Below are 57,671 nucleotides of genomic sequence, written 5' to 3' on the forward strand. Positions count from 1 at the left end.
CAGTCCGCGGCGAGCGCCTCCACCGGGGAGGCCTTGAGCGCCGTGCGGGCCGGGGCCACCGAGGCGACCAGTCCGGCTACCAGGGCGATCACGAGCACCAGCGTCACGTCGAGCCACGGGACCGAGAGGGTGACGTCACCCATGATCCCGAGCCCGGCTGCCGAGCCCGCCCAGCCGTACACGAGCCCGAGCAGGATGCCGAGCACCGCACCGACGCCGGCGATGAGCAGACCCTCGATCGCGAGCATCCCGCGCAGCTGGGCCTTCGACAGCCCGATCGCGCGCAGCGTCGCGGACTCCTTGCGCCGTTCGAGCACCGACAGCGACAGCGTGTTCGCCACGCCGATCAGGGCGATGATCACGGCCACGCCCAGCAGGCCGACGACGATCCCGAGCATCGTGTCGATCACCTGGTCGAACTCGGCGCGCTGCACCGCGATCCCCGTCACCTGGGCCGCCTCGCCGGAGTCCGAGACGACGTCCTGGACCACACCGACGGTCGAGGCGGCGTCCGCCGACCCGGCCAGGGCGACGTACAGCTGGGTGACCACCGGGTCGGCCTGCACCTGGAGCAGGTCGTCGACGACGAGGTAGTTGACGTACGGGGCCGACTCGCTCACCACGACGTCGAAGGTGGCCGTGCCGTCCGCACCGGCGAGCTCCAGCCGGTCGCCGTCGGTGAGGTCGAGCTGCGTCGCTTCGTTGTAGCCCAGCAGCACGGTGCCGGGTGCCAGCCCGTCGAGGTGGTCGGGCGCGTTCAGCACCTCCCGGGCGTCGGCGGGGTCGAGGGCGGTGACCTCGATCTCCCACGGCTCGGCGTCGCTCTGCCCGTCAGCGGGGACCAGCTCGCCGCCCGAGGCGACGATCCCCGGGGTGCCCAGCGGCACGTCGGTCAGCTCGGCGACCGCCGCCACGTCGGCCACGCCCGCGATGTCGGCGCGCAGGCCCTGCGACAGCTCGACCGGGGAGCCGTTCTCGTCGAACGTCGTGCTGGACACCATGGCGTCCACGGGGAACTGCTCGTCGAGCGCCGCCGTCAGCGAGGCCCGGGCGCTGGCCGCGCCCGTCGACATCATCGCGACGAGGGTCACGCCGATCAGCAGCGCCGTGCTCGTCGTGGCTGTGCGGCGCGGGTTGCGCAGCGTGTTCGCCGCGGCCAGCCGGGCCGTCGGGCCCGAGGCCCCGACCGACCGTCCGGCCAGCGACGCCACCTTCGGCAGCCAGAAGACCGCACCGACCGCCACGCCGACGAACGACAGCGCGCCTCCGGCGATCCCGGACAGGAGACCGAACGTGGGGTCCTGCGCCGTCGTCCCGAGCACGGCACCGAGGCCGAGCAGCGCGAAGCCGAGTACGGTGGCCAGCAGCGAGAGCACGAGGCGCACCCGACCCGCTCGGCGCGAGGCGGACGGGGCGTCCGTGGGGCGCAGAGCCGCCAGCGGGGCGACCCGCGTCGCGACCCGGGCGGGGACGAGCGCCGCGCCGACCGTCACGAGGATGCCGACGAGCAGGGGGACGACCATGACGGGCCAGGTGAGCGTGATGCTGTCGGGCAGCGGGACGGGGACGTCCATCGCATGGGCGACCCAGAGGGCGCCCTGCCCGAGCAGCACGCCGAGCAGCACGCCGGCGACCGACGCGATCGCGCCCAGGATCGCGGCCTCGGTGAGGACCCCGCGACCGACCTGCCCCTTGTCCGCTCCCACGCAGCGCAGCAGCGCGAGGGTGCGGGCACGCTGGGCGACGAGCACCTGGAACGTGTTGGCGATCACCAGGCCGGCCACGACGAGGGCGATCGAGGCGAACGTCATGACGAAGATGAGGAACATCAGGTCCTGACCGCCGGTCAGGGTCGCGGCCACGTCGGCGGCCCGCTCGTCGGTCGGGACCACCCAGCGGGTGTCGCCGATCGTCGTCGCGGCCCCCGTCGCCGTGGCCAGCGCGGCCTGGACGGTGGCCACGTCGGCCCCCGGCGCGACCACGACGCCGACCTCCTCGCTGCCCGTCGCAGCGCCGTCCTCCTCGGCGATCCAGGTCGCGAAGGTGTCGGCGTCGACGACGGCGGCACCGCCGACCTCCGAGTACGCCCCGTACGGGTCGTCGAGGAGCCCGACGACGACCGGTCGCTCGGTCACCTGCTGCCAGGTCTCGTCGTCGGCAAGCACGTCGCGGGTCAGGTTGACCCGCTCTCCGGTCTCGACGTCCAGCCGTTCGGCGACGGACTCGGGGAGGGCGACCTCGTCGTCCCCCGCAGGCATCGACCCGACGGTGGTCACCATCGGCATGAGCCGGTCGTCAGCGGCGGGGATGATGCTCTGGAAGACGGACCGCGACCCGGCGGAGAGCTGGGCGTAGGTGCTGTCGAACGGGGCGACCGCGTCCACGCCGTCGATCTCACCGAGGGCTTCGACGTCCTCGATCGGGTCCGCCGTCGCACCGACCACCAGGTCGGCGCCGGCGTACCGGGCGGCGATCGAGTCGTAGGTGGTCTGCGTGATGACTCCGCTCGCCAGCAGCGTCGCGGCGACGAACGCCGTGCCGATGACGATCGCGATGCCCGCGGCGGCGAGCCGGCCGGAGCTGCGGCGCATCTGCGCCAGGACGATCCGCAGCATCAGGCACCCGCCTGCGTGCCGTCGTCGGCCACGGGACCCTCGAGGGACCGCAGCGCGTCCAGCCCGGCGAGGACCGCCTCGGGCGTGGGGTCACTGATCTCGCCCGCGATGCGCCCGTCGGCGATGAGGACGACGCGGTCGGCGTACGCCGCCGCGGCCGGGTCGTGCGTGACCATGATGATGGTGCGGCCCAGCTCGCGCACGGAACGACGCAGGAAGCTGAGCACCTCCGCGCCGGAGCGCGAGTCCAGGTTGCCGGTCGGCTCGTCGGCGAAGACGACCTCCGGCTGGGCGATGAGGGCGCGGGCGATGGCGACGCGCTGCTGCTGCCCGCCCGAGAGCTCGCTCGGGCGGTGCTCGAGCCGCTGCTCGAGGCCGAGCGTGCGCACCAGAGTGTCGAACCACTCGCTGTCCACCTTCGCGCCGGCGAGCTGGAGGGGCAGGGTGATGTTGTCGCGGGCCGTGAACATCGGCAGCAGGTTGAACTGCTGGAACACGAACCCGACGCGGTCCCGGCGCAGGCGGGTGAGCGCCTTGTCGCCAAGGCCGGTGATCTCCGTGCTGCCCAGGAACGCCTGCCCCGCCGTCGCGCTGTCGAGGCCCGCGAGCAGGTGCATGAGCGTGGACTTGCCGGAGCCGGACGGTCCCATGATCGCGGTGAACCGGCCCTCGGCGAAGTCGACGTCCACGCCGTCCAGGGCGCGCACCTGCGCCTCGCCGGAGCCGTAGGTCTTGGTCAGCCCGCGCGCCCTGATGGCGAGCCGGCCGGTGTCGGGGGTGTCGGTGTCTGTGACGGGGACGAACACGGTGGTGTCCACGAGATGTCTCCACGGGTCTTGCTCCGGCGGCTCCCGGACGGGAGCTCGATGACACCACCGACGCTACGGACCGGCCGGTGCGCCGTCGTCGGCCCCGGGGCTGGTCGTGGCAGCGCCCGGGTCATACCCAGGTATGACGACCACCCTGAGGACGCCCTGACTGCTCGCCGCGCCGGAACCGGTACCTGGCCAGCACGAACACGGCACCCCCGAGGATGAGGCCCGCGACGGTGACGGCCCACACGTACGCGGGCGCACCGAGCAGGTCCTCGATCAGGACGCGGCTGCGCGACGTGGGGTCCGCCAGCACGACGGCGACGAACGCCGCGACGACGGCGACCACCACTCCCGTCACCACGCGTTCCCAGCGGGAGCCGAGGGAGGCGTTGTCCATCAGGCGGCGACCGGCCCGGACGATGTGCCGGGCACGCAGGAGCCGGAGCGCCCCGACGGCGCGCACCAGGCGCAGGAGCTGCGCGGGGCCGACGGCGAGCACGACGCAGACGACGATCGCGACCGTGACGAGCACCAGCCACCTGTTCCTGCGGACCCAGCGGCGCTTGTCGTCGGAGACGGCGAAGAGCACGACGGTCTCGCCGAGGAGCACCGCCCCGGTCAGGAGGCTGACGGTGGTGCCGACGGTCGCGTACGGCTCCTCCAGCAGCGTGAGCCACACGGCGGGCACGGACGCGAGAGCCGCGACGACGACGGGGACGGCGAAGCGTCGCTGCCACCGGTCCTCGGCGACCTCCTCGGTCCGGGGGGAGGCGTCGACGTCAGGCACCGCACCAGGGTAGTGGGACCGCCGGGCGGGCTCACGAGCCCGGACGCACCAGGCCCGTCTCGTAGGCGGTGACCACGGCCTGCACCCGGTCGCGGGCGCCCAGCTTGGCCAGGACCCGGCCCACGTGCGTCTTCACGGTGGCCTCGGCCACGAACAGCTCGGTGGCGATCTCGGTGTTGGACCGCCCGCTCGCCATGAGGACCAGCACCTCGCGCTCGCGCTCGGTGAGCTCGCCGAGCGCCTGGTGCGCCGGGCCTGCCGCCGTCGCCGGCAGCGCGGTGACCAGGTGCTCCAGGAGCCTGCGCGTCGAGGACGGCGCGATGACGGCGTCGCCGCGGTGCACCGTCCGGATGGCGGCCAGCATCTCCTCGGGCGGGGCGTCCTTGAGCAGGAACCCGGAGGCGCCGGCCCGGATCGCCTCGAGGACGTACTCGTCGAGGTCGAAGGTCGTCAGCACGACGACGCGCGGCGCCTCGGGCTGCGCCGTCAGGTGCCGGGTCGCGGTGAGACCGTCCATGGTGGGCATCCGCACGTCCATGAGCACGACGTCGACGCGGTGGTCGGCGAGGAGGCGCAGCGCCTGCGCGCCGTCGGAGGCCTCGACCGCGACGGTGAGGTCGGGCTGGGAGTCGATGACCATCCGGAAGCCGGCGCGCACGAGCTGCTGGTCGTCGACGAGCGCGACCTTCATGACGTCGGTCATGCGGGCTCCTGGGAGTCGGGGCGCACCGGTGGCACGGAGGATGCCGGCGGTCCTGGGGGCGTGGTGGGCACGGGTGCGGCGGCGGGCACCGGCATCGTGAACCGTACCCGCCAGCCGCCGCCGGGGCGCGGGCCGGCCGTCACCGAGCCGCCGAACATCGCGGCGCGCTCGCGCATCCCGAGCAGCCCGTAGCCGGCCTCGCCGTCGCCGGCTGCCGCCCCGCGACCGTCGTCGGCCACCTCGACCGCCACGGACTCGGCCTCCCAGCGCAGCACGACGGTCACGCGCGGGTCGGGCCCGGCGTGCTTGCGCACGTTGCTCAGCGCCTCCTGCGTGACCCGGTGCAGCGTCAGTCCCGCGCCGGGCGGCAGACGCCGCGCCACACCGACGCGTACCAGCGAGACGCGGGTGCCGGCGTCGCGCGCCTGCGCCACGAGGGTCGTCAGGTCCGCGTCGTCGGGCTGCGGCGCCAGGGGAGCGGAGCCCGACGACGCACCTCGCCCGGGTAGCACCGCGCCTGCCGCGGCGTCGCCCGCCCGGGCCGCGCCGTCGGCCATCGTGCCGCCGTCCGCGCGCCGTGCCCGCCCGCGTGCTGTCGGGCGTGTCCCGTGGCCGGTCGTGCCACCGCCGTCTTCCTGCCAGGGAGCCTCGGGCTCGGGGCCGTCGTCGTCCCGCAGGACGCCGAGCAGGCGGCGCATGTCGGCCAGGGCTGCCCGCCCGGTCTCGGAGATGACGTCGAGGGACCGCACCGCGGCGGCGGGGTCGTTCGCGGCGACGTACCGGCCGCCGTCGGCCTGCGCCACGACGATGGACAGGGAGTGCGCCACGATGTCGTGCATCTCGCGGGCGATCCGGGCGCGCTCGGCGGAGGTGGCGATGCGGGCCTGCTGGTCGCGCTCGAGCTCGAGGCGCTCGGCGCGGTCGCGCAGGGCGTCCAGGGTCACGCGTCGTTGGCGGCGCACGAGCGCCAGCGCCCACACGGCGAGACCCAGGAGGGTGCAGAGCAGGCTCAGGCCGACGAGCTGGCTGAGCTGGCCCGTGCTGCGTTCCTGCACCGCGACGACGGGGCCGATGAGGAACGAGCCCACGACGGTCGAGAGGATGGCGGTGACGTGCGCCCAGCCTGGGCCGTACACGGTGACGGCCCACAGCGCGGCGAGGACCGCGAAGTCCGCGGGGATGAGCAGGGTGTGGCCGGCGAGCAGGTGCGCGAGGGCCACGGCGTAGACGGCGACGGACGACGCGACAGGTCGGGTGCGTCGCCACGCGAGCGGGGCGACCGTGGCCAGGGACCACGCGACGACCCAGCCGGACTGGGTGCGCGTGTCGGAGAGCGTCGTCGCGGTGGCCGCGACGAAGATGCCGAAGAACACCGTGCCGGTGGCGTCCACGGCGAAACGGTGGCGCTCGAACCACGTGCTCAACCGCGCTGACCAGCCCATGCTCGACACCTTAGGCAGGTCAGGAGGCTGCGCGCGTCAGCCCGTGGTGGGACCCGGTCACCGTGCGGCATGGCCCGTGGGGATGATCGGACCACCGTGTCGCGAGGTGCCAGGACCAGGCATATTGCCGCTAGCATGAGGGAATGACCCACGTACTGCTGGCCGAGGACGACCCGGCGATTGCCGAGCCTTTGGCGCGGGCTCTCACGCGTGAGGGTTACGACGTCGTCGTGCAAGGAACTGGTCAAGGAGCGATCGACAACGCCGGGGACGCGGACATCGTCGTCCTGGACCTCGGTCTGCCGGACATCGACGGGCTCGACGTCGCCCGCGAGATCCGTGGTCGCGGGCTCAGCACGCCGATCCTGGTGCTGACCGCCCGCGCCGACGAGGTCGACCTCGTGGTGGGCCTGGACGCCGGTGCCGACGACTACGTGACGAAGCCGTTCCGGCTCGCCGAGCTGCTCGCACGCGTCCGGGCGCTGCTGCGCCGCACCCACGGCGAGGCCGCGGAGGACGAGGAGCTGCGCGCGCAGGACGTCCGTGTCGACGTCGCCGCGCACCGAGCCTTCCAGGGGGAGCGTGAGCTGCACCTGACCACCAAGGAGTTCGACCTGCTCCGGGTGCTCGTGGGCAACGCGGGCTCCGTCGTCGTGCGCGACACGCTCATGCGCGACGTCTGGGGCTCGGACCCGGTCGGGTCCACCAAGACGCTCGACATGCACGTGTCGTGGCTGCGGCGCAAGCTCGGCGACGACGCGAACTCCCCGCGCTACGTCTCCACCGTCCGGGGGCTCGGCTTCCGGTTCGAGCTCGGTCAGCAGGCCTGACCTCCGGTGCGCCGTCGCGTCCTGCTGGCGACGATCTCCGCGGTCGCCGTCGCAGTGGTCCTGCTCGGCGTACCGCTGGGCTTCTTCGGGGCACAGTACGTCGTCGCGAACGAGGAGCGCCGGGTCTCGGACCGGTTGGACACGTTCGTCCGGACCGTCGAGCGCGCCCAGGCGCAGGGTGAGAGTCCCAGCGAGGAGCAGCTCCTGCGCGCAGCGGAGGGGCGCTCCGGAGACCTCCCGGCACGCGTCACCGTCAGCCTGCCCGACGGCGAGCTGCTCGAGTTCGGCGACGTGCTGCGCGAGCCGACCATCTTCAAGGCGGCGCAGACCACCGACGAGCGTGCCTCGGTGTCCATCGAGGTCTCTGCCTGGGGCGCCTACATCAAGGCCGCCCAGACCGTCGCGCTCGCGGTGGTCGCCGGCGTCGTCGCCATCGCGGCCGGCGTGGCGATGGCCGTGTGGCAGGCGAACCGGCTCTCCGCGCCGCTGGTGTACCTCGCGGCGTCGGCCGAACAGCTCGGCTCCGGGCAGGTGCGTCCGAGCCTCGAACCGTCCGGCGTGGAGGAGATCGACCTGGTGGCGGCCGAGCTGGCCCGCAGCGCCGACCGGCTGGCCGGGCGGCTCGCCTCGGAGCGGCAGTTCGCGCAGGACGCCTCCCACCAGCTGCGCACGCCGCTGACCGCCCTGACCATGCGGCTCGAGGAGATCATGCTGACCAGCGACGACGAGGCCGTCGTCGAGGAGGCCAGGGTGTCGCTCGAGCAGGTGGAGCGGCTGGTGACCGTGGTCGACGACCTGCTCTCCACGTCCCGGCGCTCGCAGGGCGGTACCACCGAGGCGGTCGCCCTGGCTGACGTGGTCCGCCAGCAGGAGGAGGAGTGGGCGGAGACGTTCCGCACCGCCGGACGCGTGCTCGTGGTCGACGTGCCGGACGAGCACCGGGTCCTGGCGACCCCCGGTGCGCTGGCGCAGGTGATCGCCACGCTCCTGGAGAACTCCTTGAAGTACGGCGACGGCGTCACGGCGGTGCGCTCGAAACCGTCCGGCCCGAAGGGTGCGGTGGCGCTCGAGGTCTCGGACGAGGGCCCCGGCGTGGCGGACGACATCGCTCCGCGGATCTTCGAACGCGGCACGACGACGGGAGGCAGCACCGGCCTCGGGCTGGCGCTGGCACGTGACCTGGTCGCTGCCGACGGCGGTCGTCTCGAGCTGGCGCAGCGGCGTCCGCCGGTGTTCCGCATCTTCCTCGCCGGGGTGCCGCGCACGCTCGACCCGAGCGTCGTGCTACCGCCCGGGTCGACGATCTCGTCGCGCGGGCGCCGCCGCGGCTGGCTCCACCACAACGAAGGCTGAGACCCGCCCCCCCCCCCCCCCCCCCCCCCCAACGCTCGGGGTCAGCCGACGCCGCGGAAGACCACCGTGCGATACATGACGTACCGGAAGATCGTGCTCAGCACGAGGCCGACCCCGTTCGCCGCGACGTTGTCCGCCAGTGCCGAGTCGAGGCCGAGCACGTACCGGGACACCGCCAGGCATCCGGCCGAGATGGCGAGCCCGCCGACGTTCACCGCGGCGAACTCCAACAGCTCGCGTCCGCGGCGCGGGGTACGGCGGTCCGCGAACGTCCAGTACCGGTTGCCGACCCATGCCACGAGAGTCGCGACCGCCGCCGCGATGATCCGCACCGTGATCGGCTTGTGGGCGAGCACGTCGACAGGCCCGTGCAGCATCAGGTTGAACACGGCGAGGTCCACCACGAACGCGAGCGCGCCCACCGAACCGAACCGCAGCAGCTCGATGCGCCGCGCCCACAGTGCGAGCATCGTGCGCGCCGGCCACCGCTGCGGGGCGGGTGCGGCTGCCGGGGCACGAGACATGCGGGCCACCTTATCGGCCCGGCCGGTATCCTCGACCAACGTGACGCCCCCCGCCAGTGCCCCCGTCCCACCCGTGGTCGCCGTCGTCGGTGGCGGCCAGCTCGCCCGCATGATGGCCCCGGCCGCCGCCGAGCTCGGTGTCCACCTGAGGGTGCTCGTCGAGGACCCCGCGACAGCGGCGGCGCAGGTCGTCGTCGACGCCCCGGTCGGGGCCGCGTCCGACGAGGCGGCGATCCGCGCGCTCGTGGCCCCCGCGGACGGACGGGCCGCGGCCGACGTGCTGACCTTCGAGCACGAGCACGTGCCGAACAGCCTCCTGGCCGACCTGGTCGACGGCGGCACCCCGGTGCGGCCGGGCCCTGGAGCCCTGGTGCAGGCCCAGGACAAGATCGTGATGCGCCGTCGGCTCACCGAGCTCGGGGCCCCGTGCCCGCGCTGGGCGGCGCTGCCCACCGATCCGGAGGCCGCCCGGTCCGCGCTCGAGGTCTTCCTCGACGGCGCACCGGGCGGTGAGGCGGTGGTGAAGACCGCTCGGGGCGGCTACGACGGCAAGGGCGTGCGCGTGGTCGCCGCACCGACGGAGGCGGACGACTGGATCGCCGCCCACGCCGCGGGAGGCCCCGAGCTCCTCGTCGAGGACAAGGTGCCGTTCAGCCGTGAGCTCGCGGTGCTCGTCGCCCGCCGGCCGTCGGGAGAGGTGCGGACATGGCCCGTGGTGGAGTCGATCCAGCGGGACGGCGTCTGCGCCGAGGTGATCGCGCCCGCTCCGCGCCTCGACCCGCAGCTTGCCGAGCGGGCTCGCCAGGTAGCCGTCCAGGTGGCCGAGGGGCTCGACGTGACCGGCGTCCTCGCGGTGGAGATGTTCGAGGTGCCGGACGGTGACGGCGGACCGGTGGTGCTCGTCAACGAGCTCGCCATGCGTCCGCACAACTCCGGACACTGGACGATCGACGGCGCCGCGACGAGCCAGTTCGAGCAGCACCTCCGGGCGGTGCTGGACCTGCCGCTCGGTGCGACCGCGCCGACCGCACGCTGGACCGTCATGGCGAACGTCCTGGGCTCGAGCCTGGAGCGCCTCACGGACGCGCTGCCCGACCTCGGCGCGCGGTTCCCGGAGGCGCGCGTCAACCTGTACGGCAAGGACATCCGCCCGGGCCGCAAGCTGGGACACGTCAACGTCAGCGGCGACGACCTGGACGAGGTCCGCCGCCGTGCGGTCGCCGCGGCCGCCCTGCTGCGCGGCGAGGAGATCGAGGAGAACTGATGAGCGAGAACAAGCCCGTCGTCGGGATCGTCATGGGGTCGGACTCCGACTGGCCCGTCATGCAGGCCGCGGCCGAGGCGCTGGACGAGCTGGGCGTGGCCAGCGAGGTGGACGTGGTCTCGGCGCACCGGATGCCGACCGAGATGATCGAGTACGGTCGCGGTGCCGCCGACCGGGGCCTGCGGGTGGTCGTGGCGGGTGCCGGGGGAGCGGCGCACCTGCCGGGCATGCTGGCCGCGGTCACGCCGCTGCCGGTGATCGGCGTGCCGGTGCCGCTCAAGCACCTGGACGGGATGGACTCGCTCCTGTCGATCGTGCAGATGCCGGCCGGAGTCCCGGTCGCCACGGTGTCGATCGGGGGCGCCCGCAACGCCGGCCTGCTCGCGGCGCAGATCCTCGGTGCGGGCACCGATGCGGAGTCCCTCGCGCTGCGCGAACGGATGGTCGCGTTCCAGGCCGAGCTGCGCGACGTCGCGCACGCCAAGGGCGAGCGGCTGCGCGAGACCCGCCGCGCCACGCCGAGGTAGTACCGGTCGTGCCGAGGTAGTACCGGGTCGCGTCGAGGGGGTGCCGCGTCGGATGGTGTCGTTCCGTCGTGCGTCAGCAGGTGGTGGCTCCGTGCAGGTCGTCGCAGTGGAGGCGGACGCGTGCTTCGGTGACGGTGAGGGGTTCGGTGGTGCTGGTGGTGGTGATGGTGCCGTCGATGGTGGTCCAGGTGCTGGTGCCGGCGATGCGGAAGTGGCCTTGCCAGGTGGTGTCCAGGGTGACGGTGACGGTGTCGCGGTACCAGTCGCCCTGGTCGTCGACGTGGGTGTCGGGGTCGTGGGCGGGGTCGCCGAGGTGGGTGTAGGTGTGCCCGATCCAGGATGCGTCGGGGCTGGGGTTGTCCTGGGTCCAGGCTCGGCCGGGGTCGGTGGTGGTCAGTGTGTCGCCGCCTGGGGTGTGGGGGTCGTCGAAGTTCCACGTGTATTCGACCGGGTCGGCGCGGATCTCGACGGGCACGTCCAGGAGGGTGGCCTGTTGGGTCTGGGGTTGGGTGGTGGCGTAGGCGGGGTAGTGGACGTTGACCAGCAGCGGTTCGCGGGCTTGGACCGTGGCGGTGGGGGTGGTGATCTGCATGGCGGCGAAGGCGCGTCGGGCCTGGGCGGCGACGTCGGCCGGGGTGATGCACTCGCGGCCGGAGACCTGCTCGGGTGCGGTGTAGGTGCCGTCGTCCTGGAGGCGTTCGACCCACAGCTCGGCGAGCTCGTACTCGTCGTCGTTGCAGGGGGCGCTCTCGATGTCCGCTTCTCGTGAGCCGTCGGGGCAGGTGTCCAGGGTGGTGATCAGCTCGATGCCGTCCGCGGTGGTGGCGATGTTGCAGGTGTGGGTGTCGGTGCGGAAGTACCGGTCGCGGGGGCCGTCGTCCTCGGACGTCGAAGGGTTCTCAGCATCGCCTACAGCGCCGAGCCCAATAGTGTCGCTGGGGTCATCAAGGATTGGTGAATATGGGTCGGGAGACGGTCCCATTACGATAGCTGCGGCGACGATCGCGGTGGTCAGGACTCTCAACGGGACGACTCCTCATCTAGTGGTGCGATTCCGAGGACCTTCCATCCGCCTTCGACGTAAGAGACTTCCATTCGAACGAGCCCTTGGTCTTCATCGAACTCGGCTGCAACTGTGCCGTCGGAGGTGATGATTGTGGCCTCAGCGGTGGAAATCTCGACATCGAGCGGCCACCCTCCGGTGGACTCATCCTGCTCGTAGGTGTGCAAGATCGTTACTTGGATCTCACCGCCTTCGAAGACGTCGCCGTTCTCGGCGATGGTGCGGGCTTGCTCGAGCCGTTGGATGCACGTGTTGCATTCCTTGTGCGACATGTCTTCCCACTCGTCCGTGTCGCCTGTTTTCATGATGTACGGGTCGAGCAGTTGAAAGTACTTCGCGGCGGCCTCGGCACCCTGGTAGCCGTCGTCATCCATCTCGGCGGGCCGCTCGGGAGCGATCACGACCGGAGCGGGTGAGGACTCGACGGGCGAGGGCGACGGGCTCGAGGTGGCCTCCGCCGTCGTCCCTGGCTCTGTGGGTGCGGGTTCGGAGGTGGTGCATCCGGCGAGCAGCAGCGCGACCAGCGCGGCCGCACCGAGGATGGTGGCACGGGACATCAAGGGTTCCTTCACCAGGGGAGTCGACGGCGACATCCACGACACCGTAGCGAAACCACAGGTCCCCTGCGCGCCCCTGTGGACAACGTCTCGCCCACTGGAACGAGCGCTCCTACCTCGGCCGTTGTCCTACTACCTCGGCGGGGTCAGAGACCGCCGACCGTCGAGCCGGGTTCGAGGTTGCCGTCGCGAAGATCCGCCCAGAACGTGTCGGCATCCTCGGAGAGCAGGACGGTCGAGCCGACGCCGCCGCCCGGGTTGTAGCCAGGGTTGGCGATGGGCGGCGTGCCCGTGACCCCTTCAGGACCGGTCGCCCCCTTGAAGGCGAGAGCCAGCCGGCCCAGGTCGAACAGGCCCGTCTTCTGGTCCACCACCAGGGCGTCCGTCCCGGCGCCGACGAGCTGGACCTGGTCGATCGGGTTGAGGAGCACGCTCGGCTGCACGGCGGTGTCGGCGATGCCGGCGATCACCTGCTGCTGCCGCTCGGCCCGCCCGATGTCGCCCTTGGGGTCCGAGTACCGCATGCGGGAGAAAGCGAGGGCGGTGGCGCCGTCGGACTGGTGGCACCCCGCCTCCCAGACCAGCTCGGACTTCGGGTCGTCGACGTCGTAGTCGAGGCAGAGCTCGACGCCGCCGACGGCGTCCACGATCTCCTCGAGGCTGCCGAATCCCACCTCGGCGTAGTGGTCCACGGTGAGGCCGCTAAGGGTCTCGACGGTCCGGACGAGGAGGGGCGCGCCGCCCCAGGCGTAGGCGGCGTTCACCTTGTTCATGCCCTCGCCAGGGATCTCGGCATAGGTGTCGCGGGGGATGGAGATGAGCGCGGTCGGGCCGCTCCGCGGCTTGTGCAGCACCATGATCGTGTCGGTGCGAGCGCCGGAGGTGCCGTCGTCGACGCCGCCCGAGCCGCGGGCGTCGGACCCGGCGAGCAGGTACGTGGTCCCCGGCGTCCCCTCGGCGTCCGAGAGAGCGTCGGTGTGCTGGATCTGCCCGTCGGCCCAGATGATGAGGCCGATCGGCCAGGCGAGGAGCAGCACCAGGACGAGGAGGAACGCGAGCCCGGCGACCCGACGCTTGCGCACCCGGAACCCGCCCGGACGGTTCCGCCCGGGTCCGGAGGGGCCGCGCCCCGACCCGCCACCGTTGCCGCGTGCTGCGGCGGGCGTGGCGGCGGCTGCCGGCGGACGCTGCCGGGCAGGCATGACGCGTGTCCCGGAGTCGCCGGCGGGTCGTCGGGCGGCGGGCTGCCCCGCAGGCCGCGGTGCATTGGTCCGCGAGCTGCCGACGGCGGGGGCGTACGACTGCGGCTGCCGCGAGGGCGCCGCGGACCGGCGTTGCGGTGCCTGCGGCGTCACGGGGATCTCGCGCGACGACTGCCGGCGGACGCGGGGCTCGCGCGACTCCATCGGCACGGCGTCGTCACGGCGTCCCACGCGGCCGCCGGGATGTGGCCGGGCGGAGCCGGCGCCGCCGACCGAGATGGCGTCGCCGGTCTGCTGGGGGCGCGAGCTGTGGCCGCCGGTGGGCGTGAAGCTCGGGGGGATGCGTCGCTCGTCCGTCACGAGATCACCCGCAGACCGAGGTGACGTCGGCGCCCGTGAAGGCTTCGGCGCCGGCCTCACGGGTCTCGGTGGGTTCCGGCTCCGGCTCGGCGTCCGTGGCGTCCTCGTTCTCGTCGGCCGGCTGCTCGCCGGACCCGTCGGTCGTGTCGTTCGCCGCGTCGCCCTCGTCCGCCGCGTCGTTCGCGGACTCGTCGTCGGTCGAGCCGTCCTTGCCGGCTGCGCTCTCCTCGTCCGCCGGCTCCTCCTCGATCACGTCGCTCAGTGGACGGTCGTGCTTGAGGTTGTCGAACACCGTCACCGCATCGTCGGTGAGCACCACGTTGTTGGGGTTCGACGGGTCGTACTGCCACGGGACCGTCATGAAGGCGATCGTGTCAGGTCGCAGGCCGCGGGCGCTGTACGCCAGCCCGGCGAGTCCTTGGATCGAGCCGAGGTTGCTGCTCATCGTGAGCGAGTCGGTCACGGCTCCGAGGAACTGCAGGAGCTGCGGGGAGTCGGTGAGCAGGTTCTGGCCGAGGACGGTGCGCGCGAGGGCGGCCATGAGCTCCTGCTGGCGGCCGATCCGGCCGATGTCGGAGCCGTCGCCGAGCCCCTGGCCGGTCCGGGCACGGGCGTACTTCAGCGCGGTCTCGCCGTCGAGCTTCTGCGTGCCCGCGGACAGCACGAGGTTGTCCGCCTTCTTCGACGAGATGTCGTTCGGGATGCACATCTCGACGCCGCCGAGCGCCTCGATCATCTTCTCGAACCCGGCAAAGTCGACGACGATGAACCCGTCCATGCGCACGTCGGAGATCGTCTCGATCGTCTTCATCGTGCACAGGGCGCCGGACTCGACGTCGCCGCCGGTCATGACGCCCTGGGCGAAGGCTCCGTTGAACTTCGTCCCGAACAGCGGCGCGGTCTCCCCGCCGGAGGACGTGGGACACGCGGGGACGTCGATCGTCGTGTCGCGCGGGATCGACATCAGCTCCACGCGGGACCGGTCGGCGGAGATGTGCATGATCATCGTGGTGTCGGACCGGGCACCGTCCGTGCCGTCGTCGACCACGCCGGCGTTGTCGCCCCCGCGGGAGTCCGAGCCGAGCAGCAGGACGTTGAGGGGCGACCCCGCGGACGGGTCCTCAGGGACGACGACCTCGGGGCGGTCCGAGCCCAGTGCGGCGTCGGCGTCGACGGTCTGGATGTTCCCCGTGAGCTTGACGGCGGCCGTCGCGGCCCCGACGCCCGCGAAGGCGACGGCCGCGGTCGCCACCATCCCGACGGCGCGCACGAGCGAGTGCCGTCGCAGCGTCCGGGCGTGCGCCGGCCCGCGGGACGGTTCGTCCCGTGGCGCGACGTGGCGGGCAGGCGTGTGGTTCACGATAGGTGAGCATAGATGCCTTGGCCGTCGGTGCTGCGGTCCCCCAGGTCCGATGCGGTAGAGGAACTGTGAGGGTCAGAGCCGCGAACCCACCGAGAACTGCTTCTTGGTGACCTTGAGGATGACGTGCACCTTGGGCATCGACCCTCCGTTGACCTGGCGGGCGCGAGCCTTCGACACGGGCCGGAGCACGCCGTTGCGCAGGATGTAGATCTGGCTCTTGCCGTTCTGGCGCACGGCCACGACGCGGCTCCATCCGCCGGAACGCGGCACCTCGGACTTGAGCGCCTTGCGCCAGTCCTGGCTCTTCGTCGACGACCGGAACTTCCCGGTGCCGTCGGTCCGTGCGAGTCCGCGCGTCGTCAACAGGAACGAACGGCCGTTCTTGCCCTCGACGACGCCCGTCGTCTTGCCGATGTTCGGCAGCCGGGCCATGCTGCCGCGGTCCAGGTAGCCGCGGTCGAGGTCGCCGAGGGGCGTGTTCTTCTGCAGGTAGTTGCCGATCTTCCCGCTGTGCTTGCGGCCGTTGATGATGAGCCGGTCGTTGCCGTTGCTGCGGTTGGTGACGATGACGCCCGGGCGAACGATCGGGTTGCCGTACGGGAGCCTCCTGAGCGCGTCGGGATGCAGGGACACCGAAGAGGAGGATTTCTTGGCGCGCCGGAGCGAGGCGGTGTCGAAGGCTTCGCGCTTGCTGCCGGTGCCGATCCAGAAGAGTCGGCCGTTGCTCCGGACGGTGCGCTGCAGGCGGCTGCTCTTGATGAGGCCCTTCCACGTCGTGCTGCTCACCTTGCGCGCGCTGCTGCACCGCTCGCCGTAGTGCTTGACCACGGAGCAGTACGCCAGGTGCTTGCGGCCGTTCTCCACGAGCGCGACCTTGCCGCCGGGGTTCCGGATGAAGCTCCCGTCAGGGATGTTGCCCTGGAACTGCCTGGCTGCGGCTCGCTCCTGCGCGGCGGTCGCGCGGCGGCGGATCTCGCCCAGCTTCTTGTAGAGCGTGCGGCCCGGGCAGGCGGTCTGCGCGACGTTCCGGTGCCCGTGGATGCGTTGCTCGCGGGTGCCGTTGATCTTCACGGACCCCTTCGCGCGGACGCCGTGCAGCGAGAGCTTCCAGGCGGCCAGGCTGACGACGGCGCTGACGGCGGACTTGGAGACCGTCGCGTTCTCGTAGTTGCCGAGCACCGAGATGCCCGTGGTGTTCGTGTTGTAGCCGAGGGCGTGGCCACCGATGGTCTGCTTGGTGACTCCTCCGGAGCGCCCTTCCCAGATGCGTCCGTACTTGTCGACGAGGAAGTTGTAGCCGATGTCGCCCCAGCCCCGCGTCTTGGCGTGGTAGGCGTAGATCCCGCGGATGATGGCCGGCACCTTGGACTTCGAGTAGTTGTTGGTGCCGGCGGTGTGGTGGATCGTCGCCGCGCGGATCGAACCCCGCTTGGGCTTCCAGGTCATCATCTTCTCGTTGGCGCCCCACGCCTTGCGCGAGTTGATGGACGGCCGCGGGGTCACGGCGCTCACCGCAGCGACGGACGCGCCACCGGGCGAGACGCCCTCGGGCGGGGTGGGCACGTCGTCGTCCGCGGGGGACGTGCCGGGGTCGACGACGGTGAGCTTCAGGTCGTGCACCGGCTCCGTGCCGGAGACCCGTGCCTGGACGCGTGCCACGTCGCCGACGACGACGGGTTCGGTGCCGTCGAGCGTGCCGTCGGGCGCGGGCTCTGCCGAGACCTCCTCCCAGGCGTCCCAGCCGGCGTCGCCGTCGGCCGGTGCTTCGGGGTCCGCGCTGGTCCGCACCTCCACGACGAGGGCGCCCTCGGCGACGTCGCCGGACCACGTGACGCCGACGACGGCGAAGCCGGTGGCGTCGGCCGTCGCGACCTGGGGCTCGGCCTCGGGGGCGAGCAGGGGGACGACCTCGTCGGAGTCGGCCCCGCCCTCGGCCCCGGCCTCGCCGTCGCCTGTGGCCACATCCTCGGCCGGGACGAACTCCGCCTCCTCGGACTCGGGCGTCACGGGTCTCGCGGCGGCGGGGTCCTCGGCGGTCCCGTCGGCCGCCTCGACGGCTGCGGGCGCAGCGGCCGCGGGCGCTGCGTCGGCGGCGGGCGCGGCCTGCGCACCCGGCGGCACGAGGAGGGCGAAGGAGAGCAGTCCGACGACTCCGGTGGCGAGTGCAGACCGGGTCCTGGAGCGAGTGTGACGGTTCACACAGCGCACGCTACGTTCGGCCGAGTGGTTGCGCAGGGCGACATCGGACCGGTCCGGATGTGGTCGGCATGTCGGGTCCGTCCGGTTGGGTCGGCGGAGTGTTCACGCGCACGCCAGCGGGTTCACCCGCCCTGGCCGCCCGGACGCAACCGAGTGTCCCTAGACTCGCCAGCATGCGGATCTCGGTGATCGGGCTGGGCTATCTCGGTGCGGTCCATGCGGCGGCGCTCGCGGCATCGGGCCACGACGTCGTCGGTGTGGACGTCGATCCGGAGAAGGTCGGTGCCCTGGCGCTCGGCAAGGCACCCTTCTACGAACCGGGCTTCGACGAGCTCCTCGTCGACGCCATGCGCAGCGGCCGTCTGCGGGTGGGTACCGACGTCGGGGCGGCGGCCGGCTGCGCGGTGCACTTCGTGTGCGTGGGTACCCCGCAGGCTGCCGGGTCGTCCGCCGCGGACCTGCGGTACGTGGACGCGGCCGTCGAGTCGCTGCTGCCGCACCTGGCGGTGGGGGACGTCGTCGTGGGCAAGTCGACCGTGCCGGTCGGGACCGCGGGGCGCCTCGCCGGGGTCGTCTCAGCCGCCGTGCCCGGTGCCGTCCTGGCGTGGAACCCGGAGTTCCTCCGGGAGGGCCACGCGGTCGACGACACGCTGCACCCGGACCGGATCGTCTACGGGGTGCCCGAGGGCGAGGCGGGGGAACGGGCCTCGCGGCTGCTGGACGAGGTCTACGCCGTCCCGCTGGCAGACGGGATGCCGCGGATCGTCACGGACTACCCGACGGCGGAGCTGGTGAAGGTCGCGGCGAACTCGTTCCTGGCCACCAAGATCTCGTTCATCAACGCGATGGCCGAGCTGTGCGAGGTCGCCGGTGGTGACGTGACCCAGCTCGCGGACGCGATCGGGCACGACGTGCGGATCGGGCGGCAGTTCCTCAATGCGGGGCTGGGCTTCGGGGGTGGTTGCCTGCCGAAGGACATCCGCGCGTTCACGGCCCGTGCCGAGGAGCTCGGCGCCGGCGAGGCGGTCGCCTTCCTCGGGGAGGTCGATCGCATCAACGGCCGACGTCGTGAGCGGATGGTCGAGCTGACGGCCGAGATGCTCGGTGGTTCGGTGGTGGGCCGTCGCGTGGCGGTGCTGGGTGCAGCCTTCAAGCCGGAGAGCGACGACGTGCGCGACTCGCCCGCCCTCGAGGTCGCGACGCGGCTGCACGAGGCGGGTGCGGACGTCGTGGTCACCGATCCCCAGGCCGTCCCGACGGCCCGCCTGCGCGCGCCGCAGCTCGCCTGCACCGAGGACGTGGACGAGGCGCTGCGGGGCGCCGACGTCGTCCTCCTGCTGACCGAGTGGCGCCAGTTCCGCGACCTCGACCCGGTGCGGGTCGGCGAGCTCGTCGCCGGCCGGACGGTGCTCGACGGCCGGCAGGCGCTGGATCGCGCGGCCTGGGAGGCGGCGGGCTGGCGCTATCGCGCGCTCGGGCGCAGCTGAGCGGTCAGGACCGGGTGATCTGCTCCGAGGTGACCAGCCGCTCGAGCCGGGACGCGTCCTGGGCGAGCTCGCGGGCGGTGGCGGCCGAGGTGAGCACCACGGACCCGCCGCGTGCCCACACGTCGACGGTCTCGCCGAGCGCGCGGCGCACGGTTCCCGCGCCGCGGACCAGCGAACGCCCGGCGTCGTCCCCGGCACCGGCCGCGCCGTCGGCACCCGGGAGCGCCGAGAGCGGTGCGGGTCGCCCGGCCGCGGGGTCGAACCCGATGGCGTCGCCGTAGGTCATGACCGCGGCTGCGGCGTCGATCGCCTCCGGCGGCAGGTCGCCGTCGAACCGGCGGGCCAGCGCGGGCAGGGCGACGGCGACGAGCTCGGCGGTCGTGCCCGCCCAGCGCTCGGGCCGGGAGGTCACCACCACGTCGGGTGCGTCCGCGTCCGCGGCGTCGGCGTCCGGGTCGCGCAGCACCACGGCGGCGCCGCACCGTGCGGCCGCCAGCGCCCACACGGTCTGGCGCCAACCGACCGGCAGGTCGACCACGACGTCGGTGCCCGGCCCGGCGTCGAACTCCTCGACGAGCAGGTTGACGGTCTTGGAGACCCAGTTGCCGAGGACCGCCCCGGACAGCTCGATGCGTTCGCCGTCGTCGCCGTACCAGGTCAGGGCAGGTCGTCCGCCGGTGGCGACGAGGCGCTCGAGGAGGTCGGTGACGGTGCTGGGTGGAGTGCTCACGGCGTCAGCCTACGAGCGCCGCGCGCCTCAGGCGCACCTCAAGGGCACCTCAGACAGTTGTGAACACGACGTGCAGTTTGGCGGCTTAGCACATTTCGGCTTGACGACCCGGAAAGACACGCGTGTAATTCCAGGTATGCAGTTTCCGACAGAACGGCATGGAGGGGCACGCCATGTGGAACTTGCTCGACGGGGACGAGGTCTTCCCGTCTGATGTGATGAGCGAGCCGGACCGGGTCGCACCGGTCCTGCCGCTGTTCGGCCAGGACGTCGTCGAGGACGACGCGACCCTGCTGGGGTGGCAGGAACGAGCTCTGTGCGCCCAGACCGACCCGGAAGCATTCTTCCCTGAGAAGGGCGGGTCGACGCGCGAGGCCAAGAAGGTCTGCGCATCCTGCGAGGTCCGGTCCGAGTGCCTGGACTACGCGCTCGAGAACGACGAGAGGTTCGGGATCTGGGGCGGGCTGTCGGAGAGGGAGCGTCGCAAGCTGAAGCGGCGCGCCGTCTGACGGATATCCCACGCGGTCCGCCTTGCGCGCCGCATCATGGCGGACAGGATGACTGCTCCGCACCTGACCCAGGCACCCCGGCACGACGAGGACGCGACCGACGGCGCGGCCCTCGACACGACGACGTCCCGGGGCGGGACCGGGCGTGTCGCGGTCACCGTCACGACCGTCGTCGTCACCCAGGGCCGCACCCGCTTCCTGCAGGCGACGCTCGACGCCGTCGCCGCACAGGACCGCGCGCCGGAGGACGTGGTCGTGGTCGACGTCGACACGACCGAGTCCACCGCGAGCCACACCGACCTGCGCATGGGCGGGCGCCGGTTCGTCGGCGGTGCGGGAGCACGCACGCTCGGCGAGGCGGTGGACCATGCCCTCGCAGTGACCGACCTCCCGCCGTCCACCTGGCTGTGGATCCTGCACGACGACTCGGTCCCGGCACCCGACGCGCTGGGCCGGCTGCTGCGCGCCGTCGAGCACTCGGCCGCCGTCGCCGTCGCCGGGTGCAAGCAGCGTCGGTGGCACGTCGAGGACGACGGGCCGCAGGCCGCACCCGACCCGGAACGCCCCGGGCTGCTCGTCGAGGTCGGCTACACCGTCTCGCCCCTGGGCCGGCGGATGACCGGGCTCGACGACACCGAGATTGACCAGGGTCAGCACGACGCCCGTGAGGACGTGCTGGCGGTCGGGCTCGCCGGGGCGCTGGTGCGGCGCAGCGTGTGGACCACGCTCGCGGGCACCGACCCCGAGCTCGGCAGGTTCGGCGACAGCCTCGACCTCTGCCGCCGTGCACGCCTGGCCGGGCACCGCGTCGTGGTGGTGCCGGACGCCGTCGTGCACCACGCGCAGGCCTCCTTGCGCGGACTGCGGGGCAACCGTGTCCCCGCCGGGGCCACGGCGTCCGCGTACGCCCGGCGGCGCAGCCAGCTGTACGCGCGCCTCGTCGGCGTCCCGTTGCCGCTCCTGCCGGTCGCGGCCGTGGCCATGCTGGTGTGGGCGCCCTTCGCCGCGGCCTACCGTCTCGCCCTCAAGCGCCCCGCGCAGGCCCGGGACGAGCTCGTCGCCCCGATCGTCACCGTCCTGCGGGTGGTGCCGTGGGTCCGGGGACGACGGCGCGCCGCCCGGACCCGCACCCAGCCCCGGCGGGTCCTGCGCCCCCTGCGGGCGAGCTGGCGGCAGGTCGTGGCCGAACGCCGGGACGCCCGCCTCGCCCGCACCGAGGCCCAGCGGGTCGTCTGGCAGCCGAGCGACCTGGAGCGCCACGAGCTGCGCGGGCTGGCCCGCCGCCGTCGGACGGCGCTCGCGCTGGTCCTGCTCGCCGCCGTCGCGGTGGCCGGCGCGGCGTTCGGGCCGTGGCAAGGCGTCCTCGCCGACGGCGGCCGCGTCGTCGGTGGTGCGCTCCTGCCCGCGCCCGCCGACCTCGCCACGGCGGTCGAGGCCGCCACCTCCGGCTGGGTGCGCGACGGTCTCGGGACCGGCGCACCCGCCGACCCGGTGCTCCTCGTCCTCGCGTTCCTGACCGCCGTCACCGGCGGCAGCGCGCAGCTCGTCGTGAACGCGCTGGTCGTGGCGGCGCTCCCGCTCGCGGCGCTGGGCGGCTGGTTCGCCGCCGGAGTGGTGACCCGCTCGGCCTGGGCCCGGGCAGCCGCCGCACTGGTCTGGACGGCCGCGCCAGGCTTCCTGGAGAGCCTCGGGACGGGACGGGTCGGCGCGCTGCTCGCCCACCTGACCCTGCCGTGGGTGCTCGTCGCGGTGGCCCGCGCCGTCGGTGCCCACGCCCGTGACGCGGTAGGACCGCCCGCCGCACGGCGCGGCTCGCTCGGTGCCGCCGCCGCTGCGGGCCTGCTCCTCGCCGTCGCCGTCAGCGCGGCCCCCGTGCTGCTCCCGGTGGCCGTCGTGGCCGTGGTCGGCGGGATCGCCGTCGCGTGGCGACAGTGGCGGCGCCTGCTGCTCGTGCTCCTGCCAGCCGTGGTCGTGCCGCTGCCGTTCTGGTGGCACGCCGTGGCGACCTGGTCGGAGGGCGGGTGGCGTCCGCTGCTCGCCGAACCGGGGGTGCCGTTGCCGACACCCTCGCCGGACGGGCTCATGCTGCTCCTCGGCCACCCCACGGCGCCCACGCCGTGGCTCACGGGGACCGCGCCGGACGACGGCCCGCTCGCGCTCGTGCTGGCTGCCGGCCCGTGGCTCCTCGGCGCGGGCGTGCTGGCGCTCGCGGTCGTCGGGCTGCTCGTGCGCCGCCGCGTCGTGGCCTCACGGCTCGGCATCGCGCTCGCCGTCGTCGGCCTCGTCGCCGCGCTGCTGGCCGCCGGCACGACGGTCGCCTCCGGCCAGGCCGCGGACGGGATGAGCGCCGCCGTCCACGGCTGGCCCGGGGCAGGGCTGTCCGTGCTGCTGCTCGGGCTCGGGCTCGCCGCGCTGGCCGCCGCACCCGCTCCCGGGGAAGGCCGCACCCGGCGGGTCGGCGTCGGCGCGCTGGCCGCGCTCGCGCTCGTCCTGCCCGTCGGCGGCCTGGCCGTGTGGTGGCTGGACGAGGCGCAGGGCGCCGACTCGGTGGCCGACCTGCAGGTCACCGACGCGGCCGTCGTCCCGGCTGTCGGGCAGCAGATGCAGTCGCCGCCGCGTGCGGCCCGGGTGCTCCAGCTCGACCGCACGGACGGCGTCGTCGACTACACGCTGCTGCACGCGGACGGCTCGAGCCTGCTCGACTCGTCCGTCGTCGTGCGGGCCCGGGACGCCGGTCTCGCGCCCGGCCCGGCCCGCGACGACGTCGCCGGGCTGGACGAGCTCGTCGCCCAGGTCGCCGTCGGCCGGGCCCCCGACCTCGCGGCCCGGCTGTCCGCGCTGGGGGTCGGCGCGGTCCAGCTCCCGCCGGAGGGCGACCCCGAGCTGGTGACCACGCTCGACCTCGTGCCCGGGCTGGCTCGGGTCACGGAGGGCGCCGTGCTGCTGTGGCGGGTCGGCATCGAGGACGTCCCGCCACCGGGCTGGGCCTCCGTGCTCGACGACGTGCCCGACGAGGGCGCCGTCGAGGCACCGGGACGTACTCTCGCGGCGGACGGCACCGCCGTCGACGACCGCGTCGGGGACGGCCCCGGCGACCGCGTCCTCGTCCTCGCCGAGACGGCCGGTCCGTCGTGGCGGGCCGAGCTGGACGGCCGTCGGCTCACCGCGGTCGAGGTGGACGGCCGGCAGGCCTTCGAGCTGGGCGGTGAGGCAGGACACGTCACCGTGGCCCACGAGGCGTCCTCGCGACCGCCCTGGTTCGCCGTCGCCGGTCTGGTGCTCGTCGCCTACGTGCTGCTCGCGCTGCCCGTCGCCCGCCGGAGGCTCCGATGAGCCGGCTCGTGCGCGCAGGACGCGCGACCGTCGCCGTCGTCTCCGGCCTCGCCGTCGTGGGCGTGCTGGGCGCGACCGCCGCCGTCGGCGACCAGTGGGTGGGCCGGTGGACGGGTGCGACCCAGGCAGCGCTCGACGCCGGCACGCGGGAGGTCCCGGTCGAGCCCGCGGAGCGGTTGTCGGTGTGCCCGCCGCCGGTCCGGCTCCCGGACGGCGCCGACGTCGGCGACGAGGAGTTCGACGCCGCACCGGTGCGCACACAGACCACGCTCGGTGCCGCCGTCGGCGGCGCCACGGACCTTCCTGGCCTCACGGCGCTGGACGGCTCGGGCGACGAGCCACTGACCGAGGGTGCCGGTGCGGCGGTGACGTCCGGGCCGGCCGACGAGGTGCGGGTGCTGCACGCGCAGCCCTCGGCGGCCGACCCGCTGCGGACCTCCGCCGCGGTGGCGTCGCTGACGACGGCGGGCGACCTGCGCGGGCTCGCCGCCGCGTCCTGCGCCACGCCCAGCACCTCGCACTGGCTGGTGGGCGGCAGCAGCGAGGTGGGGGCCAGCGCGCTGCTCGCGGTGCAGAACCCCAGCCCTCGGCCGGCGTCGGTCGCGCTCGAGGTGTTCGGCCCGTCCGGGCGTGTCGCCGTGGGTGGTCAGTCGGCGTTCACCGTGGCGCCGGGGGAGCAGGTCGTGACGCGCCTCGACTCGCTCGCCCCCGAGCAGCGCCGGCTCGCCGTGCACGTGCAGGCCGCCGGCGCGCGGGTGACCACGTCCCTGCAGAGCCAGGGCATCGACGGTCTACTACCCGCGGGGACGGACCTCGTCCAGGCGGGCGCCGAGCCGGCCGACACGCTGAGCGTCAGTGGCGTGGTCAGCCGCGGGGAGGCGGCCGACGACGAGCACGCCGCCACCATGTGGCTGCTGGCTCCCGACGGTGCCGGCACCGCCGACGTGCGCGTCTACGGCCCGGACGGACGGGTGACCCTGCGCGGGGCGGAGCGGGTCGCCCTCGCCGCCGGTGACGTCGTCGGCGTCCCCCTGGGCGGCCTGGAACCGGGGCCCTACACCGTGGTGGTGGACGCGGACGTCCCGGTGGTCGGGGCAGCACGCTTCGCCGTGCCCGGCGCTCTGGACGAGGACGCCGTGGTCGACGGCACACCGTACGACGTGGCGTGGAGCGCCGGCCGGACGCTCGGCGCGCCGGACGAACCGACGTCCGGCCAGGTCGCGCTGCCCCGTGGCGCCGACGGCGCGACGCTCGTGCTCGCGGGCGTCCCGGCGGACCGAGGGGTCGACGACGCTCCCTCCGGCGACGTGATCGCCACGGTGCGCGGCCTGGACCAGGACGGCACGGTGGCGGCCGAGCAGGAGGTCACCGTGCCGGTCGGCGGCACCGTCGAGCTGCCCGTCGCGGACGTCGGGGCCGTCACCGCGGTCACCGTGGAGGCCGCGGCGGCCGGTGACGCGGCCCTGGTCTGGTCGGTACGCCTGGCCGCAGCGGATGCCGCGCAGACGGCCGACGCGCTCGTCGCGACGCTCGACCCGACGCCCACGGTCGTCGCGCCGGGCGGCGTCGCCGTGCGGCGGGTCGACGCGTGGTGACCTGACGGGCGACCCGGGACGGGCGCCCGATCCGTTCAGCGCGCCCCGAAGCCGGGGTCGATCTCCTCCGGCGTCCGCGCCAGCAGATGTGCCACCTGCTCGACGACGACCTCGTGCACCAGCACCGCGAGGTCCTCGACGTCCAGGGCACGTGACTCGACCGGCCGCCGGTAGACGACGATCCGTGCCGGCTGGCCCGCCTCCGCGGGGAAGAGCCGGCCCAGCGGCACCCCGCCGGACTCCCACGGCGCCGGGTCCGACGGCGGGACGTCCTCCACGGCGAGCTCGGTGCCGCTCACCGCCGGCCAGGACCTCTCCACGCGGGCGAGCGCGTCCAGCACCAGGTCGTCGAACCGCTCGGCGCGGGTCCGGCGCGCGGGCGCCCCCGGTGGCATCAGCGGGCCACGGATGCCGCGGCCCCGGCGGTCGCGACGGCGCAGGCCACGGGGAGCGGGGGAGTCGCGCGGGGGCGTCAGATCGAAGCTGCTCACCGTCCGAGCGTAGCCACGACCGGCGCGCCTGGAGCGAGGAGGGCGCACCCGGAAGTATTCTCCCGGCGTGAGATCGACCAGGCAGTGCTCGCGCACGGCATGCACGGAGGCTGCTGTGGCGACCCTCACCTACGTCTACGCGGACTCCACCGCGGTGCTCGGACCGCTCGCGCAGCACGCCGAGCCCCACAGTTACGACCTCTGCTCCGTGCACGCCGAGCGGCTGACGGCACCCCGCGGCTGGGAGGTCGTCCGCCTGCAGCCGGAGTTCGCCGTCCCGCCGCCGTCCAAGGACGACCTCTCGGCGCTCGCCGAGGCCGTGCGCGAGGCCGGCCGCGGCCGCCGGACCGACGCCGCGCCGTCGCCCGCCGAGCCGAACGTCACGGAGACCGCCCGCCGGGGCCACCTGCGCGTGCTGCGCGCCGAGCCGGACTGAGGACCGAGGTCAGGGGACCCAGGCGCAGACGACGTGCCCCCGGCCCGAGACCCGCAGGGCGCCCGCGTCGTGCGGCACGAACACCGACCCGCCGCGGGACAGCGGCGTCGGGCGCGGCACGGCCGCTGCGTGCAGCTCGACCTCGCCGTCCAGGGTCAGGACGACGCGCGGACCGGAGCCCGGCAGGTCCGCACCTCCGGCGACGTCGGCCAGGGTGAGCGCGAACTCGGTCACCGGCGCGCGGTAGGTGTGCACGCCCCCCTGGGCGCCCGACGTGGTGCGATCGGGGACGGCAGGCGGTCGCGGCGCGAACGACGCGCACTCCAGGAGTGCCTCACTGTCCACCCGCTTGGTCGTCAGGCCCGCGCGCAACACGTTGTCGCTCGAGGCCATGACCTCCACCGCGAGGCCCGAGAGGTAGGCGTGCACCTCGCCCGGGGGCAGGAACAGCGCCTCACCGGGGTCGAGGGTGACGCGGTTGAGCAGCAGCGAGGCGAGCACGCCCGGGTCGCCGGGATGCTGCTCGGCGAGCGCCAGCACCGTGGCGTCCGCCCGGGCCGACGGCGAACCCGACGCGAGGCGGTCGCGTACGGCCTCGACGGTGGTCGCCACCTCGCCGGGGCACTGTGCCGAGGTGCGGGCGGCGAGCAGGTGGGTGAAGGCCGACCGGACGCCGGCGGGGGAGCGGTCCGTCTCCAGAGCGGTGCGCATCTGGGCGACCAGGGGGCCGTCGAGCCCGGCCAGGAGGTCCAGGACCGTCCGTGGGGTGCGGAAGCCGGCGAGGCCGTCGAACTCGGTGAGGGCGACGACCATCTCGGGCTTGTGCTGGTCGTCGTGGAAGGAGCGCTCGGGGGAGTCGGGGGCGATGCCGAGGCGGTTCTCCCGGTTGAACCCCGCACGTGCGAGGTGCGGTCTGGGGTGCACCTGCAGGGACAGCGCACGGTCGGCGGCGAGGACCTTGAGCAGGAACGGCAGCCGCGGGCCGAACCGGTCGGAGACCTGCCGTCCGAGCATCGCGTCCGGCGCCGACCGGACGAGCTCGTGCAGCGGCACCCCGCCCGCCCGGCTCGGGGCGCTGTGGTGGGCGCCGAGCCACAGCTCGGCCACCGGCCGCCCGTCGGGGACCGTCCCGAGGAGCGCGGGGATACGCGTCGGCGAGCCCCAGTCGTAGCGCCGCAGCGAGTTGTCGAGCAGATGCAGCGCGGTCACGGCCTCAGCCAACCACAGGACGGCGGACCCGGAGGGGTGAAGCCTGCCACGGACGGCCGGCTCGCGGCGGGTTGCCGCTGCCGGTGCGCCGTAGGCTGTCCGGTGTGACCGATCTTTCGAGCATCATCAAGGCGTACGACGTGCGTGGCGTGGTCCCCCAGGAGCTCTCGCCGACCGTGGCGCGGGCGATCGGCGAGGCGTTCGCGCGCGAGGTGGTGGCGCCGGAGGGTGCCTCGCGGGTCGTGGTAGGTCATGACATGCGTGAGTCGGGCCCTGGTCTGGTCGAGGCGTTCGCCCAGGGTGTGACGTCGCAGGGTGTGGACGTAGTGCGTATCGGCCTCTGCTCGACCGACGGTCTGTACTTCGCGTCGGGGTCGTTGGACGCGCCGGGGGCGATGTTCACCGCGTCGCACAACCCGGCGCGGTACAACGGGATCAAGCTGTGCCGGGTCGGGGCACGACCGGTGGGGCAGGACTCGGGGCTGGCGCAGGTGCGCACCCGGGCCGAGGAGCTCCTCGACGGCACCGCCGGTGCTGCCGGCCCCGACGGCGCCGAGACGACGCCGGGCGTGATCGGCGACGTCGACCTGCTGGCCGAGTATGCCGCGTTCCTGCGGGGCTTGGTGGACGTCTCGACGGTGCGGCCGCTGAAGGTGGTCGTCGATGCCGGCAACGGGATGGCGGGGCTGACCGTCCCGGCGGTGCTGGGTAGCGCCGCGGGTCTGCCCGCGCTGCCGCTGGAGATCGTGCCGTTGTACTTCGAGCTGGACGGCACGTTCCCGAACCATGAGGCCAACCCGCTCGAGCCGGCGAACCTGGTCGACCTGCAGGCCGCGGTGGTGGCGCACGAGGCCGACATCGGCCTGGCGTTCGACGGTGACGCGGATCGCTGCTTCGTGGTGGACGAGCGCGGCGGTGCCGTCTCGCCGTCGGCGGTCACGGCGCTGGTCGGGATGCGTGAGATCACCCGTGAGCTGGCCGCGGGCCGCACCCCGACGATCATCCACAACCTGATCACGTCGCGCGCGGTGCCGGACCTGCTCGGCGCCGCCGACGCGCGCCTGGTGCGCACCCGGGTGGGGCACTCGTTCATCAAGGCCGAGATGGCCTCCCACGACGCGGTGTTCGGAGGGGAGCACTCCGCGCACTACTACTTCCGCGACTTCTGGTTCGCCGACACCGGCATGCTCGCCGCGCTGCACGTGCTGGCCGCCCTGGGCAGCCAGGACCACCCGCTCTCCGCGCTGGCCGAGATGTACACGCCGTACTCAGCCTCCGGGGAGATCAACTCGACGGTGAGCGATGCCGCCGAGGCGGCCGAGCGCGTGCGCGAGGTCTACACGCGCGCCTACCCCGAGGCGGTCGTGGACACCCTCGACGGCATGACCGTCTCCCACTGGGACGGTCAGCACCCGCGGTGGTGGTTCAACCTGCGTGCCTCCAACACCGAACCCCTGCTCCGGCTCAACGTCGAGGCGGCCGACGAAGACATCATGATCAAGCTGCGCGACGACGTCCTGTCGCTCGTGCGGGAGGAGAAGGACGCATGAGCGAGACCGGAACGCCCTGGATGGACCCGTGGGTGCGCTCGGTGCTGCGCTGCCCGGTGACGGGCGCGGAGCTCGTCGACGCCGTCGGGCCCGACGGCGAGCCCGAGCTGCACTCCACCGATGCGCAGCGCCCGCTCGCCTACCCGGTCCGGGACGGGATCCCGGTGCTGCTGGAGCCGGAGGCACGGGCCCTCTGACCCGACCTGACGGGGGCCCGCCGGCCGGGCCGATGACGTGCGGATGAACCGCAGGTGCCCCTCGGGCGAACAGTGGTCGGCGACTCGCCTCACGGTCGCCGAACTGCTGCTTCGGTGACGTCTGGCCTGGTTACGCTCACGCCGTGCCTCGACAAGATACGGCTGTCGTCCATTTCGTCCGCAGCCTGGACGCCCGGATCGCGGGCGGAGCCAGGGCCGTCCTGGAGCGTGCCGGGATGTTTGCGCGGAGCGGTTGGTCCAGCCACCTGGTCGTCACCGGGGTCGTCAACGAGCGTGACGTCGCCATGGCACGGCAGGCAGGGCTGCTCGACCCCGCACTCCATGTCCACGCCTACCTGCACGAGGCGCCCTCGTGGCAGGACCTGCAGGAGGCCGGCAGGAGGGCACCGCTGGCACCGGCAGCCGTGCTGGGGCGGGGGGTCTCGCTGATCCGCCATGTCGAGACGGACGAGTCCCGTCGCGTCGTCGAGACCTCGGTGGACGGCGTCGTGCGCCGCCAGGAGGTGACGTCCCGCAACGGACGTCGCACGCGACGCGTGAGCCTGTACGACGAGCACGGTCGCCGTACCGAGAACTGGCTCTACATCGACGGCGCCCCTGTCGTGACCAGCGAGATCGACCCGGGCACCGGACGGTGGCTGCGGTCGGACTACATCGCCGAGGGCCGGTACCGGTGGGCGACCGTCGGGTACGAACCGCCGCTGGGCACCGCACCGGCGACGTTGCACACCACGGGGGAGCGCACCGACGTGGGCACGGTGCTCGCACGGTGGCTGGACCGCGAGTTCGCGGCCTGGGCGCAGGTCGTCGCCTTCGCCGACGGGGAGAACGTCTGGCAGCGCGCGCTCCGGCGGATGCGGCACCCCGGGGTTCGCGGCGTGAGCGTCCTGCACAACTCCCACCTCGGCGAACCGTACGACGCCACGGCCGGGACGAAGCCGCACTGGGACGGACTCTTCGACGACCTGACGAATGTGCGCACGATGGTGTGCCTGACGAGCCGTCAGCGGCAGGACCTCATCGAGCGGTACGGGGACCTGCCGCTGGAGATCGTGCACCACGCGGTGCCCGCCCCCCGCGAGCGCCCAGCTGTGCCTCGAGGCCGACACCTGGTCTTCATCGGCCGTCTGGCCGAGCAGAAGCGGATCGAGCACCTCCTGGAGGCCTTCGCGGCGGCCCGCAGGACGGTGCCGGACGCGCGGCTCGAGATCTACGGGTCGGGACCTCTGGAGGACGAGGTCCGCCGGTGGATCTCGGAGCGCGGGCTCGAGGGCGCGGTCGATATGCGCGGGCACACGGCCGACCCGTTGGGCGCGTTCGCCGCGGCCCGCGCCGCCGTGATGACGTCCCGCTACGAGGGCCTGCCGCTGACGTTGACCGAGGGCATGGCGGTGGGCACACCGTTCATCGCCTACGACCTCAACTACGGCCCGGCCGAGGTGATCCGCGACGGGACGGACGGCTTCCTGGTGCCGGCCGGGGACGTCGAGGCGTTCGCCGACCGGATCGTCGCCGTCCTGCGCGACGACGGCCTGGCGAAGCGTCTGAGCACAGCGGCACGAGACGTCGTCCGCCGCTTCTCGGCAGGCCGATATCGACAGAGCTGGACCCGTGTCCTGGACGACGTGGCGGACGGTGCCGGCACCGGCCGGGCTCTCGTGAAGGAGGAGGCATGAGCGCCAGGCAGCGCGCGGTGCGACGGGTCGTGGGCATGGTCGGGCAGCGTGCGGCGACCGCGCTGGCGAGGGTGGCGCCGACCTCGGGACCGGCACGCCGGGCGGCCGACAACGCCGCGTTCCGGGAGCTGGCGCTGGAGCAGACCGGAGGTGGGACGGATGCACTGGCCCGGTCGCGCGAGGAACTGGCCCGGCAGGTGCGGAAGACCTCGCCGTCCGGGAGTCGGCTCTGGCTGCGACTGTCCGTCGGAGAATCGAGCTGGTGGGACCTGCCGGGCGCCGCGAGCCGGTCGTTCGCCGTCGCCGAGGCTGCGGTGGACGCCGGCCGTCTCGACCTCGCCGACGCGGTGCTCGCCGTGATGGAGCGGTCCCGGCCGGAGTACTCCAAGGTGCTGCACCTGAGGGGCACGCTCCACGCGACGCGAGGCGACTGGGCTGGCGCGCGGGAGTGCTGGGAGGTGGCGGAACGGCGCGGCGGGGGCGACCCGGACGCCGTCGGACGGAGGGTGGCCGACGAGAAAGCCCGCGCCCGCGTCCGCCGGCTCGTCGAGCAGGTGCCGGGTCATCTCCCCGCAGTCCAGGACGGAGCCCCCGGTGCGGCCGCGTATCGCCGGGCGGTCGGGCTCGCACCGAAGTTCTTGCGGTCGTGGGCGTTCGACCGGGCCGTGGAGGAGTTCATCGCCCGTTCGAGCGCCGCCGCCCTCACCGACGGCCTGACCCCCCTGATGGACGCCTGGACGAGGATCGGGGCCAAGCACGTCGCCCTCGCGCCGCCGGAGCTGGTCACCGAGACGGAGTGGGTCGACGTCGAGGGATTCGCCGACTATCTCCGGGGGAGGTCGGTGGCACTCGTCGCGAACTCCCCGGCGCTCCTCACGGCGGAGCTCGGCGAGCTGATCGACTCCTACGACGTCGTGATCCGCTTCAACTCGTTCGTGATCGACCCCGTCCACACCGGTGAGCGGACGGACGTCCACGTGGCGTTCCACAAGTACGACTTCAACCTCGACGTCCCGGTGGACGTCCGCATCATGGTGTCGGGGGAGCCGACGCTCTGGAGGGAGTCGGTCAAGGTCCGGGCCGTGCCCGGCCGGCAGCGGATGCTGGGTGATCTCAGCCTGCGGTGGCCGGCGCCGAGCCTGGGCCTGATCGGCGAGGACGACCCGTTCAAGCTGCCGACGGCCGGCTTCAACATGCTCCGCCTGCTGCTGCACCTGGACGTGTGCCCCGTCGTCGACCTGGTCGGGTTCGACTTCTACCGCTCCGGGATGCTGCGCGTCGACGGAGCGCAGAGCATCCCGCACTCGTCCGGGCACGACTCCCGGGCCGAGCAGGAGTGGATCATGGCCCACGCGGCCGCCACTGACTCTCATGTCATCTCGATGAAGACGAGGACTGCCGCATGACCGCCGCCGAAGCGACCTTCTCCGAGCTGCTCGGCCGTGCGGACGATCTCGCCCAGGATGCCGACCACGAGGGAGCGCTCGAGGTCCTCGCCGAGCTGGCGGCGCGGCCCGGCGTCCTCGCGAACCCGCGGTACGTCTTCCTCCTCTCCCGGGTGCTGCGGGCGACGAGTCGGTACGACGCCGCCGACGACGTGCTCGCGCTGCTGCACAAGGACGACTTCCTCGTGAGCCGGGCCGAGACCGAACGGGCGCAGATCGCCTGGATCCGGCACCGGTACGAGCGCGGCGTCGAGCACGCGACGCACGCCGTGCGGGCCAACCCGGGCAACGCGGCGGCACACGCGGTCCTGCGCCGCGTCCGGGCTCCGATCACGCCCGCGCCGGAGACGGCACCCACCGGAGGTGTCGCGCACGCCGCGTTCTACGTCTCCGACGGTGGCAACTTCGGCGACCTGGCTCTGCCGCTCGCCGTCAGGGCGGCGTTCGTCGAGGCAGCGGGACCCGTCGACTGGCTCCCCGTACACGTGCACCAGGTCTTCGACGAGGAGCGCCTCGAGCTGACCAACGCACAACGGGCTCTCGTGGTCGGTGGCGGCGGCCTGTTCCTCCCGGACACCTCGCCCAACGGCAGCTCCGGATGGCAGTGGAACGTCCCGCGGGCGATGCTCGAGCGTCTCGACGTCCCGTTCGCGGCGTACGCCGTCGGCCTCAACCTCTTCGCAGGGCAGCGGTTCCACGGTGACCTGTTCCGCTCGAGTCTGGAGGCGTTCACCGAACGAGCCCAGTTCCTCGGCCTGCGCAACCACGGGTCCGTCGACCGCGTGCGCGAGATGCTTCCCTCCCACCTGCAGGACAAGGTGCGGTTCGTCCCGTGCCCGACGACGGTCCTGCAGCGCATCCGCCCGGGCCTCCCGCCGGTCGAGGTCGGGACCGGCCGGGTGCTGGTGAACGCCGCCTACGACCGGTCGTCGCGCCGGTTCGGTGGCGGCTACGAGACGTTCCTCGCGCAGATGGAATCCTTCATCGGGCAGGTCTCGGCATCGGGCGCCGAGGTCCGGTTCGCCTCGCACCTACCGGGGGACGAGCGGTTCGTGCGGGACCTTGCGGCGCAGCACGGCCGCGAGCTGCCCGTGGACCGGCTGAACCTCATGTCCCCGGAGCAGGGATTCGCGCACTACCGGCGCGCCAGCCTGGTGGTCGGCATGCGCGGCCACGCCTCGATGATCCCCTTCGGCCTGGGCACGCCGATCCTCAGCATCGTCTCGCACCCGAAGATGCGGTACTTCCTCGAGGACGTCGGTCGGCCGGAGTGGGCGTTCGACGTCGACCGCGCGGACCTGGGCATGGCTCTGGCCGGACGGGCGCAGGACGTGCTGGCGCACGAGCAGCGGTACCGGGCCGACGTCGCGCAGCTCCAGTCCGCGCTGCTCGAGCCGATCGAGAAGGCCGCCGCCGACCTGCTGGCGAACGCGTCCGTCCGAGAGGACCGACGACTGGTGAGCTAGCGGGTGTCAGGTGAACGTCATGAGCCCCTGATCTTCGTGATCCACGACGCGGGCATGCTGCCGTGCGTCGTCGCGCGGCCCACCCACGAGCGCATCTGGTCCGCCTTGCCGGACAGCGTCGCCGTGCGCCCGTTGGGCTGGGTCGCCGTGAGGGTGCGCACCTGACCGCTGGACCACTTGCGGGTGACCTTGATCGAGGCGACCTTGTTGAGCCCGAAGAGGCTGCGGGCCTGCTTCTGGGTGATGGTCCGCGTCCACGAGGCGTAGGAGTTCCCGGGCGCGCGCAGGCTGTACGGGTCGTTGACGCTGCGCTCGTAGGACAGCCTGGAGGACCACACGTCCTCGGAGTTGCCGGTACGGCCGCCGCTCGAGGAGAAGTAGTGGGCCGCGACGGGCCGACCTCCCACCTGCAGCACCCGTGCTCGGGTCTTGCCCTTCGTCGTCTTGTCGACCGCCTTGGTCCAGACCGCGCCGTAGCGGCCGCCGGACCCCTCGTTCTCCTTGTTCCAACCCGTGTAGTGCTGGTCGCGGACGTCGTCGACGATGTGGCAGCGGCACGTGGACTTGCCGTCGTGCTTGGAGATCGCGTACGACCGGGCGGTCATGGCCTGCGCGCGGAGCGCGGTGCCGCCGCCGTTGAGTCCCCAGGACGACGGCATCTCGGCGATGCCGTACAGGTACTCGGTGTTGAGCAGCACGTCGTTGGTGATGTTCGGCGTCATCTTCCGGTTGACGATCGTGAGCCGCCCGTGCCGGTAGGAGCCGTGCGCGCCGTCGATCGTCGCGACGGCCTTCTTGCCGTGCGAGCGCCAGTAGTTGGTGCCTGACCACTGGACGCGCATCATGTCGCCCTTGTAGACCTTGCCGCCGACCTTGACGCGCACGGCGCCACGGTTGCCGATACGGACCTTCATGGTGACCTTGCCGCTGCCCTGGGCGACGGTGCCCTTGCCCGGCTTCTTGACGCGCCAGTCGCCGCCCGAGACTCTGACCCAGGTGGTGCGCCCGGAGTCGCCGTAGCCGGAGAAGTTGTACGGGTCGGGACCGTGGACCTGCACCCGGATGCGCTTCGGCGTCTTGGTGTACGGCGCCTTCGCCCCCTTGTAGTAGTGCTTCAGGATCTTGATGCCGCCGTATCCCTGCCGGGACAGCTCGTAGGCCCCGTACTGGCTCATCCCGACGCCGTGACCGTATCCGGAACCGGACACGGTGAACTTGTCGGGCGCGTCCGCGGCCGATGCCGGCGCGCTCGCGGCGACCCCTCCGGCGGCTGCGACGAGCAGTGCGGTCAGCACGGAGACCGTGCGGTGGTACCAACGACGTCGTTGCATGGTGTGAACCCCCTGTGTTTACTGTGCCTCAGGGGTCTATGCACAGCATCTCGAGATCACCGCGCACCGGTGCGTGGAGGGAGAGCCAGTAGGCTCGCCGTCGTGCATCTCGCCCACCGTCTGATCCTCTCCGACCTGCCCGCGCGGCGACCGCTGACCGTCGAGGACGGTCCCGGTGTGCTCGACGGGGGCGCGCTGCACGTGCCGCCCGGCGCCACGCAGGGTCTGGGCACCTACCTGAACGGCTTCCCGGGTTCCTACTGGGCCCGGTGGACCGGTGCGACGCGGGCACGGATCCGCCTCGAGGTCTCCGGCGAGGGCACTTTGCGGCTGCTGCGGTCGGACGCCGGGGGGCGGGTCAGCGAGGTCGCCTCCGGCCCGGTCGACGAGCCGCTCGAGGCGGACCTCTCGCCGGACGGCGGCTGGGTGTGGTGCGAGGTGAGCGCCGCGGCCGACGACGGCGCGACCGCAGGTGGCGTCGTCGTCGGCGGGGGTGGGTGGTCCGTCGACGTGCCGCCCCGGCGCGACGGCGAGGTGCTCCTGTCGATCACCACGATGGACAAGCCCGACTACTGCGTGGCGACGCTGGCGACGCTTGCCGGGTCGGCCGAGCTGACCGCGGCCGACGTCCGGGTGCAGGTCGTGGACCAGGGCACCCGCAAGGTCGCGGACCATCCGGGCTTCGGGGACGTCGCGGCAGCGCTCGGGGACCGGCTGCGGATCGTCGACCAGCCGAACCTCGGGGGTTCGGGCGGCTTCTCGCGCGGGATGCTGGAGACGCTCGACGCCGGCGCCGACGCCGTGCTGATCTGCGACGACGACGTCGAGGTCGAGCCGGAGGCGCTGCTCCGGGCCGTCCGGTTCCACCGGTCCGCGACCACGCCGGTGGTGGTGGGCGGGCACATGCTCGACCTCGCCCGGCCCACGGTGCTGAACTCCTTCAGCGAGGTGATCCACCGCCGTACCTTCAACTGGGGCCCGCCGGTCATGGAGCACCAGTGGCACGATCTCGCCGGTGGCCTGCGTGCGACGCCGTGGTTGCACGCGCGCGCCGAGTCGGACTTCAACGGTTGGTGGATGTGCCTCATCCCGGCGGCCGCGCTGCGCGAGGTCGGGCTCAGCATGCCGCTGTTCCTCAAGTGGGACGACGCCGAGTTCTCGCTGCGCGCCGGGGAGGCGGGCTTCCCCACGGTCTCCCTGCCGGGCGCCTGCCTGTGGCACATGGCCTGGACCGAGAAGGACGACTCCGTCGAGTGGCAGGCGTACCTGCACGTGCGCAACCGGGTGATCACCGCGCTGCTGCACGCCCGAAGGGCCGGGCTGCTGCCGGCGGCCCTCCTCGCGACCGACCTCAAGCTGCTGCTGGCGATGCGCTACTACCCGGTCGACCTGCACGTCCGCGCCCTGCGCGAGGTCTTCTCCGGTCCTGGCCGCCTGCACCCGGAGCTCGGCTCCGTCGTCGCGCAGGTGCGTGCCGTCGGTGCCGAGCACCCGGAGACGGCCCGGCACGGCGCAGGCGACCCGGCCTTCGACACGGTCGCGGGGACGACGGCGGCACCCCGCACGGGTGCGCGGCCCTCCGGCGCGCCGGCGCTCGCCGCGTTCGTGGTGCGCGGCGTGCTGCGGACCCTGCGGCCCGTGACCGCAGCGGGGCGCGAGGCACCCACCGCGGCCCTCCGGCGCACGGACGCCGGCTGGTGGCAGGTGCCCTCCCACGACTCGGTGCTGGTGCTCGACGCCGACGGCACCAGCGGCGTGTGGTTGCGCCGCGACCGCCGCAGGTTCTGGCGCCTGGCGGGGGCCGCCGTCGTCGCTCACGTCCGCCTGGCGACGCGCTGGCGTTCGCTCGCCCGCACGTGGCGTGCGGCAGCCCCCCACCTGGTCTCCCCGCAGACCTGGCGGGCGGACTTCGCACCTGGTCACGACGACTAGGATGTTCCGGATGTCCGCCCCCGTAGTCGTCGCCGTCGTCGTGTCGTACAACCGAGCTGAGCTGCTCGGTGCAGCGCTCGACGCCCTGGGCGACCAGAACCGCCCCGTGGATCGCATCGTCGTCGTGGACAACGCCTCGACCGACGATGCGCTCGCCGTCGCACGGCAGCACGCCACGGCCCCGCACGTCGTCGCGCTGGCCCGGAACACCGGGGGAGCAGGGGGGTTCGGTGTCGGCATCGCGACGGCCGTGGCCGAGCTGGGCGCCGACCTGGTGTGGGTCATGGACGACGACACGATCCCGACGCCCACCGCGCTGTCCGCCCTGCTCGCCGCGCGTGACGCCTACGACGGCGAGGTCGCGGCGCTCTGCAGCCGGGTCGTGTGGACCGACGGCTCCGACCACCCCATGAACACGCCGCGCCGTCGCCCGGGCGCGAGCACCGCCGAGGTCGAGCGGGCGCAGGCGGCCGGCGCGATCCCGGTCCGCTCGATGTCCTTCGTGTCGATGATGATCGACACCGCGGCCGTGCAGCGCTCCGGGCTGCCCGTGACCGACTACTTCATCTGGAACGACGACTTCGAGTACGCGACGCGTCTGCTGCGGCACCGCGTCGGGCTCTCCGTGCCCGGCAGCGTGGTCGAGCACCGCACCAAGAAGCTCGGGGCGACGGATGCGGACCCGGGGCCGCGCTTCTACTACGAGGTGCGCAACAAGATCTGGATGTTCTCGCGTTCCGAGGCGCTGTCCGTCCGCGAGCGCGTGCTGTACGGCGGCTCGACGGTGCGGCGGTGGCTGCGGACGTTCCTGCGCTCCAGCGACCGGCGCACCCTCGCCGGGGCCGGCTGGCGAGGGTTCTGGCACGGGATCACCCGGGCGCCGCGCCCGGACACGGAGGTGCTCTCCGGCGTCGGCCCTGCGGCGCTCACCGTCGCCCGGCTCCAGGCGGGCGCGTCGCTCCCGGCACCCGTGCCCGTGCGTCGCACCGCGGCGTCCACCGGCAGCTTCGGTACCGGCGAGCCGCTCGACGACCAGCGCTTCTCCGTGCTGCTGCCGGTGTACCGCGGCGACGACGCCGCGCACCTCGAGCGCGGGTTCCGCAGCGCGACCGTCGACCAGACGCTGCGTCCCGACGAGATCGTCGTCGTGCGCGACGGACCCGTGGGCGAGGAGATCGCGGCGGTGCTCGAGCGGTTGCCGGAGCTGACCGACGTCCCGGTCACCGTCGTCCCGCTGCCCCACAACCTGGGCCTGGCGCGGGCGCTGGAGGAAGGTCTCGCCGTCTGCCGCCACGAGATCGTGGCACGCGCGGACGCCGACGACATCTCGCTGCCCGAACGGTTCGCGGTGCAGGTGCCGCTCGTGGCGAAGGGCTACGACATCGTCGGCTCGGCCATCTGGGAGTTCGAGGAGGACGAGGACGAGCGCGGCATGGTCCGGGTCCCGCCTTCCGGCGAGGGCATCGCCCAGGCCGCCCGGTTCCGCGACCCGTTCAACCACCCCTCCGTGGTCTACCGCAGGTCCGCCGTCGCCGCCGTCGGGGGGTACCAGCACCTGGACCTCATGGAGGACTACCTGCTGTTCGCGCGGATGCTCGCCGCCGGTGCGCACGCCCAGAACGTCGCCTATCCGCTGGTGCTCTACCGGGTCGGGGCGGGCGCCTACGCCCGTCGGGGCGGACGGCGGCTGCTCGCCTCCGAGCTGGCGCTGCAGCGGACCCTGCACGACGAGGGCTTCGTGTCCACGCCGCAGATGGTGCGCAACGTCGTCGTGCGGGCGGGCTACCGGCTCGTCCCGCAGCGCGTGCGCCAGGCCGGCTACCGCCGCTACACGCGCAAGCGCGGCGGCTACGTCCCCGACGACCTCTAGAAACCTTCAGGAGATTGACCATGAACGCCGACCTCGTCGTCGTCGGGACCGGGTTCTACGGTCTCACCGTGGCCGAGCGGATGGCTGCCGCCGGCCGCCGCGTGCTGATGATCGACCGCCGGGACCACCTCGGGGGCAACGCGTACTCGGAGGACGACCCGACCACCGGCATCGAGGTGCACCGCTACGGGGCGCACCTGTTCCACACCTCGAACGAGCGGGTGTGGGAGTACGCCAACCGGTTCACCGACTTCACGGGGTACCAGCACCGGGTGTACACCACGCACCGGGGCGAGGTGTTCCCCATGCCGATCAACCTGGGGACCATCAATCAGTTCTTCCGGTCGGCGTACGGGCCGGAGGCGGCGCGCGAGCTGGTGCGCGAGCAGGCGGCCGAGCTGGGCGACAAGGAGCCGGAGAACCTCGACGAGCAGGGGGTGCGCCTCATCGGCCGCCCGCTCTACGAGGCGTTCATCCGCGACTACACCGCCAAGCAGTGGCAGACCGACCCGCGGGAGCTCCCGGCGTCGGTGATCTCGCGGCTGCCGGTGCGGTACACCTACGACAACCGTTACTTCTCGGACCGCCACGAGGGCCTGCCCGTCGACGGGTACACGGCGTGGCTCGAGCGGATGGCGGACCACCCGAACATCGAGGTGCGGCTGTCCACGGACTTCTTCGACACCTCGCAGCCGGTCCACGCCGGTGCCGTGGTGGGCCAGGTGCCGGTGGTCTACACCGGGCCGGTCGACCGGTACTTCGACTACGCGGAGGGCGAGCTGTCCTGGCGGACGCTGGACTTCGAGACGGAGGTGCTCGACGTCGGCGACTTCCAGGGCACCACGGTGATGAACTATGCCGACGCCGAGGTGCCGTACACCCGGATCCACGAGTTCCGGCACTTCCACCCCGAGCGCGACTACCCGCGCGACAAGACCGTCATCATGCGGGAGTTCTCGCGGTTCGCCGCCCGCGAGGACGAGCCGTACTACCCGGTGAACACCCCGGAGGACAGGGCGCGGCTGCTGCGCTACCGCGAGCTGATGCGCGGTGAGACGGACGTGCACTTCGGGGGCCGGCTGGGCACGTACCAGTACCTCGACATGCACATGGCGATCGGCGCGGCCCTGTCGCTGGTGGACAACCACCTCACCTGACCCCTCCCACCCTTGTTGCCGTTCGGCCGCCGGGGAGGATCACGCCGCAGGGTGGGGCGGGGGTCAGGGGACCCAGGCGCAGACGAGGTGCGCGGCGCCGTCGGCCGTGACGGGCCCGGCGGCGTCGGGCACCAGGCAGGACTCGCCGCGGCGCAGCTCCACCTCGCCCGCGTCCGTCAGCAGCCGCACCACGCCGTCCAGCACGAGCACGATCCGCGGACCGTCGGGGGCGAGGGCCACCGGTTCGGCCGGGTGGACGTCGGCGGTCATGAGGGCGAACTCGGAGACCGGCGCCCGATAGCTCGTCACGAGGCTCTCGTTCCCGGCGACGACGGTGTCCGGCCGCACCGGCGGTCGCGGGGCGAACGCCGCGCACTCGACGAGCGCGTCCGCGTCGACGTGCTTCGTCGTCAGACCGGCGCGCAGCACGTTGTCCGAGGCCGCCATGATCTCCATGCCGAGCCCGGACAGGTACGCGTGCACCTCGCCGGCCGGGACGAACATCGCCTCGCCCGGCTCGAGCGACACCCGGTTGAGGAGCAGCGAGGCGACGGCACCGGGGTCACCGGGGTGCTCGGCGTCGAGCTGCAGCACGGTCGCGTCCGCGCGGGCCGACGGCGAGGCGTGCGCGGCGCGGTCCCGCACGGACGCGACGGTGGCCGCGACGTCGGCCGCGCAGCCGGGCGCCGACCGTGCCGCGACGGCCAGCTCCATGGCCGCCCGCAGCCCGGCGGCGGACCGGGTGCCCTCCAGCGCACCGCGGACCCGGGAGACGAGCTGGCCGTCCAGGCCGTCGAGCAGCTCGAGGACGGCGCGCGGGCTGCGGAAGCCGGCCAGCCCTTCGAACGCGGTGAGGGCGACGAGCATCTCTGGCTTGTGCTCGGTGTCGTGGAACGAGCGGTGCGGCGCCCCGGCGGGCAGCCCGGCACGCGTCTCGCGGTGGTAGCCGGCCCGCGCCGCGTGCGGCCGGGGGTGCACCTGCAACGACAGCGCGCGACGCGCGGCGAGAACCTTCAGCAGGTACGGCAGGCGGGGACCGAAGCGGTCCGCGACGCGCCGGCCGAGCACCGCGGTGGGCGCGTCGGCGACCAGCTCCGCCACGGACGCGCCGGTGCGGAGCCGTGACGGGGCGGACGGGTGCGCCCCCAGCCACAGCTCGGCCGCGGGCCGGCCGTCGCGGGGGAGGCCCAGCAGGCCTTGGATGTGGTCGTGGGAACCCCAGTCGTACGGTTGGACCGTGTTGTCGAGCCGGTGGGTGGCGGCGAGATCGACAATTGTTGTTGGTGAGGTGTTCATCGGTGATTCATCGACTTTCCGCGCGGAGATGTGATTCACTCGGCGCTCGATCCTCGCGCCGACCGACCGGAGAATTCGTGCACGCCTTCCATTCCTTGGCCTATCTCGACGTGGAGAAGTCTGGTTCCACCTACGTCTCGCACTTCTTGCGCGATTTCCTGGACGACGACGAGGTGGCGTTCCGCAAGCACGTCGAGCTGGAGGACCGTCCGCCGTCGGGCCGCGTCCACGTGATCTCCGTGCGCGACCCGCTGGACACCTACCTCTCGCTGTACTCGTACGGCTGCCAGGGCCGGGGCGGGCTCGCGGGGACCGTCCGGGAGGCCGGTCTGGGTCACCTCTACGACGGGACCGCCGACGGTTTCGACCGCTGGCTCGACGTCGTCCTCGACCCGGCGTACGCCCCGGCGCTCAACCCGCGCACGTACCACCGCTCGGGCGTCGCGCCGCACACGGGGCTGCTGTCGTTCCGGGTGGCGCGGCTGTCGAGCCCGCGCGCGATGCGCTGGATCCGCCGGGCCGCCTCCGCGGAGGACTTCGTCGCGCGGTACCGCCGCCACACCGTGGTCGACGTGGTGCTGCGCAACGAGTCGCTCACCGAGGACCTCGAGGCGCTCGTCCTGCGCGAGGACCTGGCGTGGCGCCCGTCGCGCGAGGCGGCGCTGGAGGCGCTGCGGGCCCAGCGTCGCCTGAACACGAGCCGACGCCTCGACGACGACGGTGCCTTCGAGGTCCCCGCGGACGCCCGGTCGCGCGTCGTCGCCCGGGAGCGGCTGCTCACGGAGGTCTTCGGGTACGACGGCGGTCATCTCAGCTCCACCAGCGAGCCGACCGCGGCGAGGTCGTCGGTGTAGCGCTCGGCCAGCTCGGCGGCGGTCCCGGCGTCCAGGAACGATGCCGGGACGTCGCCGGGCGCCGGGTGCCGGCCGAGCGCGTCCGTGACGAACCGGTGGAACGCCGCCCGCTCGTCCGCACCGTGCAGCAGCGGCAGCACCTCGAGGGAGAGGTCGGCCATGCGCTGCGTGTAGCGGGTGTTGGTGCGTCGGGAGGCCTCGTCACCGATCTCGACGCCGGTCGCGCCGAGCCGGTCGAGCGCGTCGGTGACGATCTGCCCGACGAGCGGTCGGTGGCCGGTGCGGTCGCGGTCGTAGTCGTAGACGGTGACGTGCTCCGCCCCGAAGACGCGCACGAGCTCCTCGACGACGCCACGCCAGGACATGGTCGCGACGACGCGGTCGGCCAGCTCGTCGAAGCGCACGATCTTGCCGTGCTTGAGCTGCTGCTGGTAGGCGGACTCGAGGAAGTCGCCGTAGCCGCGCACGGTGAACTGCACGTGCCGGGGGACGCCCTCGGTGGCGCGGGCGACGCCCTCGAGGTTCTCGGTGATCCGCGGGTACAGGCCGGGCACGCCGGGGGCGAACGCCGGGCCGGTGTTGGACTCGCAGGAGTAGAACAGCCCCGGCGCCCGGGTGGTGCGCCAGGCGGACGTCAGGAAGTCGCGCAGGTTGTCGTCGGCGCCGGGGCGGGTGACGTCGTACCAGCCGCCCAGCGCGGCTCGGATCTCGGGCTGCGTGGTGCGGGTGACGACGCCGGCGGCCGCGAGCTCGGCCGTGTGCTCACGGCACCAGGACTGCACGGCGGTGGTGCCGGTCTTCTGGGACCCGAGGTGCAGCACGACCTGCCGGCCGGGCGGCAGGGGGCGCCGCGCGGTGACGGCGCCGCGGAGCCGCTGGACGATGGTCATCGGACCTCCACGATGTCGCGCAGCCGGGCCAGGTCGGCCTCGTCGCGGGCGGCCAGCTCGGCCTCCTGGGCGGGCGTCAAGGGCTGGACCGGCGTGCCGCCGTCGTCCACCTGCCGGTCCACGAACCGGGTGAGGGCGCTGCGTTCGTCGTGGGAGCGCAGGTGCGGCAGTGCGGCGAGCGCGACCTCGATCTGGCGTGCGCTCCAGTGCGCCTCGGGCTCGCCCGCGACGTCCGCGAGCGGCAGGTCGTCGGCCCGGCCGGTCAGGTGGTCGAGCGCGGAGGTCAGCACGGAGCGTCCGACGGCGGCGGTCGCCTTCGGGGGGTCGCCTGCGGTGCGCACGGTGGTCGCGTCGTGCACGCTCACCCGGTCGGCGCCGACGGCGTCCACGAGGCGTTCGACGAGCGGGACCCAGCTCTGCCCCTCGAGCGTGGACCGGTAGGTGTCGAGGTCGACGACGTGGCCGTGCCGCACGGCGGCGACCCATGCCGCCGTGACGACGTCGGCGTGGGCGGCGACGGTCAGCTGGACGCCCCACGGCACGCCGGTGAGTGCTGCGGCCAGCCCGTCGACGCCGGCCGCAGCGTACGGGTACAGGGTCCCGCCGCGGGGCAGGTAGGCCGGCCCGAGCGGGGCCGTGGAGGAGAACAGCACGGGTCCGTCGGCGGTGAGGTGCTCGCGCAGCCGGTCGCGGCCCTTGTCGGATCGCCAGTCGAGACCGGGGACGGCATCGCGCAGCGCGGACCAGGACGTCCGGGCGGACACGTGGTGCGCGGCGAGCGCTCCACGGTGCGTACCGCACCACTCGCGCACGGCGCGCACCGTCGGGCGGTGCGTGCCGAGATGGACGGCCACCGCGGGGGGCGCCTCGGGCATTGTTCGGGCTCCTTCGTGCCGGGTCGTGGACGCTGGAAGGCTAGCCCTTCGATGCGCCTGAAGTGACATCTTCATGGCGTGGGAACGCATTGTGCGACAGATAGTGGAAAGTGTTCACCAACGGGTCACGGAGAGTTCTTCGACAGTTTCCGGGATATGGCCGGGTGCGCTGCTTTCGGCTCATAGTGTCGCCGCCATGAACCATTCCGTGCTCGTCGTCGTCCCCGCCCGTGGCGGTTCGGCCGGCGTGCCGCTGAAGAACCTGCAGCGCGTCGGGGGCAGCTCCCTGGTGGCCCGCGCGGTGCGCTCGGCGGCCACCGCACCGGTGGTGACCGACGTCGTCGTCTCCACCGACCATGCCGAGATCGCCCGCGAGGCCGGCCGGCACGGTGCCCGGGTGGTCGAACGTCCCGCTGACCTGTCGGGAGCCACCGCCAGCTCGGAGTCGGCGGTGCTGCACGTCCTCGACGCGCTCGCGGCCGACGGCGTCCCCGAGCCCGCCGTCACCGTGCTGCTGCAGGCGACCAGCCCGTTCGTCGACCCGGCGGACCTCGACGGCGCGGTGCGCCAGGTGCTCGACGGCACCCACGACGTCGTCGTCGCGGTGGCACCTACCCACGACTTCCAGTGGCGGACGGGCCCGGACGGGCCGGTCCCGGTCGGTCACACGACCGACCACCGGCCCCGCCGGCAGGACCGGGCGCCGCACTACCGCGAGACCGGCGCGTTCTACGTGATGCGCACGGCGGGGCTGCGGGAGCACGGCACGCGGTTCTTCGGGTCGGTCGGCCTGCAGCCGGTGGCCGCCGAGTGGGCGGTCGAGATCGACGAGCCCCGCGACCTCTGGCTCTCCCGCGTGCTCCTCGACCAACCCACCGGCGCCGAGCGTCGAGGTTCGGACCGTACTGCGCCCGCAGAACGGTCCCGACCTCGACACTCGGCACCGGAGGGGATGGACGTGGATGCGCTCGTCACCGACTTCGACGGCGTGCACACCGACGACGGCGTCTACGTCTCCCAGGACGGCGTCGAGCAGGTGCGGGTGCACCGCGGCGACGGGCTCGGCGTCGGCCACCTGCGCGCGGCCGGCATCCCGCTGCTCATCCTGTCCAAGGAGACCAACCCGGTCGTGACCGCCCGGGCGCGCAAGCTCGCCGTCGACGTCCTGCAGGGCGTCGACGACAAGGCCACGGCACTGCGCGACTGGTGCGCCGCCAACCGGCTCGACCCCGACCGGGTCGCCTACGTCGGCAACGACGTCAACGACCTCCCTGCCCTGCGCGTCGTCGGCTGGCCTGTGGCCGTCGCCGACGCCCACCCCGACGTGCTCGCCGCCGCGCGGGTCGTCACCGAAGCGCGCGGCGGCCACGGGGCCGTCCGCGAGATCTGCGACCGCATCACCACCCACCGGAAGGACCACGTCATGACCGCCACCTCCACCGCCCCGGCCCAGCCCGTCCACATCGGCGAGCACGCCGTGGGGACCGGCGAGCCCGTGTACGTGATCGGGGAGATCGGCATCAACCACAACGGTGACGTCGAGATCGCCAAGCAGCTCATCGACGTCGCGGTGGCCGCCGGCTGCCAGGCCGTGAAGTTCCAGAAGCGCACCCCGGAGATCTCCACCCCGAAGGACCAGCGGGACAAGATCCGCCAGACGCCGTGGGGCGAGATGACGTACCTGGAGTACAAGTACAAGGTCGAGTTCGAGCACGAGCAGTACTCCGAGATCGACCAGTACGCCAAGGCGCAGGGCGTGCAGTGGTTCGCCTCCCCGTGGGACGTGCCCTCGGTCGGCTTCCTCGAGGAGTTCGGGGTGCCGACGCACAAGATCGCCTCGGCGTCCGTGACCGACCACGAGCTCCTGCGGGCGCTCGCGGACACCGGCAAGCCGCTCATCCTGTCGACCGGCATGTCGACGCTGGAGCAGATCGACGCGGCCGTGGAGATCCTCGGCACCGACGGTCTGGTCATCCTGCACTCCACCTCGACGTACCCGCTGCCGCCCGAGGAGGCCAACCTGCGCACCATCGGCACGCTGCAGGAGCGGTACGGCGTGCCCGTCGGCTACTCCGGCCACGAGACCGGCCTGCAGATCTCCCTGGCGGCCGTCGCGCTCGGGGCCGTCGCCGTCGAGCGGCACATCACGCTGGACCGCGCGATGTGGGGCTCGGACCACGCCGCGTCGCTCGAGCCGAAGGGCCTGACCAACCTCGTGCGCGACATCCGCATCCTCCAGGACGCGCTGGGCGACGGCGAGAAGAAGGTCATGCCGGGCGAGCTGGCCCCGATGTCGCGCCTGCGCCGCATCGACGCCTGAGCACGCCCGGAGACCGACCGCTCGAAGCACGGAGGACGCCGCACGCATGACCGTCTCACGACCGCAGGTGTCCGTCGTCGTCCCCGCACGGGACGCCGGCGGGCACCTGCCCGATGCCCTGGGGAGCCTGCAGCGCCAGGACCTCGACCTGCGCGACCTGGAGGTCGTGGTCGTGGACGACGGCTCCACCGACGACACGCTCGCGGTCCTGGAGGAGGCCTCCGCCCGGCTCCCGCTCCTGCGCTGGGTGCACCACGGCGCGCCGCAGGGCGTGTCGGCGGCGCGCAACCGGGGCATCCGGGAGTCGCGCGGTCGCTGGGTGACGTTCCTGGACCCTGACGACTGGTACTTCCCCGGGCACCTCGCCGCGATGCTCGACGCCGCCGAGCGGCACGACGTCGACTTCCTCGTGTGCGACCAGGTGCAGGCGTACGGCAACGAGCGCCGCCGGGTGCGGGCGCCCGAGCCCCGGCGGCACGTACCGCTCGACCCGCGCACCGGGATCATGCCCACCTCGCGGTCGACGATGGTCAACTACGTCCAGGTCTCCTCCCGGTTCCTCTCCCGCCGGGTGGTCGACGACGGCCTGGCCGTCTTCGACGAGCAGCTCCCGACGGCGGAGGACCGGGAGTGGGCGTGGCGCCTGCTCCTCGGCACCCACCGGTACGCCGTGGTGGACGCGCCGGGCTACGTCTACCGGCGGGCCGTCACGGGCTCGCTCACCGACGTGGGGGACGCCCGTCAGCTCGGGTTCCTCGAGGCCTACGACACGGTGCTGGAGCGCCTCCGGCGGGACGGCCTGGACGCCTACGAGCCCAAGGTGCTGCGCGACGTCCTCGCCGTGCTGCACCACCATGTGGCTCGCCGCGGGGCCTACGCCGACGACGTGTGGCACGCGATGACCGCCCGTGCCCGCCAGCTCGTGGGGCGGTTCGACAAGGAGGTCGTCACCCGGCAGGTCGCGGCGCTCGGCCCGGAACGCGTGCGAGCCGTCCGCAAGCAGGGGGTGCCGCTGTGAGCGACGTGACCACGCAGGTCGTGACGGCCTCCACGCTGTTCGGTGCGGCCACGGTCGCCGCGGCGTGGGACGCGGGCGTGCTGCCCCGGCGCGAGCGGACCGTCCTGGTGGTGCAGCACAACGTCCCGGCGCCCGAGACCACCGACGACTTCACCACCGGTCCCGCCTTCGCGGCGCTCGCCGACCGGTTCGACGCCGTCGTCGCCTGGAACGACGTGGTGACGCCGTACCACCCTAAGGAGTGGAAGCCGCGGCCGGCGGACGTGCCGCTGTGGGAGCGGCTGCTGCGCGAGCGGTGGGGCCTCGGCGACGGTCCCCTGGAGATCGTCGGGGAGTCCGTGGCCACCCCGCCGACCGGCGCGCTGGTCGCGATCTTCTCCTCGGCCGCCGTCAGCGTGTACGCCGACGGCCTCATGGTCTACGGCCCGACACGCTTCGACCTGCGGCACGACGTCGGTGGTCGTGTCGAGCGGCTGCTGCACCTCGACCTGCTGCCGGGCGTGCGCCCCACGCTGTTCGCCGAGTGGGACGTCCCCGGGGTCGTCGTGCCCGCCGAGTCGTTCCGCAAGATCGTCGGTGCGCTCACCGAGCAGGCCGTCGCGGCCGACGTCGCTCGCGCGGAGCGAGAGGGACCGACGAACGGGCACTCCGCCGTCGTGCCCCGAGCGCTCGCCGAGCGGCTGCCCGAGGCCGGGTCGTACGCCCTGCTGCTGGGCCAGTACATGGCGGCGATCGGGCTGGTCAGCGACGCCGAGGAGGCCGCGCTGCACCGCCGGATGGTCCAGACGGCCGCCGATCGCGGGTTCACCCGGGTGCTGCTCAAGCCGCACCCGTCGGCCCCTCGGCAGGGCACCGCGGAACTGGTCGAGCACGCGCGCACCCTGGGGGTCGAGCTGGAGGTGGCCCCGGCCGCGGTGCTGGCCGAGTCCCTGTACGGCGAGTCGGCGCCCGGGCTGGTCGTGTCGTGCTTCTCGACGGCGCTCGCGACGGCCCGCGCCCTGTACGGCGTGCCCACGCAGAACGTCGGTACCCGCATGCTGCTCGAACGTCTCGAGCCGTACCCCAACTCCAACCGGGTGCCGGCCGTGGCGATCGACGCGCTCGGCCGGTCCGGAGGCCGGTGGGAGGACGCCGCCGCGATGCAGCGGCTGGTCCGCGCGGTCTCCTACTGCCAGCAGCCACAGCTCCTGGCGCGCTTCCGTGACGAGACCGCCGACCTGCTGCGCGAGCTCGATGACGCGAGCCTGCGGCTGTGGTTCCGTCGCAAGCGGCTCACCGCGCTGGGCCTCCCGGGCGGGCTGCCCGTGCCGCGCTGGCGCTCGCCGCGGGTCGTCGCCGTGGTGGACGCCGCGGACCGGCGGCTCCTGGGCGGGCGCCTGCGGCGGCTCGTGCGACGCCGGTACGCCGGGGCAGGCGACGACCTGCGGGCAGCCGTCGGTTCGGTGAAGGGCGAGATGGATGGCTGAGCCCGACGAGACGGTCACCTTGCAGCAGGCCGGCGAGCCGGCACCGACGTGCGGGGTGACCGTCGTCGCGTGCGTGCGGGACGAGGAGGCCTATCTCGCGGCGGCGGTCGGGTCGGTGCTGGCGCAGGACCACGAGGGCGACCTCCGCCTCGTGCTCGCGGTGGGTCCGTCGGACGACGCGACGGCAACGATCGCCGCCGCCCTCGCCGGCCAGGACGACCGCGTCACGGTGGTGGACAACCCGACGGGGTCACGCTCGATCGGTCTGAACCTGGCGATCGAGCACGGCGCGGGCGCCGAGGTGTCGGCCGACCACGCCGTCGTCGTCCGGGTGGACGGGCACACCGAGCTGCCGCCGGACTACGTGCGGCGCTGCGTCGGGCTGCTGCGGTCCACCGGCGCGGTGGGCGTGGGCGGCGTGATGACGCCGGTGGGTGTCGGCACCGTCCAGGAGGCGGCGGCCCGCGCGATGAGCCACCCGGCCGGCATCGGGCCTGCGTCGTTCCACACGGGCGGCCGCGCCGGCCCGGCGGAGACGGTCTACCTCGGAGCGTTCCGCCGCAGCGCGGTGCAGGCCGTGGGCGGCTACGACCCGACGCTGTTCCGGGCGGAGGACTGGGACCTGTGCCTGCGGCTGCGCCGGGCGGGCGGCCTGCTCTGGTTCGACCCGTCGCTGGTCGTGGAGTACCGCCCGCGCCGCACGCTGAGGGCCGTGGCGAAGCAGTTCTGGCGCACGGGCATGTGGCGCCGCGAGGTCGTGCGGCGCGATCCTTCCACGGCGGGCCTGCGCTACCTCGCGCCGCCGGTGCTGGTGATGTTCCTCGGCCTGTCGCTGCTGCTGGTCGCCTGCGGCGCCGCCGTCGGGTCGGCCCTCGTGCTGGGTGCGGGCCTCGCGGTGCCCGTGACCTACCTGCTGGGCGTGCTGGTCGCCGCGGGCCACGCGGCGTCACGCCGACCGGCCCTGCGCGGAAAGGTGGCGCTGACGCTGCCGGTCGTGCTCGTGGTGATGCACGTGTGCTGGGGGGCCGGGTTCGTGCGCGGCCTGACGGCGCGGGCCGCCGCGGACCACCGAGCCTGACGCCCGGACTCAGCGGGTGAGGCGGGCGGAGAGCGCCACGGGGAGCGCCGAGCGCGTGGTCGACCACAGGTACCGCGGCCACGACCAGGGCACGACGGCGTCCCGCGCCTCGAGGGTCCCGGTCCGGGCCTGCTCGGCGAGCGCGCGCACGGCCGGTCCCAGGTCGTCGCCGCGGTGCAGGTACCCGTCCTCGCACCACGCGGGGTCGGGGGTCGGTCCGCCGGCGCGCAGGACGGCGGCGACCTCGTCCAGCCGGTACAGGCACCCGGACCCGAGGTACGCCTCGTTGAGCTGTTCGCGGCCCACCCCGAAGTCGGCGAGGAAGACCGTCGGCAAGCCGCGCGCGAGCGACTCCAGCCCGGCCGTCGAGCTGACGGTCAGCAGAGCCGTGCCGGGGGTGAGGTGGTCGGACATCGGGCCGACGGCGAAGCCCACCTCGTCGGCGGACCTGCCGAGCCGCCGGTGCTCGGCCGTCCACAGCACGTCGAGCGGGTGGGGCTCGTTGTGCGTCTGGCGCTCGCCCGCGCGTGCCCGCAGCTTGACCGTGATCTCGTAGCCGTCGTCGGCGAGGCGCGCCAGCCCGTCGAGCAGCCGGACCCGCTGGTCGCGGGTGGCCGGCACCTTGGCCTGCGCGGCCACGACCACGCGGTGCGGGGTCCCCGGGACGCGTCGTGGCGACGTGCGCGACGGCGTGCCCGACGGCGGAGCACCGGCAGGGGCGGCGTGATCGGCCGCCGCGTCGAGGAACGGCAGCCGGGACAGCACGACGTGCGGGGCGGCGCCGTGCCGGGCGAACGCGGCACGGTAGGGATCGGCCTCGTGGCGGCCGTGCACCACGAACGCGTCGGCCCAGCGGCGCCACCCGGTGCCGTGCGGCGTGGCCGGCAGCGCCATCCCGGGCAGCCCGGTCACCAGCGCCGGGCGCCGTCCGGACCGTGTGGCCCGCAGCACACGTCGTGCCACGAGCTCGGCGACCGGCCCGGTCGCCGCGATGAGCACGACGTCGGGCCGGTGGGTGGCCGCGAGCCGGCCGACCGCTCCGGGGGACAGCACCGCCGGAGTGGTCAGTCCCGTACCGGCGACCGCCGCGCGCGCCTGCTCGGGAGTCGGGGCCAGGGGTGAGCGGACCACGACGGCGACCGGCTCGACCGCCGGGGTGCCGCCGTCGTCCCGGAGCCGGGCGAGGCTCCACGCCGCCCACTTGAGGTAGGAGTCGGAGTCGGCGACCGCGAGGACACGCAGGCCCGTCATGCGACGGAGCGGCTGCGCGGTCCCGACCGGTGCTCGGCACGGGACCCAGGCTCGCCGACGCCCCGCCCGGCCGCGGCACGTGCGAGGTCCGCGGCCACACCGAGGTGCTCACGCAGCGCTGGGGTGGCGCGCTCCGTCCACCACGAGTCGGGCACGTCCTGCGGCAGCACGCCGACACCGCGGGGCACCAGCAGGCGCGTGAGGGTCACGGCCGATGTGGAGGGCAGGGAGACCACCCGCTGGTCGGCGCCGAGCCCGCGCAGGCGGATCTCGACCGGCGCGCCGGGGGAGTCGACCCGGACCCCGGGCAGCCGTTCGAACAGGGCCGTGACCAGGGGGTCGTGGCGACGGTGCGGGATGTAGCGGACCGGGCCGTCGGCGGCGAGGCCCGCCAGCCAGGCGGCGTACTGGTCGGCGTGCACGAGCCGGTCGGCGACCAGGCCGGAACCGACCACGACCGTCGGCTCGTCGATCGTGGCCGGTGCACCGGCGTCGGGCCGGGAGGCGAGCCACTCGAAGGCGTGCGCGACGACATCGACGCCGAGGGCGCCCAGAGCGTCGGCCAGGTCGTCGTCCAGGGGCAGCATGGTGCACACGGTCAGCCGACCGGCTCGCGCCAGGCGGCGCAGCCTCCGCGTCGTCACCGCACCGAGGGTGTACCGCAGCGGACCCGCCGGGGTGGACAGGCGCACCATCGGCTCGCCGTCGACGAGCCGCCGGGCCATGTCGAGCGTCGCCAGGCCGTCGTCGACCACCACGATGCGACCCGGGGCGCCGGCGCGTGCCAGCGCGGTCTGGAAGACCCCGGAGAACGGGTCGCCGACCAGGTGCACGGGACCGTCGCCGAACGCCCGGCCCGGCGGCCCCACGGTGACGTCGAGGCCGTCGGGCAGCCCGAGGTCGCGCAGGGCACCGACGGCGATCGCGAGCGTGGGGACGTCGGACCGCGCCACGATCCGGCCGCGTGTCGCGGACGGTGTGACGTGCCCGGCGGCATGCGCCTCGACGGCGCACAGCAGCTGCAGCGGGGACTCGACCAGTGCGCTCACGCCCTCAGGGAAGCACGGAGGTGCGACGCTGCGGTGGCCAGCGGGTTGAGCCGGGATGAACACGGCGCTCGGGTCGGTGCTGCCGGGTGTCGTCCGCCACTACGATGGAGCGGTGCCCAGAACCTCCGGACGCCGCACGGACGCCACGTTCCCGCAGGGAAGCTACGCCGCCGCCACCTGGTCGATCCCCTCCGCCTACGGCGGTATGACGTCGGCGCTCCTGCGCCGGTCACGGACCTTCGTCGAGGAAGCGGGGGTGTCGGTCCGGATCTTGACCTTCTCCGCCACGCTCGACGTCGAGTCGATGCAGGCCAGGCTCATCGAGCGCGGTGAGCTGATCCCGGGCGTCACCCTGCACAACGTCTGGGAGGACGTCCGCGCACTGCCCGACGACCGGGTCGCGCCGAAGCCCGGCGCCGTGCCGACGGCCCGCCCGCAGGGAGAGCCCGGGGAGCGCGTGCGCGTCGAGGAGGACGAGGACGGCAACTCGCTGCGGGAGCTGCACTTCCGCAGGGACGGCACGCTCGCGGCGGTCGACGAGCGACACGACACCGGACGGCAGGTCACGTTGTACACCCGGGACGGGCGCGAGGGCCGCTCGTGGGGCTCCGTCTGGGCCGTGTACCGGATGTGGATCGACCACGTGCTCCCCGAGGAGCCCGCCCACGTCGTCGTCGACAGCAAGTCGCTGACGAAGTTCTTCGCCAGCCTCCGGCGGCCGGGCGTGTACACGGCGCAGCTCGTGCACGGGGCGCACCTGACGGCCGGTGCGACGGACCCGCACGGACCGCTCTCGCGGACCCGGGCGCCGCTCATCGAGCACGTCGACGACTTCGACGCGATCGTGTTCCTCACCGAGGGGCAACGGCGCGACGTGCTGGACCGGGTCGGGTCGCGCGACAACACCTTCGTCATCCCCAACAGCACCGAGCTTCCGCCGGGCAGCGACCCCACGCGAGCCGACCGTCTGGCCGGCGCCATGCTCGCCAGCCTGAACGGCCGCAAGCGCGTCCCGCACGCGATCCGAGGCGTGCAGCGGGCGGCCGCCCGGACGGGGCTCGACATCACCCTCGACGTCTACGGCGACGGACCTGATCGCGAGAAGCTGGAGCGGATCGCCGCCAAGGTCCCCGGAGTGACGATGCGCGGGTTCGTCCGGGGCGCCGCCGAACGGCTCGCCGACGCCTCGTTCCTGGTGCTGACGAGCCGTGCCGAAGGGCTCCCGCTCGTCTTCGCCGAGGCGATGGCACGAGGTTGTGTCCCCATCGCGTACGACATCCGCTACGGCCCGGCGGACATCATCACCGACGGCGTGGACGGGTTCCTCGTGCCGCAGGGCGACATCGACGCCCTGGCCGAGGCGATCGAACGGTTCGTCACGCTGGACGACGCCGCGATGGAGAGCATGCGACGTGCCGCGATGACGACGGCGCAGAAGTACGCCGCACCTGCCGTCGTGGCGCGATGGGCGGACGTCTTCGCGGACGTCGAGCGTCGCCGTCCGGTGCCGGCGACGTCGCCGGCACCGGTGTCGGCACCGTCGGCCGAGCGCAACCTGGTGCGGCGCATGGCCGGTATGCTGCGGCGCGCCCCCCGCTGAACCGACCTCAGGAGACCCATGCCCGCCACCCCTCGTGGTGCCACGTTCCGCCGTCGGATCCGGTCTGCCGGCGGACAGGTCATCCGCCGGTTCGGCCTGCTGCCGGCCGGGACGCCCGACGGTCGCGGCGAGGACGCGGCGCTGCTCGGCACGTCCTGGCCCTACGAGGTGCTGGTGTACTTCGCGGACACCCCGGAAGCGCTCTACCAGCTCGAGCAGTGGTACGAGGCGTTGCGGGCGCTCGACGCCGAGCACCCCGTCGTGGTCGTCACGCGGGACTCGCGCACGGCTGCCGCGGTGCGGCGCGACTCCGGCCTGGCCGTCCGCACGGTGGCGCACTACACGACGCTCGACGACGTCCTGGGTCGCTCGACGACCAGGCTGGCGCTGTACGTGAACCACAATCCCGAGAACTTCACGTGCCTCCGGTTCGGGAGCCTCGTCCACGCCTCGCTCATGCACGGTGACAGCGACAAGGTCGTCACGGTGTCGAACCAGACCAAGGCCTACGACTTCTCCTTCGTCGCGGGTCAGGCCGCCGTCGAGCGGATGGCACGCTTCAGCACGCTCTACGACGCCCACGCGCGCTGCGTGCCGGTCGGGCGCCCTCAGCTCGACGGTCAGCTGCGGCTCCGCTCGGAGACGCAGCGGGGACCGGTGCCGACGATCCTCTACGCGCCGACGTGGGAGGGCGGCCAGCCGTCCGCCGAGTACGGCTCGGTGGCCACCCACGGTCTGCGCCTGGTCCGGACCCTCGTGGAGTCAGGGCGCTACCGGGTGGTGTACCGCCCGCACCCCCTGACCGGCGTGCGTGACGCGGCGTACGGTGACGCCGACGCGGCGATCCGGGAGTACCTGGGCTCGGTGCCGGCACCGGCGGGAGCGAAGCCGCACGCCACCGACACCCACCGGGACGTGGGACCGGCCTTCGCCGACGCGGACCTGCTCGTGTGCGACGTCTCGGGCGTCGCGATGGACTGGCTCGCGACGGGGGCGCCGATCGTCGTCACCCGGCCCGCGGGTGCGGCGATGATCGCCACGAGCCCGCTGCTCGACCTGGCGCCGGCACTGCCCGTGGAAGGGCTCGAGCAGCTTCTCGAGCTCGTCGACCGGGAGGTGCGCGACGACCCGACCCGCAGCGAACGGCTGCGGTTGCGCGAGCACTACCTCGGCGACACGACGCCGGGAGCGGCGACGCGCCGGTTCGTGGCGGCGTGCGAGGACCTCATGGCCGTCCGGGACCGGGAGGTCGCGCGCATCGAGCGCGAGCTCAGTCGCTGAGGATCAGGGCGTCCCGACGGTCCACGCAACCGACGACGAAGTCCAGGAATCGACGGCTGCTCTCGCCTCGCGCGAAGCCGAAGTAGTGGTCGCGCATGCCGGCTCGGGCCTCGTGACGGGGGTCGTCCGCCAGGTTCGCCGCGAGGAGTGCCGTGAGGTCGGCGACGGACTCGTCGTCGACGACGTCCACGGCCCCGGCGATCGGGGCGTCGGCAAGAAGGCGCTCGCGGTCGGAGCGCCGGTCGGTGAGCACGATCGGTGCGTCCGGGCGCAGGTACAGGAAGTCGAGGCCTACCGAGGAGATGTCGGTGACCAGGAGGTCCACGCCGTCGAAGAGCCCGAGGATGTTCTCCTCGAAGGGCATGGCGTGACCGGCGGCAGGGTCCTGGTCGGCGAGCAGCCGCCTGATCGTGGCGTGGGCTGCCGCCACCGCCTTGTCGTCGGTCGTCAGCACCCGCGGGTGGGGCTTGTAGATCACCCGCACGTCGTCACGGGCGAGAAGGGTGCGGACGATCGCCACCCCGTAGCGGTCGAGCGACGTGTAGTTGTTGGCGTCGTCCTCGCCCGACCAGGTCGGTGCGTACAGCACCGTCCGTCGGCCGGCGACCGGGGCGAGCACCGGCTCGACCTGCAGGTCGAGCTGCGGACGGCCGCACACCTCGAGGCGTTCGAGGTCGAAGCCGATCAGTGCTCGCTGGTGCCGCTCCACGGCCGCCTGACCCGCCACCACGACGTGGTCGTACGCCTTGGCCTGGTTGGAGACCATCGAGATCTTGTCCGACTCGCCGTGGTTGACGTGGATGTGCAGACCCCGCTGGTAGATGAGCGACTGGAAGTTCCGCATGCCGTTGTTGACGTAGATGACCGCCTTGGCGTCGACCTGGTCGTAGATGCGCCGGAGCCCGTCGAGCTTGCGCGTGAAGAGCACCGGCAGGCTGGTGGAGTCGCGCAGCAGCGTGGTCGTGCCCCAGTTCCGGCTGACGATCGCGAGCGGGCGGTGCTGCGCCAGCTGCTCGAGGACCGGCAACCACTGCTGGATCTGGTAGGCCAGCTCGGGCGGGTCGGCGAAGTAGACGACGACCGGATAGCGGGGCAGCTCGTCGAGCTCGGGGTCGAAGAGCGGAGGCTCACCCACCACCGACTGCCGGACGAGGCGGTTCGCCAGGCTGCCGACCTTGAGCAGGAGGCGGCCGAGGCGCGCGCGGCCTCGATCGACGGGCGAGCGGCGCGGAGAGCTCACGGGGGACATCCGTTCCTTCCTGAGGGGGGCAGGGTGCCGATGGCACACCGAGTATTCCACGCAGGAGGCGTCGGCCACCGACGGCGCCACGGTACGATCGACGGGGCCGGAAGACCACGGCCGCACCTCCCAAGGACAGGTAAGAAACCTTCGTGACCACCGACATCACCTCAGGGGCCACCTCTGGTGACCGTGGGACACCGGACCGCCCCGAGGGGCGGCCCAGCCCGCCGGAGCCACCCGAACCGATCACTCCCGGCATGTCGTCGGCCGAGCGGCGGGCGCTCGCCGACCAGTACGGCCTGACGAAGATGGGCGTGAGACCACCGCTGTGGTCCTACGTCAAGGACGTCGCCTCGCGGTGGGCCTTCATCCGGGTGCTCGGCACGGCGACCGCGTACGCCAAGAACCAGAACACCTACCTCGGGCAGCTCTGGGCGATCCTCAACCCGGTGCTCAACGCCGCGGTCTACGTGATCATCTTCGGTCTGATCCTGCGGACGAGCCGCGGTGTCGAGAACACGATCGCGTTCATCGTGATCGGCATCTTCCTGTTCCGCTTCGTCGAGCAGTCCGTCAACGGCGGCGCGCAGTCGATCAACAAGCGCACCAACCTGATCCGGTCGCTGCACTTCCCCCGCGCGGTGCTGCCGATCTCGAACGTGGTGTCGCACCTCGCCACGCTCCTGCCGGCGCTAGTCGTCATGGGGATCATCGTGCTCGCGTCGGGATTGCTGCCCGACTACGACACCGTGCACATCACCTGGGAGTGGCTGCTCCTCGTCCCGGCGGTCGCACTCATGTGGGTGTTCAACATGGGGCTCGCCTTCATCATGGCGCGCGCCGTGGCCATCACGCCGGACCTGGACAACATCATCTCGTTCGTCCTGCGCTTCGCCATGTACGGCTCGGGAGTGATCTTCCCGCTGGCGCACTACGTCGGCAGGCTCCCGGAGTCGGTGCAGGTCTGGTTGGAGCCGGTGCTCACCTACCAGCCGATCGCCGTCTACCTGTATCTGGGGCGCTCGTCCATGATGGAGGAGGAGGCGTTCGTCCAGGAACCGATCATGTGGATCCTCGGCGTCGTCTGGGCGGTCGTGTTCTTCGTGGTGGGCTTCATCATCTTCTGGCGTGGCGAAGAGAGGTACGGACGTGACTGAGGACGTGAGTGAGGCCGACGCCCACCTCGACTTCGACATGGAGCTCGAGGAGGACGACGCCGGTCAGCACGCGGAGAGCATCCCGCTCGGCGACCCGTGCCTGGTGGTGGACGACCTGCACATCGTCTTCCGGGTGTTCGGTGGCAAGCAGCGGGCGCGGGCGCAGCGCTCGGGCGTGCCTGTCGAGAAGGCCGAGCCGGTCCGGCGCAGCCTGGTCAAGCGGGTGCTCGGGGCGGGGCGTCAGCACGTCGGTG

At 73.2% G+C, this 57,671-nt stretch carries 47 protein-coding genes and 1 pseudogene (1 of these 48 running past the window's edge); 27 read left to right on the forward strand and 21 right to left on the reverse strand.

Annotated features, from left to right (window positions below; all coding sequences use genetic code 11):
• From ACH5HR_RS15905 to ACH5HR_RS15925, 5 genes are all read right to left on the reverse strand, one after another.
• On the reverse strand, positions 1–2,615 hold a 2,615-nt coding region (locus ACH5HR_RS15905; protein ID WP_416477711.1), incomplete at its 3' end, for an ABC transporter permease.
• Complete coding sequence (locus ACH5HR_RS15910; protein ID WP_416477710.1) at positions 2,615–3,433, reverse strand: ABC transporter ATP-binding protein; 819 nt, start codon at positions 3,431–3,433, stop codon at positions 2,615–2,617. The genes ACH5HR_RS15905 and ACH5HR_RS15910, both read right to left, overlap by 1 nt.
• A 121-nt stretch (positions 3,434–3,554) precedes the next feature.
• Positions 3,555–4,217 (reverse strand): hypothetical protein, encoded by a 663-nt coding sequence (locus ACH5HR_RS15915; RefSeq protein ID WP_416477708.1) that lies wholly within the window; start codon positions 4,215–4,217, stop codon positions 3,555–3,557.
• 31 nt (positions 4,218–4,248) lie between these two features.
• Positions 4,249–4,920: a response regulator gene (locus ACH5HR_RS15920; RefSeq protein WP_416477706.1), complete on the reverse strand. Its 672-nt coding sequence runs from the start codon at positions 4,918–4,920 to the stop codon at positions 4,249–4,251.
• A complete protein-coding gene (locus ACH5HR_RS15925) occupies positions 4,917–6,362 on the reverse strand; it encodes a sensor histidine kinase (protein ID WP_416477705.1) in 1,446 nt (481 codons plus the stop codon). Before ACH5HR_RS15925 ends, ACH5HR_RS15920 begins: the two co-directional genes overlap by 4 nt.
• A 143-nt stretch (positions 6,363–6,505) precedes the next feature.
• Here ACH5HR_RS15925 and ACH5HR_RS15930 point away from each other — a divergent pair, with 143 nt between their 5' ends.
• Positions 6,506–7,192 (forward strand): response regulator transcription factor, encoded by a 687-nt coding sequence (locus ACH5HR_RS15930; protein WP_402377408.1) that lies wholly within the window; start codon positions 6,506–6,508, stop codon positions 7,190–7,192.
• A 6-nt stretch (positions 7,193–7,198) separates the two neighbouring features.
• The gene (locus tag ACH5HR_RS15935) at positions 7,199–8,545 is read left to right on the forward strand and encodes a sensor histidine kinase (protein ID WP_402377406.1); all 1,347 of its coding nucleotides are present in this window, start codon (positions 7,199–7,201) and stop codon (positions 8,543–8,545) included.
• A gap of 41 nt (positions 8,546–8,586) precedes the next feature.
• Here the strand turns inward: ACH5HR_RS15935 and ACH5HR_RS15940 are convergent, their stop codons facing one another.
• Positions 8,587–9,069 carry a GtrA family protein gene (locus tag ACH5HR_RS15940; RefSeq protein WP_402377404.1) on the reverse strand — a complete coding sequence of 161 codons (483 nt, stop codon included), beginning with the start codon at positions 9,067–9,069 and terminating at the stop codon, positions 8,587–8,589.
• A gap of 40 nt (positions 9,070–9,109) precedes the next feature.
• On the opposite strand from ACH5HR_RS15940, the gene ACH5HR_RS15945 reads away from it, so the two are divergent.
• Both ACH5HR_RS15945 and purE read left to right on the forward strand, forming a co-directional pair.
• A complete protein-coding gene (locus ACH5HR_RS15945) occupies positions 9,110–10,333 on the forward strand; it encodes a 5-(carboxyamino)imidazole ribonucleotide synthase (RefSeq protein ID WP_416477703.1) in 1,224 nt (407 codons plus the stop codon).
• Positions 10,333–10,860 (forward strand): 5-(carboxyamino)imidazole ribonucleotide mutase, encoded by a 528-nt coding sequence (gene purE / locus ACH5HR_RS15950; RefSeq protein ID WP_402377398.1) that lies wholly within the window; start codon positions 10,333–10,335, stop codon positions 10,858–10,860. The genes ACH5HR_RS15945 and purE overlap by 1 nt, the downstream gene beginning before the upstream one ends.
• A gap of 73 nt (positions 10,861–10,933) precedes the next feature.
• Here the strand turns inward: purE and ACH5HR_RS15955 are convergent, their stop codons facing one another.
• The 5 genes from ACH5HR_RS15955 to ACH5HR_RS15975 form a co-directional block, all read right to left on the reverse strand.
• Entirely contained in the window at positions 10,934–11,842 is a 909-nt protein-coding gene (locus ACH5HR_RS15955; protein ID WP_416478782.1) for a hypothetical protein, read from the reverse strand.
• Between the two features lie 38 nt (positions 11,843–11,880).
• A complete protein-coding gene (locus ACH5HR_RS15960) occupies positions 11,881–12,495 on the reverse strand; it encodes a DUF6318 family protein (protein ID WP_416478784.1) in 615 nt (204 codons plus the stop codon).
• Positions 12,496–12,626: 131 nt separating this feature from the next.
• Complete coding sequence (locus tag ACH5HR_RS15965) at positions 12,627–14,042, reverse strand: LCP family protein (RefSeq protein WP_416478785.1); 1,416 nt, start codon at positions 14,040–14,042, stop codon at positions 12,627–12,629.
• A 4-nt stretch (positions 14,043–14,046) separates the two neighbouring features.
• Positions 14,047–15,402 (reverse strand): LCP family protein, encoded by a 1,356-nt coding sequence (locus tag ACH5HR_RS15970; RefSeq protein ID WP_416478787.1) that lies wholly within the window; start codon positions 15,400–15,402, stop codon positions 14,047–14,049.
• A gap of 75 nt (positions 15,403–15,477) precedes the next feature.
• Positions 15,478–17,604, reverse strand: coding sequence for a peptidoglycan recognition protein family protein (locus tag ACH5HR_RS15975; RefSeq protein WP_416478789.1), 2,127 nt, complete (start codon positions 17,602–17,604; stop codon positions 15,478–15,480).
• A 173-nt stretch (positions 17,605–17,777) separates the two neighbouring features.
• On the opposite strand from ACH5HR_RS15975, the gene ACH5HR_RS15980 reads away from it, so the two are divergent.
• Positions 17,778–19,091, forward strand: a complete 1,314-nt coding sequence (locus tag ACH5HR_RS15980) for a UDP-glucose dehydrogenase family protein (protein WP_416478790.1) — start codon at positions 17,778–17,780, stop codon at positions 19,089–19,091.
• A gap of 4 nt (positions 19,092–19,095) precedes the next feature.
• On the opposite strand, the gene ACH5HR_RS15985 is transcribed toward ACH5HR_RS15980, so the two are convergent.
• Positions 19,096–19,821: a TIGR03089 family protein gene (locus ACH5HR_RS15985; protein WP_416478792.1), complete on the reverse strand. Its 726-nt coding sequence runs from the start codon at positions 19,819–19,821 to the stop codon at positions 19,096–19,098.
• Positions 19,822–19,994: 173 nt separating this feature from the next.
• On the opposite strand from ACH5HR_RS15985, the gene ACH5HR_RS15990 reads away from it, so the two are divergent.
• Genes ACH5HR_RS15990 through ACH5HR_RS16000 form a run of 3 tightly spaced genes read left to right on the forward strand, consistent with a single transcriptional unit; the run spans position 19,995 to position 25,258 of the window.
• A complete protein-coding gene (locus ACH5HR_RS15990; RefSeq protein WP_416478793.1) occupies positions 19,995–20,330 on the forward strand; it encodes a WhiB family transcriptional regulator in 336 nt (111 codons plus the stop codon).
• 48 nt (positions 20,331–20,378) lie between these two features.
• A complete protein-coding gene (locus ACH5HR_RS15995; protein WP_416478795.1) occupies positions 20,379–23,663 on the forward strand; it encodes a glycosyltransferase in 3,285 nt (1,094 codons plus the stop codon).
• Positions 23,660–25,258: a DUF5719 family protein gene (locus ACH5HR_RS16000; RefSeq protein WP_416478796.1), complete on the forward strand. Its 1,599-nt coding sequence runs from the start codon at positions 23,660–23,662 to the stop codon at positions 25,256–25,258. The genes ACH5HR_RS15995 and ACH5HR_RS16000 overlap by 4 nt, the downstream gene beginning before the upstream one ends.
• Before the next feature lie 35 nt (positions 25,259–25,293).
• Here the strand turns inward: ACH5HR_RS16000 and ACH5HR_RS16005 are convergent, their stop codons facing one another.
• Positions 25,294–25,749, reverse strand: a complete 456-nt coding sequence (locus ACH5HR_RS16005) for a metallopeptidase family protein (RefSeq protein ID WP_416478798.1) — start codon at positions 25,747–25,749, stop codon at positions 25,294–25,296.
• A 67-nt stretch (positions 25,750–25,816) separates the two neighbouring features.
• Between ACH5HR_RS16005 and ACH5HR_RS16010 the strand changes: the two genes are divergently transcribed.
• Positions 25,817–26,185, forward strand: a complete 369-nt coding sequence (locus tag ACH5HR_RS16010) for a DUF3499 domain-containing protein (protein WP_402377880.1) — start codon at positions 25,817–25,819, stop codon at positions 26,183–26,185.
• 9 nt (positions 26,186–26,194) lie between these two features.
• On the opposite strand, the gene manA (ACH5HR_RS16015) is transcribed toward ACH5HR_RS16010, so the two are convergent.
• Positions 26,195–27,394: a mannose-6-phosphate isomerase, class I gene (manA, locus tag ACH5HR_RS16015; protein WP_416478800.1), complete on the reverse strand. Its 1,200-nt coding sequence runs from the start codon at positions 27,392–27,394 to the stop codon at positions 26,195–26,197.
• A 95-nt stretch (positions 27,395–27,489) separates the two neighbouring features.
• On the opposite strand from manA (ACH5HR_RS16015), the gene ACH5HR_RS16020 reads away from it, so the two are divergent.
• From ACH5HR_RS16020 to ACH5HR_RS16040, 5 genes are all read left to right on the forward strand, one after another.
• Positions 27,490–28,944 carry a phosphomannomutase/phosphoglucomutase gene (locus ACH5HR_RS16020; protein ID WP_416478830.1) on the forward strand — a complete coding sequence of 485 codons (1,455 nt, stop codon included), beginning with the start codon at positions 27,490–27,492 and terminating at the stop codon, positions 28,942–28,944.
• Positions 28,941–29,141 (forward strand): Trm112 family protein, encoded by a 201-nt coding sequence (locus ACH5HR_RS16025; protein WP_402377871.1) that lies wholly within the window; start codon positions 28,941–28,943, stop codon positions 29,139–29,141. The genes ACH5HR_RS16020 and ACH5HR_RS16025 overlap by 4 nt, the downstream gene beginning before the upstream one ends.
• Before the next feature lie 143 nt (positions 29,142–29,284).
• Positions 29,285–30,838 (forward strand): glycosyltransferase, encoded by a 1,554-nt coding sequence (locus ACH5HR_RS16030; protein WP_416478802.1) that lies wholly within the window; start codon positions 29,285–29,287, stop codon positions 30,836–30,838.
• Positions 30,835–32,244: a glycosyltransferase family 29 protein gene (locus ACH5HR_RS16035; RefSeq protein ID WP_416478804.1), complete on the forward strand. Its 1,410-nt coding sequence runs from the start codon at positions 30,835–30,837 to the stop codon at positions 32,242–32,244. The genes ACH5HR_RS16030 and ACH5HR_RS16035 overlap by 4 nt, the downstream gene beginning before the upstream one ends.
• On the forward strand, positions 32,241–33,749 hold the full coding sequence (locus ACH5HR_RS16040; RefSeq protein WP_402377863.1) for a polysaccharide pyruvyl transferase family protein: 1,509 nt from the start codon (positions 32,241–32,243) through the stop codon (positions 33,747–33,749). Before ACH5HR_RS16035 ends, ACH5HR_RS16040 begins: the two co-directional genes overlap by 4 nt.
• A 17-nt stretch (positions 33,750–33,766) precedes the next feature.
• On the opposite strand, the gene ACH5HR_RS16045 is transcribed toward ACH5HR_RS16040, so the two are convergent.
• A complete protein-coding gene (locus ACH5HR_RS16045; RefSeq protein WP_402377860.1) occupies positions 33,767–35,080 on the reverse strand; it encodes a SpoIID/LytB domain-containing protein in 1,314 nt (437 codons plus the stop codon).
• A gap of 102 nt (positions 35,081–35,182) precedes the next feature.
• Between ACH5HR_RS16045 and ACH5HR_RS16050 the strand changes: the two genes are divergently transcribed.
• Genes ACH5HR_RS16050 through glf form a run of 3 tightly spaced genes read left to right on the forward strand, consistent with a single transcriptional unit; the run spans position 35,183 to position 40,039 of the window.
• Entirely contained in the window at positions 35,183–37,012 is a 1,830-nt protein-coding gene (locus ACH5HR_RS16050; protein WP_416478806.1) for a glycosyltransferase, read from the forward strand.
• A gap of 10 nt (positions 37,013–37,022) precedes the next feature.
• Entirely contained in the window at positions 37,023–38,882 is a 1,860-nt protein-coding gene (locus ACH5HR_RS16055; RefSeq protein WP_416478808.1) for a glycosyltransferase, read from the forward strand.
• Between the two features lie 20 nt (positions 38,883–38,902).
• Positions 38,903–40,039, forward strand: a complete 1,137-nt coding sequence (gene glf, locus ACH5HR_RS16060; RefSeq protein WP_416478809.1) for a UDP-galactopyranose mutase — start codon at positions 38,903–38,905, stop codon at positions 40,037–40,039.
• 63 nt (positions 40,040–40,102) lie between these two features.
• Here the strand turns inward: glf and manA (ACH5HR_RS16065) are convergent, their stop codons facing one another.
• A complete protein-coding gene (manA, locus tag ACH5HR_RS16065) occupies positions 40,103–41,335 on the reverse strand; it encodes a mannose-6-phosphate isomerase, class I (RefSeq protein WP_416478810.1) in 1,233 nt (410 codons plus the stop codon).
• Positions 41,336–41,412: 77 nt separating this feature from the next.
• Here manA (ACH5HR_RS16065) and ACH5HR_RS16070 point away from each other — a divergent pair, with 77 nt between their 5' ends.
• Complete coding sequence (locus ACH5HR_RS16070; RefSeq protein WP_402377845.1) at positions 41,413–42,189, forward strand: sulfotransferase family protein; 777 nt, start codon at positions 41,413–41,415, stop codon at positions 42,187–42,189.
• On the opposite strand, the gene ACH5HR_RS16075 is transcribed toward ACH5HR_RS16070, so the two are convergent.
• On the reverse strand, positions 42,141–43,079 hold the full coding sequence (locus tag ACH5HR_RS16075) for a hypothetical protein (protein ID WP_416478812.1): 939 nt from the start codon (positions 43,077–43,079) through the stop codon (positions 42,141–42,143). The two genes, ACH5HR_RS16070 and ACH5HR_RS16075, sit on opposite strands and share 49 nt — an antisense overlap.
• Positions 43,076–43,954: a hypothetical protein gene (locus ACH5HR_RS16080; protein WP_416478814.1), complete on the reverse strand. Its 879-nt coding sequence runs from the start codon at positions 43,952–43,954 to the stop codon at positions 43,076–43,078. Before ACH5HR_RS16080 ends, ACH5HR_RS16075 begins: the two co-directional genes overlap by 4 nt.
• 196 nt (positions 43,955–44,150) lie before the next feature.
• Here ACH5HR_RS16080 and ACH5HR_RS16085 point away from each other — a divergent pair.
• From ACH5HR_RS16085 to ACH5HR_RS16105, 5 genes and pseudogenes are all read left to right on the forward strand, one after another.
• Positions 44,151–45,266 (forward strand): annotated as a pseudogene (locus tag ACH5HR_RS16085) (cytidylyltransferase domain-containing protein); the annotation flags it as partial.
• 111 nt (positions 45,267–45,377) lie between these two features.
• Entirely contained in the window at positions 45,378–46,274 is an 897-nt protein-coding gene (locus ACH5HR_RS16090; RefSeq protein WP_402377912.1) for an N-acetylneuraminate synthase family protein, read from the forward strand.
• Positions 46,275–46,320: 46 nt separating this feature from the next.
• Positions 46,321–47,292, forward strand: a complete 972-nt coding sequence (locus ACH5HR_RS16095) for a glycosyltransferase family 2 protein (protein WP_416478815.1) — start codon at positions 46,321–46,323, stop codon at positions 47,290–47,292.
• Positions 47,289–48,758, forward strand: a complete 1,470-nt coding sequence (locus ACH5HR_RS16100) for a polysialyltransferase family glycosyltransferase (protein WP_416478817.1) — start codon at positions 47,289–47,291, stop codon at positions 48,756–48,758. Before ACH5HR_RS16095 ends, ACH5HR_RS16100 begins: the two co-directional genes overlap by 4 nt.
• Complete coding sequence (locus tag ACH5HR_RS16105) at positions 48,751–49,836, forward strand: glycosyltransferase family 2 protein (protein WP_416478819.1); 1,086 nt, start codon at positions 48,751–48,753, stop codon at positions 49,834–49,836. Before ACH5HR_RS16100 ends, ACH5HR_RS16105 begins: the two co-directional genes overlap by 8 nt.
• A 9-nt stretch (positions 49,837–49,845) precedes the next feature.
• On the opposite strand, the gene ACH5HR_RS16110 is transcribed toward ACH5HR_RS16105, so the two are convergent.
• Both ACH5HR_RS16110 and ACH5HR_RS16115 read right to left on the reverse strand, forming a co-directional pair.
• Entirely contained in the window at positions 49,846–51,087 is a 1,242-nt protein-coding gene (locus ACH5HR_RS16110) for a DUF6716 putative glycosyltransferase (protein ID WP_416478821.1), read from the reverse strand.
• Positions 51,084–52,136: a hypothetical protein gene (locus tag ACH5HR_RS16115; RefSeq protein WP_416478822.1), complete on the reverse strand. Its 1,053-nt coding sequence runs from the start codon at positions 52,134–52,136 to the stop codon at positions 51,084–51,086. Before ACH5HR_RS16115 ends, ACH5HR_RS16110 begins: the two co-directional genes overlap by 4 nt.
• Before the next feature lie 112 nt (positions 52,137–52,248).
• On the opposite strand from ACH5HR_RS16115, the gene ACH5HR_RS16120 reads away from it, so the two are divergent.
• Both ACH5HR_RS16120 and ACH5HR_RS16125 read left to right on the forward strand, forming a co-directional pair.
• Positions 52,249–53,736 carry a glycosyltransferase gene (locus ACH5HR_RS16120; protein WP_416478824.1) on the forward strand — a complete coding sequence of 496 codons (1,488 nt, stop codon included), beginning with the start codon at positions 52,249–52,251 and terminating at the stop codon, positions 53,734–53,736.
• A gap of 18 nt (positions 53,737–53,754) precedes the next feature.
• Positions 53,755–55,017: a CDP-glycerol glycerophosphotransferase family protein gene (locus ACH5HR_RS16125; RefSeq protein ID WP_416478826.1), complete on the forward strand. Its 1,263-nt coding sequence runs from the start codon at positions 53,755–53,757 to the stop codon at positions 55,015–55,017.
• On the opposite strand, the gene ACH5HR_RS16130 is transcribed toward ACH5HR_RS16125, so the two are convergent.
• The gene (locus ACH5HR_RS16130; RefSeq protein WP_416478828.1) at positions 55,007–56,257 is read right to left on the reverse strand and encodes a CDP-glycerol glycerophosphotransferase family protein; all 1,251 of its coding nucleotides are present in this window, start codon (positions 56,255–56,257) and stop codon (positions 55,007–55,009) included. The two genes, ACH5HR_RS16125 and ACH5HR_RS16130, sit on opposite strands and share 11 nt — an antisense overlap.
• Before the next feature lie 152 nt (positions 56,258–56,409).
• Here ACH5HR_RS16130 and ACH5HR_RS16135 point away from each other — a divergent pair, with 152 nt between their 5' ends.
• Positions 56,410–57,417, forward strand: coding sequence for an ABC transporter permease (locus ACH5HR_RS16135; RefSeq protein ID WP_402377815.1), 1,008 nt, complete (start codon positions 56,410–56,412; stop codon positions 57,415–57,417).
• A gap of 37 nt (positions 57,418–57,454) precedes the next feature.
• The coding region annotated (locus tag ACH5HR_RS16140) for an ABC transporter ATP-binding protein (protein WP_416478832.1) crosses the window boundary (this coding region is incomplete at its 3' end): on the forward strand, positions 57,455–57,671 show 217 of its 839 nt. Its footprint extends 622 nt past the window's final position.

Source organism: Isoptericola maris (assembly GCF_048065335.1).
GTDB lineage: Bacteria > Actinomycetota > Actinomycetes > Actinomycetales > Cellulomonadaceae > Isoptericola > Isoptericola rhizosphaerae.

Excerpts from the sequence above, each read along its gene's own strand:
- ACH5HR_RS15920 (WP_416477706.1), bottom strand. The coding sequence starts at position 4,920 with ATGACCGACGTCATGAAGGTCGCGCTCGTCGACGACCAGCAGCTCGTG.
- ACH5HR_RS15925 (WP_416477705.1), bottom strand. The coding sequence starts at position 6,362 with ATGGGCTGGTCAGCGCGGTTGAGCACGTGGTTCGAGCGCCACCGTTTC.
- ACH5HR_RS15930 (WP_402377408.1), top strand. The coding sequence starts at position 6,506 with ATGACCCACGTACTGCTGGCCGAGGACGACCCGGCGATTGCCGAGCCT.
- ACH5HR_RS15940 (WP_402377404.1), bottom strand. The coding sequence starts at position 9,069 with ATGTCTCGTGCCCCGGCAGCCGCACCCGCCCCGCAGCGGTGGCCGGCG.
- purE (WP_402377398.1), top strand. The coding sequence starts at position 10,333 with ATGAGCGAGAACAAGCCCGTCGTCGGGATCGTCATGGGGTCGGACTCC.
- ACH5HR_RS15955 (WP_416478782.1), bottom strand. The coding sequence starts at position 11,842 with ATGGGACCGTCTCCCGACCCATATTCACCAATCCTTGATGACCCCAGC.
- ACH5HR_RS15980 (WP_416478790.1), top strand. The coding sequence starts at position 17,778 with ATGCGGATCTCGGTGATCGGGCTGGGCTATCTCGGTGCGGTCCATGCG.
- ACH5HR_RS15990 (WP_416478793.1), top strand. The coding sequence starts at position 19,995 with ATGTGGAACTTGCTCGACGGGGACGAGGTCTTCCCGTCTGATGTGATG.
- ACH5HR_RS15995 (WP_416478795.1), top strand. The coding sequence starts at position 20,379 with ATGACTGCTCCGCACCTGACCCAGGCACCCCGGCACGACGAGGACGCG.
- ACH5HR_RS16000 (WP_416478796.1), top strand. The coding sequence starts at position 23,660 with ATGAGCCGGCTCGTGCGCGCAGGACGCGCGACCGTCGCCGTCGTCTCC.
- ACH5HR_RS16025 (WP_402377871.1), top strand. The coding sequence starts at position 28,941 with ATGAGCGAGACCGGAACGCCCTGGATGGACCCGTGGGTGCGCTCGGTG.
- ACH5HR_RS16035 (WP_416478804.1), top strand. The coding sequence starts at position 30,835 with ATGAGCGCCAGGCAGCGCGCGGTGCGACGGGTCGTGGGCATGGTCGGG.
- ACH5HR_RS16040 (WP_402377863.1), top strand. The coding sequence starts at position 32,241 with ATGACCGCCGCCGAAGCGACCTTCTCCGAGCTGCTCGGCCGTGCGGAC.
- ACH5HR_RS16045 (WP_402377860.1), bottom strand. The coding sequence starts at position 35,080 with ATGCAACGACGTCGTTGGTACCACCGCACGGTCTCCGTGCTGACCGCA.
- ACH5HR_RS16055 (WP_416478808.1), top strand. The coding sequence starts at position 37,023 with ATGTCCGCCCCCGTAGTCGTCGCCGTCGTCGTGTCGTACAACCGAGCT.
- glf (WP_416478809.1), top strand. The coding sequence starts at position 38,903 with ATGAACGCCGACCTCGTCGTCGTCGGGACCGGGTTCTACGGTCTCACC.
- manA (WP_416478810.1), bottom strand. The coding sequence starts at position 41,335 with ATGAACACCTCACCAACAACAATTGTCGATCTCGCCGCCACCCACCGG.
- ACH5HR_RS16075 (WP_416478812.1), bottom strand. The coding sequence starts at position 43,079 with ATGACCATCGTCCAGCGGCTCCGCGGCGCCGTCACCGCGCGGCGCCCC.
- ACH5HR_RS16080 (WP_416478814.1), bottom strand. The coding sequence starts at position 43,954 with ATGCCCGAGGCGCCCCCCGCGGTGGCCGTCCATCTCGGCACGCACCGC.
- ACH5HR_RS16090 (WP_402377912.1), top strand. The coding sequence starts at position 45,378 with ATGACCGCCACCTCCACCGCCCCGGCCCAGCCCGTCCACATCGGCGAG.
- ACH5HR_RS16095 (WP_416478815.1), top strand. The coding sequence starts at position 46,321 with ATGACCGTCTCACGACCGCAGGTGTCCGTCGTCGTCCCCGCACGGGAC.
- ACH5HR_RS16105 (WP_416478819.1), top strand. The coding sequence starts at position 48,751 with ATGGCTGAGCCCGACGAGACGGTCACCTTGCAGCAGGCCGGCGAGCCG.
- ACH5HR_RS16110 (WP_416478821.1), bottom strand. The coding sequence starts at position 51,087 with ATGACGGGCCTGCGTGTCCTCGCGGTCGCCGACTCCGACTCCTACCTC.
- ACH5HR_RS16125 (WP_416478826.1), top strand. The coding sequence starts at position 53,755 with ATGCCCGCCACCCCTCGTGGTGCCACGTTCCGCCGTCGGATCCGGTCT.